Source organism: Nocardia sp. NPDC058480, assembly GCF_042720495.1.
GTDB lineage: Bacteria > Actinomycetota > Actinomycetes > Mycobacteriales > Mycobacteriaceae > Nocardia.
Genome location: NZ_JBHXMN010000004.1, coordinates 224648 through 281241 on the forward strand (window position 1 = coordinate 224648; position 56594 = coordinate 281241).

Consider the following 56594-nt stretch of genomic DNA (forward strand, 5'->3'; position numbering starts at 1 on the left):
GGGCATCGTCCCGAACCGTCGGATAGTCCGCTTCGCACCTTTCTGTTCATCACCACTGGTAATGCCAGTGGTTCGCTGCCGCATGCCCGCTGACGATTACCCCCGTATCGCTCATGAATCGCGGTACCGATATCGATCAAACCCCGCCCCGGAAACGTGCGGCGGAGCCCCGAAACAGCGGTAGTCTGTGCTCTAGCTCACACGAGCACGGGCTCTTGTATAACGCTCCGTCATCGCTGCACAGCCTTGCGCGAGCCCCGGTTCGGCGGACAACGTTGTCGGCCCCGTCTCGCCGAAAGCTGCCGTCCGCGGCCGGGCCACACGGCTCGGCCTGCTCCAGCGAGGAGGGGAAGTGCAGTCGTGAATATCGAGGTGCCCGCACTCGTACTCGGCGCCATCGCCGCGGCGTTCGCGGTGTTCTCCGTCATCATGGCGTCGCTGATCGGCCCGAAACGCTACAACCGGGCCAAGCTCGAACCCTATGAATGCGGCATCGAGCCGACCCCGCACGCCATCGCCGGTGGCCCGGGAAATGCAGCAGGACAGCGCTTTCCGGTGAAGTACTACCTCACGGCGATGCTGTTCATCATCTTCGACATCGAGATCGTGTTCCTCTACCCGTGGGCAGTGCATTTCGACACGCTCGGGCTGTTCGGTCTCGCCGCGATGGCGCTGTTCATCGTCAATGTGTCTGTCGCCTACGCCTACGAGTGGCGTCGCGGCGGCCTCAGCTGGGAATGAGTGGGAAATAATGGGTCTCGAAGAGAAACTGCCAAGCGGGTTCCTGCTGAGCACGGTCGAGGATTTCGCCGGCTACCTGCGTAAGGGCTCGGTCTGGCCCGCCACGTTCGGGCTGGCGTGCTGCGCGATCGAGATGATGGCTACCGGCGCCGGACGATTCGACATCGCCCGCTTCGGCATGGAAGCGTTCCGCGCCTCCCCACGCCAGGCCGATCTGATGATCGTGGCGGGCCGGGTGAGCCAGAAGATGGCGCCGGTGCTGCGCCAGGTCTACGACCAGATGACCGAGCCGAAATGGGTGCTGGCCATGGGGGTCTGCGCGTCCTCGGGCGGCATGTTCAACAACTACGCCATCGTGCAGGGCGTCGACCACATCGTCCCGGTCGACATCTACCTGCCCGGCTGCCCGCCGCGCCCGGAGATGCTGCTCAATGCGATCCTGGCGCTGCACGCGAAAATCGCCGAGATGCCGATGGGCGTCAACCGCGAGGAAGCGATCCGCGCCGCCGAAACAGCCGCGCTGGCCAGCACGCCGACCATCCGGATGGAGGGGCTGCTGCGATGACCTTCGACTCCCCCGACAACACCGACAGCCCTGCGGGACAAGAAATTCCGGAGGAATCGCCCGTCCAGCCGCAACCGAAACCGCCCGAGGACGAGGTGATCGGCACCCGGCGCGGCATGTTCGGCGTCAGCGGCACCGGCGACACCTCCGGCTACGGCGGCCTGGTCACCCCGGTTGCCCTGCCCGCGGGCACCCCGCCCCCGTACGGCGGCTGGTTCGACGCCTTCGTCGGCACGTTGCGCGCCGCGCTCATGGGACGGGTCATCGCCTTCGATACCGTGATCGAGAGGATCGTGGTGTTCCGCGGCGAACTCACCCTGCACGTGCGGCGCGAACACCTCGTCGCCGTCGCGAGCACGCTGCGCGACGACAGCTCCCTGCGATTCGAACTGTGCCTGGGTGTCAACGGCGTGCACTATCCCGACGACGAAGGCCGCGAACTGCACGCCGTCTATCACCTGACGTCGATCACCCACGGCCGCCGCGTGCGGCTGGAAGTGTCCGCGCCCGATGCCGATCCGCACATCCCGTCGCTGTTCTCGGTCTATCCGACAACCGACTGGCACGAACGCGAAACCTACGACTTCTTCGGCATCCTCTTCGACGGGCACCCCTCCCTGACCCGCATCACCATGCCCGACGACTGGCGCGGCCATCCGCAGCGCAAGGACTACCCGCTCGGCGGGATCCCGGTGGAGTACAAGGGCGCGCGCATACCGCCGCCCGACGAGCGGAGGACCTACAGCTGATGACCGACACCGACTTCCGCCGCGACGAACCGCCGGTAGTGACTGTCGCAGGCCAGGACTGGGACCAGGTCAGCGAAGTGATCGACGGCGGCGCCGAAGAACGCATCGTGGTGAACATGGGCCCACAGCACCCCTCCACCCACGGGGTGTTGCGCCTGATCCTCGAGATCGAAGGCGAAACCGTCACCGAGGCCCGCTGCGGCATCGGCTACCTGCACACCGGCATCGAGAAGAACCTGGAATTCCGCAACTGGACCCAGGGCGTCACCTTCGTGACCCGGATGGACTACCTGTCCCCGTTCTTCAACGAAACCGCCTACTGCCTCGGCGTCGAGAAACTCCTCGACATCACCGAGCAGATCCCCGAACGCGCCACCGTGGTGCGGGTGCTGCTGATGGAGCTCAACCGCATCTCCTCGCACCTGGTTGCCCTCGCGACCGGCGCCATGGAACTGGGCGCGCTCACCCCGATGCTGTTCGGCTTCCGTGAACGCGAACTCATCCTCGACGTCTTCGAAACCATCACCGGCCTGCGGATGAACCACGCCTACATCCGCCCCGGCGGCTTGGCCCAGGATCTCCCCGACGACGGCGTCACCAAAGTCCGTGAACTCCTCGACCTGCTGCCCGGCCGGCTCCGCGATATGGAGCACCTGCTCAGCGCAAACCCGATCTGGAAGAAACGCACCCAGGACATCGGTTACCTCGACCTCACCGGCTGCATGGCCCTCGGCATCACCGGCCCCGTCCTGCGCGCCACCGGCCTGCCGCATGATCTGCGCAAATCAGATCCGTATTGCGGTTACGAGAACTACGAATTCGACATCCCGACCACTACCGGTTGTGACTGCTACGGCCGCTACATCATCCGCGTCGCCGAGATGGCCGAGTCGATCAAGATCGTCGAACAGTGCCTGGACAAGCTGCGGCCGGGACCGGTGATGATCGACGACAAGAAGATCGCCTGGCCCGCCGATCTGGAACTGGGCCCCGACGGTCTCGGCAATTCACCCAAGTACATCGGCAAGATCATGGGCACCTCCATGGAATCGCTGATCCACCACTTCAAGATCGTCACCGAGGGCATCAGAGTGCCTGCCGGACAGGTGTATTCGGCGGTGGAGTCCCCGCGTGGGGAACTGGGTGTGCACATGGTCAGCGACGGCAGCACCCAGCCCTATCGGGTGCACTACCGCGACCCCTCGTTCACCAACCTGCAAGCGGTGGCCGCGATGTGCGAGGGCGGCATGGTCGCCGACGTGATCGCCTCGGTCGCCAGCATCGACCCTGTCATGGGCGGAGTGGACAGATGAGCAATAGATACCGTCCGGGCACTGACCTCTCACTGTGCGGAGTGGACAGATGAGAAACAAATACCGTCCGGGCACTGACCTCTCACTGTGCGGAGTGGAACGATGACTATCGAACAGTCCTCCAGCACACCAATTCTCCTGAAGCTCAGCACGCGCCCAGAGCCCTATCCACCGCACGTGCGCGAACGCCTCGAACTGGACGCGAAGGAGATCATCACCCGCTACCCACACCCCCGCTCCGCGCTGCTCCCCCTGCTGCACCTGGTGCAAGCCGAGGAAGGCTGCGTGACCGGTACCGGCATCGACTTCTGCGCCGACCACCTGAACCTCACCGGCGCCGAAGTGACCGCGGTCGCCACGTTCTATTCGATGTACCGGCGCACCCCCACCGGCGACTACCACGTCGGCGTGTGCACGAACACCCTCTGCGCGGTCCTCGGCGGGGACGCCATCTACGAAGCACTGCAACAACATCTGGCAGTAGGACACGGCCAAACGACCCCCGACGGCGCCATCACCCTCGAACACATCGAATGCAACGCCGCCTGCGATTACGCGCCGGTCATGATGGTGAACTGGGAATTCTTCGATAACCAGACCCCCGAATCGGCGATCGCGATCGCCGATGCCTTGCGCGCGGGCCACCAGGTCCGCCCGACCCGCGGCGCACCACTGTGCACGTTCCGTGAGACCGCCCGCATCCTCGCCGGATTCCCCGACGAGCGCCCCGGCGCGCTCGAAGGCGCACCGGGCGCACCCACCTTGGCAGGGCTCGAAACCGGTGCGGCAGAAGATGACTCGGCAGGGGGATCGCGATGACGACGCTCACCCCGGTACTCAGCGAACACTGGGCCACCCCGCGATCCTGGACCCTCGAAAGCTACCGCGCGACCGGCGGTTACGACGGACTCCGCGCCGCCCTGCGTACAACGCCCGATGAGGTAATCCAAACCGTCAAAGACGCGGGTCTGCGCGGTCGCGGCGGCGCGGGCTTTCCCACCGGCATGAAATGGTCGTTCATCCCGCAGGGCCCCGGCCCCGACGGCACAACGAAACCGCACTACCTCGTCGTCAACGCCGACGAATCCGAACCCGGCACCTGCAAAGACATCCCGTTGATGCTGGCCACCCCGCACACCCTCATCGAAGGCATCGTGATCGCCGCGTACGCGATCCGGGCGGCGACCGCGTTCATCTACGTCCGCGGCGAAGTGGTGCCGGTCCTTCGCCGACTCCAAGCCGCCGTCGCCGAGGCCTATTCGGCGGGCCTGCTCGGCCACGACATCCTCGGCTCGGGCTTCGACCTGGACCTGATCGTGCACGCCGGCGCGGGCGCCTACATCTGCGGTGAGGAAACCGCCCTGCTCGACTCACTGGAAGGCAGGCGCGGGCAGCCCCGGCTGCGCCCACCGTTCCCTGCGGTCGCGGGCCTGTACGCATGCCCGACAGTGGTCAACAACGTGGAATCCATTGCCAGCGTGCCCTCGATCCTGCGCAACGGCACCGAATGGTTCCGCTCGATGGGCAGCGAGAAGTCACCCGGCTTCACGCTGTACTCCCTGTCGGGACACGTCGCCCGACCTGGCCAGTACGAGGCCCCGCTCGGCATCACTTTGCGCGAGCTGCTCGACTACGCGGGCGGCGTGCGGGCCGGGCATACCCTCAAGTTCTGGACCCCCGGGGGTTCCTCGACGCCGATGTTCACCGACGAACATCTCGACGTCGCCCTCGACTACGAAGGTGTCGCCGCCGCCGGATCCATGTTGGGCACCAAGGCCTTACAGATCTTCGACGACACCACCTGCGTGGTGCGCGCGGTCCTGCGCTGGACCGAGTTCTACGCCCACGAATCGTGCGGCAAATGCACACCGTGCCGTGAAGGCACCTACTGGCTCGTGCAATTGCTGCGCCGGCTCGAAGCGGGCCACGGCACCGAGGCCGACCTGGACAAGCTCGCCGACATCGCCGACAACATCAACGGCAAATCGTTCTGCGCGCTCGGTGACGGCGCGGCCAGCCCGATCTTCTCCTCGCTGAAGTACTTCCGCGAGGAATACCTCGCGCATCAGCGACTCGGCGGCTGCCCGTTCGACCCGGCCGCCTCCACCGTGTGGGCGCCAGCGAAAGAGGACCGATGACAGCCATTGCCCCGGGTAACAGCAGCGGTGTGGTGCCCACCGACATGGTGAGCGTCACCATCGACGACACCACCATCGAGGTGCCCGCCGGAACCCTGCTGATCCGCGCCGCCGAACTGATCGGCGTGCAGATTCCCCGCTTCTGTGACCACCCCCTGCTCGACCCGGTCGGCGCGTGCCGGCAGTGCCTCGTCGAAGTGGAAGGGCAGCGAAAGCCGGTCGCCTCCTGCACGATCCCGGTCACCGACGGCATGATCGTGCGCACCCAGATCAGCTCCCCGGTCGCCGAGAAGGCCCAGCGCGGGGTGATGGAGTTGCTGCTCATCAACCATCCGCTGGATTGCCCGGTGTGCGACAAAGGCGGCGAGTGTCCGCTGCAGAACCAGGCGATGTCGACCGGTAGCGCCGAATCCCGCTTCGAGGGTGAGAAACGGACGTACCCGAAGCCGATCCCGTTGTCCACGGCGGTGCTGCTGGACCGGGAGCGGTGCGTGTTGTGCGCACGGTGCACCCGGTTCTCCCAGCAGGTCGCCGGTGACCCGTTCATCGAGCTGATGGATCGTGGTGCGCTGCAACAGGTCGGCATCGCCCAGGCCGAGCCCCTCGACTCCTATTTCTCCGGCAATACCGTGCAGATCTGCCCGGTGGGTGCGCTCACCGGCACGTCCTACCGTTTCCGGGCCCGCCCGTTCGACCTGGTCTCCACACCCAGCGTCTGCGAACACTGCGCCTCGGGGTGCGCCCAACGCACCGACCATCGCCGCGGAAAAGTGTTGCGCCGCTTGGCCGGTGACGATCCGCAGGTCAACGAGGAATGGAACTGCGACAAAGGCCGCTGGGCCTTCGCGTACGCCACCGAACGCGACCGCCTCACCACACCGATGGTGCGCGGCTGGGACGGCGTCCTCGCCCCCGCCTCCTGGACAGAAGCCCTCACCGCCGCCGCCGCGGGCCTGAGCGCCGCGATCGGCAATGCCGGAGTACTCGTCGGCGGCCGAGTCACCGAGGAAGAGGCCTACGCGTACAGCAAGTTCGCGCGAATGGTCCTCGCTACCAACGACATCGACTTCCGTAGCAGGGTGCACTCGGAAGAGGAGCAACGATTCCTCGCCGCCCGCGTCGCCGGACGCGGTGTCCAGGTCGACTTCGCCGCGCTCGACAGAGCCCCTGTCGTGCTGCTGGTCGGGTTCGAACCGGAAGAAGAATCGCCCATCGTTTACCTGCGGCTGCGCAAAGCAGCACGGACACGTGGGCAGCGGGTGGTGTCGCTGGCACCGTTCGCGTCCCGCGGCCTCGAACGGATGTCGGGCGCGCTTATCCAAACCCCGCCCTGCGGCGAAGCCGATGTCATCACCTCGATCATGGCCGAGAACTCCGCTGATGCCACCGAACTCATGGCGATGCTGAACACACCGGGCGCGGTCGTCATGGCGGGCGAACGTCTCGCGGGCAGCCCCGGTGCGCTGTCGGCGGTGACCCGGCTGACCGATGTCACCGGTGCCGCGCTGGCGTGGGTGCCGCGTCGTGCGGGCGAGCGCGGTGCGCTGGAGGCGGGCGCACTGCCTGGCTTGTTGCCCGGCGGCAGGCCGGTGGTGGATCCCGCTGCGCGCCAACAGGTGCGGCATCGCTGGCAGTCCGCAGAACTCCCGGTCACGCTGGGGCGCGATGCCACCGCGATCCTGTCGAGCGCGGCCCAGTTGGGGGCGCTGGTCATCGGCGGTGTCGACCCGGCCGATATGCCCGACCCGGCGGCCGCACTCGCCGCCATCGACGCCGCCCGGTTCGTCGTCAGCCTGGAAATGCGGCACAGCGCCGTCACCGAACGTGCCGACGTCGTCTTCCCGGTGGCGACCGCGATGGAGAAGTCCGGCACCTTCCGCACCTGGGAAGGCCGACCACGCCCCTTCACCGCGGCCTCGCTCGACACCACCCGCCGCGTCGCCGCCCCCCAGTCGGACCTGCGGGTATTGCAATCGCTGGCCGCGCAGATGGGCGTCCCGATCAACTTGCCCGACACCGCCGCCGCCCGCACCGAACTCGACGCGCTCGGCACCTGGAACGGCGCCCCCCTCGCGGCACCGGAGCTGACCAGCCAGACCCGCCCCGTGCCCGGCCCGGGAACGGCCGTGCTGGCCGGCTGGCGGATGCTGCTCGACGCCGGTCGCATGCAAGACGGTGAACCCAACCTCGCCGGCGTCGCCCGCCCGCCCGTCGCACGCCTGTCGGCCGCGACCGCCGCCGAGATCGAAGCCGACGATGCCGATCACGTCATCGTCTACACCGATCGCGGCGAGATCTCGGTGCCGCTGATGATCACGGACCTGCCCGACCGGGTGGTGTGGCTGCCGCTGCACTCGCCCGGCTCGACGGTCGCCGCCGAACTCGGTGTGACACCCGGCGCCGTGGTGCGCCTGCGTCGCGCCGACGACAGGATGAAGGAACACCGTCATGAGTGATCGAGTGCTACTCCTCGCGGCCGACGCCGGACCTGTCTTCGGCACCGACCCGCTGTGGCTGGTGGTGGTCAAGGCGCTCGGCGTGTTCGTCTACCTGATGCTGGTGCCGTTGATCGCGGTATATGCCGAGCGCAAAGTCGTCGCGTGGATGCAGATGCGGATCGGCCCCAACCGGATCGGCCCCGGTGGCATGCTCCAGTCCGTCGCCGACGGTGTGAAGATGGCGCTCAAGGAAGACATCATCCCGGCCATCGTCGACAAGCCGATCTTCGTGCTCGCCCCGATCATCTCGGTGATCCCGGCGTTCATGGCGTTCGCGGTGATCCCGATGGGCCCGGAGGTGTCGATCTTCGGGACGCGCACCGCGTTGCAGCTCACCGACATGCCGGTCGCCGTGCTCTACATCCTCGCCATCACCTCCATCGGCGTGTACGGCATCGTGCTGGCCGGCTGGTCGTCGGGCTCGACGTACCCGCTGCTCGGCGGCCTGCGCTCGACGGCACAGGTGATCTCCTACGAGATCGCGATGGCACTGACCTTCGCCACGGTGTTCCTGCTGTCGGGCACCATGGCGACCTCCGAGATCGTCGGCGCACAGGAGGGCACCTGGTACGTCTTCCTGCTGCTGCCATCGTTCCTCATCTACTGCGTGTCGATGGTCGGCGAAACCAACCGGGCGCCCTTCGACCTGCCCGAAGCCGAAGGTGAACTGGTCGGCGGCTTCCACACCGAGTACTCGTCGCTGAAATTCGCGATGTTCATGCTCGCCGAATACGTGAACATGGCAACGGTGTCGGCGCTGGCGACCACGCTGTTCCTCGGCGGCTGGCGGGCACCGTTCCCGATCAGCCTGTGGGAGGGCGCCAACTCCGGATGGTGGCCGCTGCTGTGGTTCACCCTCAAGGTGTGGACGTTCCTGTTCGTGTTCGTCTGGCTGCGCGGCACGCTGCCCCGGCTGCGCTACGACCAGTTCATGAACCTCGGCTGGAAACTGCTCATCCCCACCTCGCTGGTGTGGGTGATGGTCGTGGCCGGTGCGCGGGTGCTCGACCTCGAAGGCCTCCCCGGGCAGAACCTGATCCTGGTCGGTGTGGGTCTGGTGATCACCGCGGCGATGATCGCGATGTTCCTGCGCGCCGGCCGCAGCAAGGGACTACCACCGTTGCCACCACAGGAGCCCTCGACCTCGTCGGTGTTCCTCGGATTCCCGGTCCCGCCGATGCCACCACGGCCCGCGAACGACGAACCCCAGATCGGTTTGTTCGAACCGCTCGCCGGATTCGCGGTTACCGCGGCCACGATGTTCAAGAAACCCAATACCGAGTCCTACCCCGAAGAGAAGGTGCCGACCGCACCGCGCTATCACGGTCGCCACCAGCTCAACCGCTACGAGGACGGACTCGAGAAGTGCATCGGCTGCGAACTGTGCGCGTGGGCATGCCCGGCCGACGCGATCTTCGTCGAAGGTGCCGACAACACCGAGGAGGAACGCTTCACCCCCGGTGAACGCTACGGACGCGTCTACCAGATCAATTACCTGCGCTGCATCGGCTGCGGCCTGTGCATCGAGGCTTGCCCGACGCGCGCACTGACGATGACCAACGAATACGAACTCACCGACGACAACCGCGCCGACCTCATCTACGAGAAGGACCAGCTGCTGGCACCCCTGCAGCCGGGCATGACGCCCGCGCCACACCCGATGGCACCGGGCACGGATGCGGCCGACTACTACCTGGGCCGGGTCGGTCCCGCACCGTCGGAGCAGGAGGTACTGCGATGAGCACCGCACAGATGCTGGCCGCCGAGATCGCCGACACCTCCACCGGCGAGGCCGTGTTGTTCTGGGTGCTCGCCCCGATCGCGGTGCTCGGCGCACTGGGCATGGTGACCGCCGCCAAGGCCGTGCATTCGGCAATGTGCTTGGCCGCCACCATGATCGCGCTCGCCGTGTTCTATATCGCGCAGGGCGCACTGTTTCTCGGCGTCGTGCAGATCGTGGTGTACACGGGCGCGGTGATGATGCTGTTCCTGTTCGTGCTGATGCTCGTCGGCGTCGACTCCGCGGAATCGCTGCGGGAAACGTTGCGCGGACAGCGCATCGCCGCCGCGATCGTCGGGGTCGGATTCGGGTTGCTGTTCATCGGCGGCATCGGCGCGGCCTTGCGTGACAGCGGAACCAGCTTCCCCGGCCGCGGTTTCGGCGACCGTGATGTGATTGCCGAACTCGCCGAGTTGATCTTCCTGCGCTACGTGTGGGCCTTCGAACTCACCGGCGCACTGCTGATCACCGCCACTATCGGTGCGATGGTGCTGGCCCACCGTGAGCAGTTCACGCCCAAACGCGGGCAGCGCGAAATGTCGCGCGACCGGTTTCGCACCGCGGGCGAACGGGCGACTCCGCTGCCGACACCGGGTGTCTACGCACGCCACAACGCTGTCGACAGCCCCGCCCAGCTCCCCGACGGCTCCTTCGCCGAACTCTCGGTGAGCACGATCCTGCGTCACCGCCGCACCCGCGCTCACACCGAGGCCGCCGTGGCCTCGGTCGGCACGCTGCGTGAGGACGAGATCAGCGACGACAACCCGACGGCCGACGAGGAAGGCAAGCGGTGAACCCCCAGAACTACCTGTTCCTGTCTGCGCTGCTGTTCACCATCGGCGCCGCGGGAGTGTTGTTGCGCCGCAACGCGATCGTGGTGTTCATGTGCGTGGAGCTGATGCTCAACGCGGTGAATCTGGCGTTCGTCACCTTCGCCCGGTTGCACGACAACCTCGACGGGCAGGTGATCGCGTTCTTCACCATGGTGGTCGCCGCCGCCGAGGTCGTCGTCGGCCTGGCCATCATCATGACGATCTTCCGTGCCCGCCGGTCGACCTCGGTCGACGACGCCAACCTGCTGAAGTTCTGACATGGGTACCGCGATGCTGTGGCTGCTGCCCGCCCTCCCGCTCGCAGGCGCGATCGTCTTGCTCCTGTTCGGCCACCGCACCGACCGTTGGGGCCCCTACCTGGGTACCGCGGCCGCAGTGGCCTCGTTCGTCGTCGCCCTCGTCGCGTTCTTCGGCATGCTCGGCCGCGCCGACGCCGACCGCGCCGTGCACAAGGAACTGTTCAACTGGGTGCCCGTCGGTGATCTCCAAGTCGGGTTCAGCTTGCAGCTGGACCAGCTCTCGATCTGCTTCGCGCTGCTCATCACCGGTGTCGGGTCGCTGATCCACCTCTACTCGCTGGGCTACATGAGCCACGACCCCGCCAAGCGCCGGTTCTTCGGCTATCTCAACCTGTTCCTGGCCGCCATGCTGGTGCTGGTACTCGCCGACAACTTCCTCGTGCTGTATCTGGGCTGGGAGGGCGTGGGCCTGGCGTCCTATCTGCTGATCGGGTTCTGGTACGAAAAGCCCTCGGCCGCAACGGCAGCCAAGAAGGCGTTCGTGGTGAACCGGGTCGGCGACATGGGCCTGGCCATCGCCATGATGGTCATGTTCGCGACATTCGGTTCCTTCGACTTCCGCACCGTGTTCGCGGCGAGCCCCGGCGCGAGCGAAGGCACCCTCACCGCGATCGGACTGCTGCTGTTGCTGGCCGCCTGCGGCAAATCCGCGCAGGTGCCGCTGCAGTCGTGGCTCGGTGACGCGATGGAAGGCCCCACCCCGGTCTCGGCGCTCATCCACGCCGCCACCATGGTCACCGCCGGTGTGTACCTGATCGCCCGCTCCAACCCGATCTACGATCTCGCCCCGAACGCGCGTACCGCGGTGATCGCCGTCGGTGCGGTGACGTTGCTGTTCGGCGCCATCGTCGGCTGCGCTAAGGACGACATCAAGAAGGCACTGGCCGCCTCGACGATGAGCCAGATCGGGTACATGATCCTGGCCGTCGGCCTCGGCCCCGCCGGCTACGCGTTCGCGATCATGCACCTGCTCACCCACGGCTTCTTCAAGGCCGGGCTGTTCCTCGGTGCGGGTTCGGTGATGCACGCGATGAACGACGAAACCGATATGCGCCGCTACGGCGGCCTGCGCACGCTGATGCCGATCACCTTCATCACCTTCGGCCTCGGCTATCTCGCCATCATCGGAGTGCCACCGTTCTCCGGGTTCTTCTCCAAAGACAAGATCATCGAGGCGGCCTTCGACCACGGCGGATCCACCGGGATCCTGCTGGGCGTGGTCACGCTCCTCGGTGCCGCACTCACCGCCTTCTACATGACCAGGGTCATGCTGATGACGTTCTTCGGCGAGCGCCGATGGAAGCCCGACACCCATCCACACGAGTCACCCACGGTGATGACCGGGCCGATGATCCTGCTCGCGTTCGGATCGGTCTTCGCAGGCGGACTGTTCGTCTGGGGGTCGTCGCTGGTGAACTGGCTCGAACCCGTCGTCGGTTCCCATCACGCGGAACCCGTGATCCCCGCGGCGGTGGTGACCGGCCTCGCTCTGACAGCGGTCGCGATCGGTGTGGCCGTCGCTTACCGCAAATACGCCGAGAGCCCGATCCCCGAGGTCGCACCGGAGCCGGTCAGCGTGCTGACCGGGGCCGCGCGCGACGACCTCTACGGCGACAAGATCAACGAAGCCGTCTTCGAGCGCCCCGGTCGCCACCTCACGAGGGCGCTGGTGTTCCTCGACGCGAAGGGCGTCGACGGGATCGTCAACGGGACCGCCGCGACGATCGGTGGGCTGTCGGCGCGAATCCGCAAGGTGCAGACCGGTTTCGTGCGCTCCTACGCCCTGTCCATGTTCACCGGCGCGGCCCTGGTGGCCGCTGCCCTGCTGGCGGTGAGGTACTGGTGAACTCGTTTCCCTGGCTGACGACACTCTGGCTCGCCCCCGCGATCGGGGCGGGGGCGGTGCTCGTCGTGCCCGCCGCCCGCCGCACTGTGGCGCGCGGCATCGCGTTCGCGGTGTCGATCGGTGTGCTCGCGCTCGCCGTCGTCCTGACGGTCCGGTTCCAGCCCGGCGGTGCGCAGTACCAGTTCGTCGAATCCCACGAATGGATCCCGGCATTCGGCGTCGGTTACACCCTGGGATTGGACGGCATCGCCACCGCCTTGGTCCTGCTGACGGCGGTACTGGTGCCGTTGCTGATCCTGGCGGGCTGGAACGACGACACCGCCACCGGAGACGGCCGCAAGACCACTCACATCTACATGGCGTTGATGCTGCTGGTCGAGGCGATGGTGCTGATCTCGTTTCTCGCCCTCGACATCCTGCTGTTCTACGTCTTCTTCGAAGCGATGCTGATCCCGATGTACTTCCTCATCGGCGGATTCGGCACCCGCACCACCGACACCGCGATCCGGGCCCAACGTTCGCGCGCCGCGGTGAAGTTCCTGCTCTACAACCTGTTCGGTGGGTTGATCATGCTCGCCGCGGTGATCGGGCTGTACGTGCTGACCGCCACGGCAGGCCTCGGCGAGGGATCCGCGGGCACCTTCGATCTGCGCGTTGTGGTCGCCGCGGCCAACAATGGCGAACTCGGGGGCAGCACCGCGGTGCTCAACGCGCTCTTCCTGGGTTTCATGTTCGCCTTCGCGGTGAAAGCGCCACTGTGGCCACTGCATACGTGGCTGCCCGACGCGGCGGTCTCGGCCACCCCGTCCAGCGCGGTGCTCATGATGGCGGTCGTCGACAAGGTCGGCACCTTCGGCATGCTGCGCTACTGCGTGCTGTTGTTCCCCCTGGCGTCGGACACCTTCGCGCCCTTGGTGATCACGCTGGCCGTGATCGGCATCGTCTACGGCGCGCTACTCGCGATCGGCCAAACCGATGTGATGCGCCTGATCGCCTACACCTCGATCTCGCACTTCGGATTCATCATCCTCGGCATCTTCGCCATGACCAGCCAGTCCCAATCCGGGGCGACGCTGTACATGGTCAACCACGGATTGTCCACGGCGGCACTGTTTCTCATCGCCGGATTCCTCGTCTCCCGGCGTGGAACCAGAATGATCGCCGAATACGGCGGCGTGCAGAAGGTCGCGCCGGTTATGGCGGGCACGTTCCTCATCGCCGGCCTGGCCACTCTCTCCCTGCCGGGTCTCGCACCGTTCATCAGTGAATTCCTGGTCCTGGTCGGCACATTCCCGAAATATCAGGTGGCGGCGGTGATCGCGACAGGTGCGCTGGTGCTGGCCGCGATCTACGTGCTGTGGCTGTATCAGCGGTTGATGACCGGCCCGCTGAAGCAGGGCAACGAGCACCTGCGTGATCTGGTGCCGCGCGAGCTGGCCGTGGTGGTGCCGCTGCTGGTCGCCTTGCTGGTGCTCGGCTTCTACCCGAAACCGGTCCTGGATCTGGTGGATCCCGCGGTGGGACACACCCTGTCGACGATCGGTAAGCACGATCCCGCTCCGACTGTCCCCGCTCCCGAAGCAGGTGCGGCCACCCCGCCCGCAGGCGGCCACAAATGAGGACGGACTCCGTGACCATCACCGAGCTCGCGGCCATCGCGCCCGCACCGAGCATCGAATACCACCTGCTCGCCCCGATGCTGATCGTGTTCGCGGTCGGCGTGGTCGGGGTGCTCGTCGAAGCGTTCGTGCCACGGCCCTACCGGTATCTGACGCAGTTGGTGCTCGGGATGGCCGGTGTGATCGGCGCGTTGGTGGCCGTGGTGCTGCTCGCGGGATCCGAGGGCACGGCGGTGGTGGGTGCGGTGGCCGTCGACGGGGTCACGTTGTTCCTGCAGGGCACGATCCTGCTGGTCGCGCTGCTGGGTCTGCTCTTGATCGCCGAGCGCGGCGCGGTGCCGCGGGCGCGCAGCGGGCCGGGCACGTGGAACCGGGCGGCGGCCGCGTTGGATCGAGGGGTCGACGCGTTCACTCCGCAAGCTTCCGCGGTGCCCGGCAGCGCGCACGAACTCGCGGCGGTGCGTTCCGGTGTCTCGACCACCGAGGTGTTCCCGCTGACGATGATCGCGGTCGGTGGTCTGCTGCTGTTTCCCGCGTCGAATGATCTGCTGACGATGTTCGTCGCGCTCGAAGTGCTGTCGCTGCCGCTGTATCTGCTGTGCGGGCTGGCTCGCCGCAGGCGGTTGCTCTCGCAGGAGGCGGCGATGAAGTACTTCCTGCTCGGTGCGTTCTCCTCCGCGTTCTTCCTCTACGGCGTGGCGTTGCTCTACGGGCAGACCGGCACGGTGTCGCTGCCGGGAATCGGTGCGGCACTGGACAAGCAGCCCGAGAACGCGACACTGGCGCTGCTCGGGATCGGGATGCTCGCTGTCGGTCTGCTGTTCAAGATCGGTGCCGTCCCGTTCCAGGCCTGGGTGCCCGATGTGTACCAGGGCGCGCCGACACCGATCACCGCTTTCATGGCCGCCGCCACCAAGATCGCCGCGGTCGGTGCGACCATGCGGGTGCTGATGGTCGGAGTGAATGCGCTGAGCTCGGATTGGCGTCCGGTCATCGCTGCGGTCGCGGTGGCGACGATGGTCGTCGGTGCGATCATGGCGATCACCCAGACCGATGTGAAGCGCATGCTGGCCTACTCCTCGATCGCCCACGCCGGTTTCCTGCTCGTCGGTATCGTCGCCGCCGACACCGCCGGGGTCGCGGCCGTGCTGTTCTATCTGCTGGCCTACGGCTTGGGCACCGTCGGCGCGTTCGCGGTGGTCAGTCTGGTCCGCGACGCGTCCGGTGACGAAGCGACCGCGCTGTCGCAGTGGGCAGGTCTCGGACGCCGATCCCCGTGGCTCGCTTCGGCATTCGCCCTGTTGCTGCTGTCTTTCGCCGGTCTGCCACTCACCAGTGGGTTCGTCAGCAAGTTCGCGGTCTTCGCGGCCGCCTCCGGTGCCGGCTACACCCCACTGGTCATCATCGGCGTGCTCTGCAGCGCCATCGCGGCGTTCTTCTACGTCCGCGTCATCGTCCTGATGTTCTTCACCGATCCCCCAGCTGACGCCCCCACCGTGACCGCCCCCTTCGCTACCACCCTGGTCGTGGCCTTCAGCGCGGGCGCCACCCTTCTGCTCGGCATTTTGCCCCAGCCGGTTCTCGACCTCGCCGACCGCTGCGCCCTGTTCATCCGCTGATGCCGACGACACCCAGGCCCGACCCCCGTCCACCGACCAGTCACGAACGCCATGCCGGTCAACCGTGGAACGCGTCCTATCTCGACGGCCCCGCACCGTGGGACATCGGCGCCCCACAACCGGCTGTCGTCCGGCTGGCCGAGGTGGGCGGATTCTCCGGACCTGTCCTCGACGTGGGGTGCGGCACCGGCGACAACGCACTGTTCATCGCCGCTCGTGGCCTGCCGGTGTTCGGCGTCGACGTGGCCGAAACGGCGCTGGCCATCGCCCGGCAAGCAGCCGATGACCGCAACGTAGACGTCAATTTCGCCATGGCCGACGCCCTACACCTGCAACGCCTGTACCGCCGCTTTCAAACAATCCTCGACTGCGGTCTTTTCCACGCCTTCGACGAGGTCGAACGCATCGAATACGTCGCGAGCCTGGCCTCGGTCGCCGACGACGGTGCCACTCTGTATGTGTTGTGCTTCAGCGACATCGGCACCGGCACCGGCCCCCATCCGGTCAGCCGGGAAGCCCTCACCACCCCCTTCGCCGACAGTCCCGCATGGCAGATCACGACCATCGCCCCCGAACACCTCCGAACCCGCTTCCACGACTCCACCCCCGCCTGGCTCGCGACCGTCGTCCGCAAGTAACCCTCTGCTCCGGCGCGGTCAGCGGGAGTTCGGTCTGGGGATATGAATGCCGGCGGCGCGGAGCCTGGTTTCGAAAACCGCGGCCCCTCGCGTCGTGGCCGGTGTCTGTTCTTCGCCGTGGCGGGCGATCAGCGTGTATCGAGTCGCGGCCTCGGTGCGGGCTTGCAGGGCAGTCACGACCTTCAGGTGTGCGGGGTTGGCGAGGTAGTGCTCGGCCATGGCGGTGGCGAGCTCGGCGACGCGGGGGTCGTCCGGTTCCCAGGTGGCGGCCTCGGCGGCGCGTTTGATCAAGGCGACGTAGTGCGGGTCGTCGAGGGCGTGCTCGAGATGGGTGAGGTAGTCGTCGAAGCCGTCCGGGACAAGGGCTTTGGCCAGCACCCAGCCCTCCCGGGCGGTCGCCACCTCGTCGGCGGGGAAGCCGAGGCCGGTCATCCGCTCCAGCAGTGCCACCGCGTGGTCGCCCAGCAGCGCTCGGTCGCCGTCGGCGAGACGGTCCAGCGTGTCACGTCGCGCGGTCAAATCCTCGATCCGTTCGGTGAGCTGGCGTCCGACGTCGGCGAGCGCGGCAGCGAAGGACGCGGCGTCGGCGTCGAGCATGGGCCCGATCTCGGCCAGCGGCACCCCGGCAGCGGCCAGCGTCCGGACCTGCACCAGCCGCGACAACTCGGCCGATCCGTACCGCCGGAAACCGGAGCTGTCGCGTTCTGGCTCCTCGATCAGGCCGAGTTTGTGGTAGTGCCGCACGGTCTTCACGGTGACGCCGACGAATGCCGACGCCTGCCCGATCGTGACTCCGTTCCTCATCTGCTCAGCTTGCCTTGTCCTCGGGCGGCAGGGAGCCGCGGTTGTCCACAAGGACAAGCGGACGGCCCGCGCCGAGCTCGTTGAGTTCGGCGCGGGCCCCGGTTCGCGTGCTACTGACCCGGATCGGTCTGCCCGCCGCCGAACACCTCGACGAGGAGCATGTGCTGTGCCTTCTGGAACGGCACCGCCATTGACATTGCGGAGTCGTCCACACAGGTCAGCGAGGCGGTCATGGTCCTACTGCCGTCGGGGGTGCTGTACATCAGGGTCGCGTAGCCCGCATGGCCGCCGTTGTGAGTGATGACGATGCCGCCGTCCGGGCCCAGGTCCCGCACGAACACCCCCAGTCCGTAGTCCATCGTCGGGATGCCCGTCGGATGCGGCGTGCACATCTCGGCCAGCAGCTCGGCCGGCAGGAGCTTGCCACTCAGCAGCGCGGAGATGAACGTGGCCAGATCCTCGGTGGTAGAGATCATGTCGCCGCCGCAGGGGTTCCAGGACGGGTTATGGCGGGTGACATCGACGGTCTGCTCCTGGCCGTTCTGCTCGTACCGGTAATAGGCGTGGGCGTGCGGCTCGGGAATCTCCGGCGAGGTTTCCGGCACCACGGTGCCCGAGAGCCCGAGCGGGCCCAGGATCAGCCGCCCCATCTCCTCGGCGAACGAGCGGCCGGTGACCTTCTCGATCAGGAGCCGGGCCAGCACATAGTTGGTGTTGGAATAGCTCCAGCCGGTGCCCGGTTCGAACCGGGCGGGCTTGGACAGCGCCAGCTCCACCAGCTCCTGCGGTCGGTAGGTCTTGAACCGGTTCTCCACCCACTCCGCACCCAAGGGGGTGCCCGGGGCGGGGATCCCCAGCACGATCGTCCCGTCCTCATACATCTCGCCGGTGAAGTTGAAGATCCCGCTGGTGTGCTGCAACAGCATCCGCACCGTGATCCGCTTGTCGAGCCCGAATTCTGGCAGGTAGTCCGTCGCCGGGACATCCAGCTCGATCTTGCCCTCGGCCACCAATTGCAGCACCAGGGCCGCGGTGAAGGTCTTGGTATTGCTGGCGATCCGGACATGCCCGTCGATCGGCGGCTTCGCGCTACCGCCCAGCTCGGCCACCCCGGCGCTGCCGACCCACTCACCCCGCTCATCGTGCACGCGCAGCGACACCCCGAGGAAACCGGAGTCGGCGATCTCCTCGATCATCTTCTGCAGCTCCGGGCGATCCTGTCCGGCAGCGGCATTCGGCACGCCGGCCCCGGTGGCATCGAGGGCGGCGGTGATCTTGCGGGCCATCTCGGCTGTCGCCGGGCTGCGCTGCCCCTGCTGGGCCTGGGCGGCGTCGGTAGCGACGAGGACGGTGGTTCGGAAGTTGGCGGCCTCCGCCGGATCCTGCTGCGCGAGCAGGCACATGGCTGCGGTCAGGGCCGGCAGCACCTGGTCGGCGAGTTCTGCCACCGACCTCCCCGTCAGATCGATGTCCTTGGCTTTCGCAGCAAGGACGTGCCCAACCGGTCCGGTCGCGGTGTACAGGGCGATGGAGCCCGCGGTCGCGATCTTGTGGGGCTTGCCGGCGGCACCGGCGGCGGCGATCAGCGAGACGGCGCCGTACGCGGCAGTGCGCAGAGTGCTCTTGTCCTGGTCGGAAAGGGTGATCGACATGGTGCTTTGCTCCATCGAATCGGTGATGTCCGGTCGGCTTCGTGCCGCTGCGACGAGCTTCCACCCTGACCTAAGGTCAACTGCAACCGTGATCTAGCTCACAGCCGCGTTGTATGCACCCATGAAGCGGGAACCGGTTGGCGGACCTGCTCAGTCCGTGACCGTCGCCTCGAAGTACGCCGAGCAGGACCTGTCGGTCCGGGCAGATACGGTGGGCGGAGTGAAGGATACGGGGAGAACGCTGTTGAACGACGTTGCGGGGATGTCTGTGCCGCAGCGGATGCGGACGTTGGCGGTCGAGGCCCGACGGTTGGTCGGGACCGCCGAACTCGCGAGGCTGCTCGGTGAGATCGCCGGGGAGGGGCGAGCAGGGCGGCGGACGGCGAATTATCTGGCTGTTGTCGGCGGAGAGCGTGGTTACCTGCTGTCGCAGCTCGATTCGACGGATCAGGAGACCGCGAGTCAGGCATTGACCGGATTGATTCGTCTCGGTGTCGAGCCCAGTGTCGTTGTCGACAGATTGGCGGGCGCCTCGCAGCGGACCAGGAAGAACATCAGTCGGGCGCTCGGACGTGGTGATCGGACGCAGATCGCCGATGCGCTGGTTCCGGCGTTGCGGATGTTGTTCGGGGACGCCGAAGCGGCGCGTGTGTTGCCGTCGTGTTCAGCCGCCACAGTGACCGAGTGGCTGCCGACGCTTGCGTATGCGGTGCCGAACTGGACCTCCTTGTCCAGCAAGCACATCGGTGTGGTGATGGATTTCGTGGAGACGCGGTCACGGGGCGCAGGCCGCGCCGAGTGGCAGGAACTCTGGTCTTGGCTGACCGCCGGTGCGGCAACGGCAGGAGAATATGCCCCTGGCCGATTGCTCGCGGTGGCCGCGGTGGCTGTCGAATTCGTCCCGGTGACGGCGTTGAATCCGGTGGCAGGAAGACTGGCTCGCCACGATCCGCAGGCGGTTCGCCGACTGATACTGCATCCCAGCGGCAACGGCCGCGCACTGGCAGGCCCGGCGTTGTGGCGGTCGATGCGATGTATGCCCGACGACGAGCTGCGGGTGCTCTACCGCGCCGCCCGCTCGAAACTCGAGTTCCTGCGAACCGTTCCACCGTCGCGGCGAAACGCGATCGCCGGGGCCGAGCTGTCGCGCCCAGGATCGGCCCCCGCCGCGGTCGACCTCGGTCTGCTCGACGCGATTCCCGGTCCTGCCCGTGCGGAGATCGCCCGCGAGCTGCTGTCGCGGCCCGGCGGCGCCGACATACCCGAGGTCGCCGATCGGCTCACTGCGCGACTGATGTGGGCAGAGGCGAAATCGGTGCTGACCGAGGCAATCCGGCGCCCCAATGCCGACGAGCGCGCCATCGCCTACCCCCATCTCGTCACGGCGGCGGTGGGTAGCCGCGATCCGTCGGTGATCACCGAACTGCTGGCCATGCTGACGAGGTTGCGCAACGAACAGGACCCCGTTCGCTCCAGTGCGCTGCGCGCAGTTGCCGGCATCCCGATGTCGCTACTCACCACCGACCACCTGCCCGGCCTCGAACAGCTCGCCACCGATGCCCTGCAAGCGCGTGACCGGTCATGGAACACCTCGAGCACAGTCGGCACACTCACCCGTACTCTGCTGTTGCACGGCAGCGTCACGACCGACGCCGCCTTCACCGAGACCGCGCTCCGGATCATGAGCATGCTCGCCGACCTGTCGATCGACCCGAATCTGTCCGGGCTGCACCGCAATCTCCCCCGCGGAGCGGAACAGCAGATTCTCGCGACGCTGCTCCCCCGACTCGAGTCCGACGCCGACCGCGACCGTTGGGACCTCTGCCTGAGCATGGCCGCGGGCCTCGAACACCGTGCTTTCCACCTGCCGGAACTTCAGCGGCTGATCGTGCGAGCCTGCCGTTCGTCCTCGGATTCGACTGTCCGCCGGGCCGTTCAGCTCGCACTCGCCGCCCCGGCTACCCGCGACGCCCACCTCGATGAACTCCTCGCCCGCGACCGCTCCCTGATCACTCTGCCGTCGGTCCAACTCCTGATCGGTAACCGTCGCACCGACCTGCTCGGTGACTTGCTGAACACCAAGACGCCGGGCAGGTTCCTGTCGGCGAAGGTGGTGTTCGTGCCGATGTTCGTGACCGGATTCCACCGGTGGTCACCGCACCACGTCGACCGTTACGCGCATCTGCTGGACGACTACGCACGCGGTCGCAAGACCACCCCGTACGAGCGGGCCTCCGCTGTTCGCCAACTCGGTCTTCTGCCGGGCAGTTTCGCGCGGCTGACGTGGTTTATCGACAACGGCGAACTCGTCGTGACCGAGGCCGCGCTCACCGCGCTCGGCACCAGCGACGAGCCCGAAGCGGCCATCGGCGTTCTGGCGCGGCATGTGGGTGACGATCGTGCTCGGGTCGCGGTCAGCAGTATCGCGACCTGTGCCAGGTGGATCGCACCGGATCGGCTGTCGAGAACAGTTGCGCCACTTCTCGAGTCGCCCAACGTCAGTGCGGCGAAAGAAGGTATCCGACTCCTCGCTGAGTTGCGTGCACCGGACGCGCTTCCGATCATCGCAGGGCTCGCCACCCACCCCGATGCGCATCGCGATGTCCGACGCGCGGCCGTGTTCGCCACACGATTCCTGCTCGGCAACGACCAAACATGGGCTCTGCTCGACGAAGCGGCAACCGATCCCGAGGTGGCCGACGCGATCCTCGACATCCGACCGACCATGTTGCCCGTCCCGCAGCGACAAAGGTTCGCCGCGTTCGTACGCGACGCGGCCGCGGGTCTCGATCCACGACTGGCCGGTGCGGCCCTCGACGCGTTGCCGTTGTGGCAGCGCTGGTGGGCGCCCGGCACCGACGACGTGATCGTCGATCAACTCACCGACCTCGAATCGCTCGGTACGTGGAAGGCCGCACTACGCGCGCTGTTGGCCGGTGTCCGAGCTGACACCCACCCCGCGGCCCTGGTCGATTCGGTCCGCAGATTGCGCAGCGCCGAATTTTTCGCCGTCGACCGGGATCTAGCCGCACACCAGCGTCTTTCCACCCTCCTGCACTGGTTCATGACCGTCGTCCGCAACCATCCCACCAGTCCGCACAGCATCGTCGCACCGGTCGTCGCCGCACTGACCGATGACCCGCTCTGGCACGACCAGGTCATCGAACTCACGGTCGTCGCGGTCCGCTGGACTGACCCCGACGGTGTCATCGCGACCCTCGACGAGGTAGCCCGCTACGCCACCGGCGCCCTCGTCACCCGGCCCGCACATCACCTGAGTCAGCGTCTCAATGCCGAACTCGACACCACGCCACCGATAACCTTCCACGCAGTCAGTTCCCAACTCGCTTGCAGTCCAACACCTTCTACCGCGCTGGCCGCACTCGCCATCATCAGCCGTTGTGGCACCGAGTTCGGCTGGTCACCGGAGTGGGCCCACTTGCTCACAACCCTGCGCACTCACTCCGATTGCGACGTCCGGCGCGCTGCCCACACCGTGTTCACCGCACCGGAGTAACTGCGGCGTTGACCGCCTGACCGAACACGGTCACGCGGCGATCATCTCGATACACCACACATTTGGACTCGCGCCCGGGCTACCGCGGGAACCCGGCAGAAGGTGGTATGTATGAAGACTCGCAGCACACCATCCCGGGCATGATCAGGAGAGAGGTCGGGTACGAGATGGCGTCGAGGAACCAGCTCTATTCCTCGACAGCTTCGCGGCGAGGCTTCCTGTTCGGCGCGGTGGGCGCGCTCGCGCTGGGCGCCACGGGATTCGCGCAGGCCGACACCACCCCCTTCCCACCCGCCCTGTTGCCATTGCCGCCGCTGCCGCCGCCCACCTACACCCCGCTCAACTATCATTCGCCGCCGCTGGAGCCGTTCGTCGACGCGCTGCCGATCCCCGAAACCCGCCCCGCCGCAGGGGAACTGGTCTCGATGTCGGGCATGCACAGATACCACCGCGACCTGCCCGAAACCCGGACGTGGGGCTATTCGCGGCCACTGCTCGGTCCGATCTTGGAAGGGCACCGGGATCGACCGGCGCACATCACCTTCCGCAACGACCTCGGTGCCCACGTGCTCGCCCCGCACGTCGACGTCACGATGCACGCCACCACCGAACTCGACCGCACCGACCCGCGCGCGACGGTGCACCTGCACGGAGGTGTCAACGCCCCGGATTCCGATGGGCACCCGATGATCTCGTGGCGCAACGGCGGCAGCCAGCGCAACGTCTACAGCAACCGGCAAGAAGCCGCGACGCTGTGGTACCACGACCACGCGATGGGCATCACCCGGCTCAATGTCCAGGCCGGCTTGGCTGGGCTGTACTACCTGCGCGACGAGTACGACACCGGGACTGCCGATAACCCGCTGGGATTGCCGACCGGTGAGTTCGAGATCCCGCTGATCGTGCAGGACCGCACCTTCAACCCCGACGGCAGCCTGCAGCCGATGGTCGGTACCTATATCCCGCAGGGTTACAACCAGTCCGGCCAGTTCGGGGACGTGGCCTGCGTCAACGGAGTGGCATGGCCGAACCTCGACGTGCGCCGCACCCTCTACCGCTTCCGGCTGCTGAACGGATCCAATTCGCGCACCTACGGATTCGGGCTGAGCAACGGGATGCCGTTCTGGGTGATAGGTAACGACCTCGGACTGCTCGACGCCCCCGTGCCGACTGCGCTGGTCCGGTTGGGTCCGGGCGAACGCGCCGACATCCTTGTTGATTTCAGTGGGCTACGCGACGGTGAGCAGTTCGAGTTGATCAACACTGAACTCAACGACTTCGGCAACGCCGTGTTCATGGTCCCGGAGTTGCGGCCCATCATGCGATTCACTGTCGGCGGCGAAGGCCCGCCCGCTCCGGTGCCCGCCGTGTTGCGCGGCGGACCCGGCCTGCCCGATCCCCTTCCGCCACTGAGTGATCCGATCCGCACACGCACAATGACGCTGATGGGTTTGAACGACTCCGACCGTGGGGCCGCGAACTTCCCGACGATGATGGCGATCAACAATCTGCCGTTCCGCACCGACGACATCGAAGTGGCGGAGGCGGGAACTGTCGAGCGTTGGGACATCGTCAATGTGACCCCGTTCGACCACCCCATTCACGTGCACCTGGCCCGGCAGCGTATCGGCTCCCGCCAAACGATCCTCAGCTCGGCCTACTGGGCGACGCACCCGCCGCCCGCCCGACTCGGCGTGCGCTGGAACCCGCCCGTCGACAGGTTCACTCTCGGCCCCGACCTGCCACCCGCCCCGTGGGAGGCAGGCTGGAAAGACACCGTGCATTGCCCGGCCGACTCCGTCACCCGCGTCTACGTGTACTGGCCCTCGGTCGACGAACTCGGTTTCGACCCGGATCAGGTGCTGCGAATTCCGGCCGGTGCGGAAATGGTGTCGCCGCATGCCGACATGGGTCACGGCGTGGCCGACGTGCCGCCCGAGATCCGCGGCTATGTCTGGCACTGTCACAACCTCGACCACGAGGACCACGACATGATGCAACGGATCCGCGTCACCGGCTAGACGGATCGCGCCCCGGCTCACCTGGTGCCCGCGAGCCAAAGCGGCGATGCTCGCTCCTTCGCGGCACTCCTGGCGCGCACATTTGCCTACAACCTATAGGTAATGGCATGCTGGTAGTAGCCAGATTGGAGAATGTTGATGGTTCGAGTGGGGTTGACCCCTGACCGGCTGACCCTTGCCGGCGCCGAGCTCGCCGACCAGGTGGGTTTCGCGCAGGTGACCGTGTCGGCGCTCGCGCGGCACTTCGGCGTGAAGTCCGCGAGCCTGTACTCGCACGTGAAGAGCACCGAGGACCTGAAGACGCGGATCGCGTTGTTCGCCCTCACCGAACTCGCCGACCGTGCCGCCAACGCGGTGGCCGGCCGGTCCGGCAAGGACGCGCTCGCCGCGTTCGCCGATGCCTACCGCGACTACGCGCGTGCGCATCCCGGCCGTTTCGACGCCGCCCGATTACGACTGGATCCCGAGACGGCAGCGGCGAGCGCGGGAGTGCGCCACGCGCAGATGACGCGCGCGATCCTGCGTGGTTACGACCTGACCGAGCCCGATCAGACCCACGCGGTTCGCCTGCTGGGCAGCGTCTTCCACGGCTACGTCACCCTCGAGCTGGCCGGTGGGTTCAGTCACACCGCCGTCGACTCACAGCAGTCCTGGGAGTGGGTTGTCGACTCGCTCGACATCCTGCTGCGCACCCGAGCAATCCCTGCCACCGAGAAGTAGGAATGATGAAGACCGGCACTATGTGGGTGACCACGCCCATCACCCCCGATCTGCTGCGCGGATTCCTGGACCTGGAATCGACCCGGCACGGGGTGCTGCCGCATCGTTTGCCTGCGGCGGCGCGCAAGCAGATCCCCGACAGTCAGCTCGCCATGGCCGAGGCGCAGCCATCCGGAGTGCGGCTCGTGTTCCGGACCCGCGCCACCACCGTTGAACTGGACACCCTGCCCACCAAGCGGGCCTTCCGCGGCATGCCCGCGGTGCCAGACGGCGTCTACGACCTGCTGGCCGACGGCGAACTCGCCGCGCAGGCGACGGTCGACGGCGGCAACGTCCGGACGATCACCGACCTGCGTACCGGGGCCGCCGAACTGGCCGAGGGGCCGGCGGGCACCGCGCGGTTCACCGATCTGCCCGTCGGTGACAAGCGGATCGAGATCTGGCTGCCGCACGCGGAGATCACCGAGCTGATCGGCCTGCGCGCAGACGCCCCGATCGAACCGGTCACCACCGACGGACGGCGGGTGTGGCTCCACCACGGCAGTTCGATCAGCCACGGGTCCAACGCCGCGCACCCGAGCAGCATCTGGCCCGCGCTCGCCGCGCGGCACGCCGGTGAGGTCGAACTGATCAACCTCGGCTTCGGCGGTAGCGCGCTGCTCGACCCGTTCACCGCCCGCGCCATGCGCGACACTCCAGCGGACCTGATCAGCGTCAAGGTCGGCATCAACATCGTCAACACCGACACCATGCGGTTGCGCGCGTTCGGTCCGGCGGTGCACGGCTTCCTCGACACCATCCGCGACGGGCACCCGCACACTCCGCTGCTGGTCGTTTCGCCGATCCTGTGCCCGATCCAGGAGGACACCCCAGGCCCGCTGATGCCCGACTTCTCGACCGGCACCATGCGGTTCAAGGCCACCGGCGACCCCGCCGACGTCGCGGCGGGTCGCCTGACGCTCACCGTGATTCGCGACGCGCTGGCTCGGATCGTCGAACAGCGGGCCGTCGACGATCCGAACCTGCACTATCTCGACGGCCGGGACCTGTACGGGGACAGCGACTTCGCCGAGTTCCCGTTACCCGACGCACTGCACCCCGACCCGGACGGCCATCGCCGAATCGGGGAGAACTTCGTACGGCACGCCTTCGGGGCCGGGCGCCCGTTCGCGGGCTGAGGTCACCTCGGCGCCGAGGCCGTTCGGCATCAGAGCTTCGTACCCGGGACCGAGCTCGCCCAGCTCAGCGGTGGCGCTCACGGCCCGGCGAGTTGTCAGGTCCGCTTTCCCGCGCCGATGCTGCCCACGATCAGATCGGTCAGGGCCGAGACAGCTTCCTCGGCTGACGTCGCGCCCAGGTTCAGTTCCGCGGCCAGTGTCTCGGCCGCGCCGAGTACGCCGACGCAGCGCAGTCGGAGCGCCGCGGTGGTGAGCGACGAGAACGGGAGCAAGGTGGCCGCCATCCAGTCTCGGTAGCTGTCGAGCATGGCGTGCTGGATCGCCTGGACGTCCGGGTTCCCTTTCAGGGCGGCGGAAATCGCGTCGAACTCGGGCATGTCGGTCGCGCAGGCGAAGTAGGCGGCACTCATGACGCGGGCGATCTCGTCGACGGTGGGGGTGGCGGCGCGGGCGGCGTGTTCGGCGGCCAGGCGGTGGCGTTCGTCGAGTTGGCGGTACAGCGCGAGCAGGAGTTCGGGGCGGGTGCCGAAGTGGTCGTAGACGATCGGCCTGCTCACTCCCGCGGCCTCGGCGAGGGTGGCCAAGGTCAGGCCATCGGTGCCGTGCGCACGCACCAAGGTCAAGGCGGTGTCGAGCAGTTGCTCGCGTCTGGCCGGCTTCGCCAGTCGGCCCGATCGTGTGGTCATCGTCCTGCCTTGCGCCATTCCCTCAGTTTAGCTACAAAGAGTAAGTTACAACTTGTAGCTTAGTCGCTGGAGAGGATTCACCATGGAACAATCGGTACTGATCATGGGCGGGTCGGGGCAGGCCGGATCGGACACCGCCGCGCTGTTGCGCCGCTGGTATCCGACCCTGCCGTTGACCATCGCGGGCCGCGATCTCGGCCGCGCCCAACGGGTCGCCGACGAACTCGGCACCGCGACAGCGGTGACGATCGATCTGTCCCGCCGCGATCTCGGCCTCGCCGAGGACACCTACTCGGCGGTGATCGCGACACTCTGGGACGACCGGCTCAACGGCCTGCACTACGCGCAGGACCACGGACTGCCCTACCTCAGCATCTCCAGCGGCCTCCTCGACATCGGCCCGGAGATCATCGCGGGCGCGCAAAGGTCGACTGCGGCACCGGTTCTGGTCGCCAGCCACTTGATGGCGGGAATCGTCGTGCTCGCCGCACTGGATTCCGCGCGCGAGTTCGACCGAGTCGACACGGTCCGCGTCGGTGTCGCCCTCGATGACACCGACACCGGCGGACCCGCGGGAGTCGCCGACCTGGAGCGCTGGTCGGCGGTCACGTCAGCGGGTCTGGTGCGGCGCGACGGCGTCTTCACCTGGCTCGCCGAAGCCGACGCCCGGGCGGACGTGCACACCCTCGACGGCACCGCGCTGCCTGGTCAGAGCATCCCGGTTCTCGATGTGCCGAGCCTGGCGCTGGCGACCGGCGCACCGAACGTCCGAGTCGACTTCGCGGTCGGCGAGACCCCGAGTAGACGTCGCGGCGAACCTGCCTGCATCGAGATCAGGATCGATCTCGCCGGAACCGACCGGACCGGCGAACCGCTCGACAGGGCACAGCATCTCGTCCATCGGGAGGGGCAGCGACCGCTGACCGCCCTCGGCATCGCACTCGGCGTCGAACGACTGCTCGGCCTGCGCGGCGATCGGCCCGCACCGGGCATCCACACTCCTGAAGCATTGGTCGACCCTGCCTACGCGGTCGAGCGGCTGAGCGAGATCGGGGCCGCGTGGCATCGAGTCAGCGGTGGCCCCCGGCCATGACCAGGGGCCACCGAGCCCCTACCGCAACGAACGGAAGAACTCGCGCACATCGCCGATCAGCAGGTCGGGCGCTTCCATCGCGGCGAAGTGCCCGCCGCGCTCGTATTCGGTCCAGCGAACGAGGTTGTTCTGTTTCTCGGCGATACCGCGAATCGTGGTGTCGCCGGGGAAGACCGCGACAGCGGTCGGCACTCCGGAGCTGGGCAGGTCGGCGCCCCACTGCAGGGATTCCTTGTACAGGCGCATCGAGGAGCCGACAGTGCCGGTGAACCACAGGATCGCAGTCTCGGCGAGCATGGCGTCGCGGTCGAGGGAATCCTCGGGCAGCGCGGCGGCCGGGTCCTTGTAGGTGTTGACGACATCGACGATCCAGGCGAGCAGGCCCGCGGGCGAATCGGTGAGCGCGTGGGCCAGGGTTTGCGGGCGGGTGCTGTGCACGCCCGCGTAGGCGGAGGTTTCGTTGCTGCTCCAATCTTGGAGTGCGGCAAGCTTTTCCTGATCCTGCTCGGTGTATCCCGCGCCGTCGTCATTCCATGAAGGGATGGTGATCGCGGCGTTGAGGTGCACGCCGGCGACTCGTTCGGTGTCGACGCGGCCCAGGTGTGGGGCGATGAACGAGCCCGCGTCGCTGCCTTGCGCGCCGTAGCGTTCGTAGCCGAGTTCGCTCATCAGCGCGGCGATCAGGTCGGCGGACCGCTCCGTCGCGGCCTGGCCGGGTTGGTGTGTGGATCCGGAGAAACCGAAACCGGGCAGGGTCGGGATGACGACGTCGAAGGCGTCGCGCGGGTCGCCGCCGTGCGCGCGCGGGTCGGTCAGCGGCCCGATCGTCGCACCGAAGTCGGTGAACGGCCAGCCGTGGACGAGAACCAGCGGCAGTGCGTCCGGTTCGGGTGAGCGGACGTGGGTGAAGTGCAGGCGCTGTCCGTCGATCTCGGTGACGAACTGCGGGTGGGCGTTGCGCGCGGTTTCGGCGGCACGCCAGTCGAAACCGGTCCGCCAGTAGTCGGCGAGATCGCGCAGGTAGGTGGTGGGCAGGCCGTAGGTCCAGCCGGTGCCGGGTAGGTCCTCGGCCCAGCGGGTGCGGGCGAGGCGCTCGTGCAGGTCGTCGAGGTCGGACTGCGGGATGTCGATCTGGAAGCTGTCGATGTCGCTCATACCGGCAACGCTAGAGATTACTTAGGTCAGTATCGTTCCTAAGTTCACGGCATGATGGAGAAATGGCTGAAACATCCGCCCGGCTGCTCCGACTGCTGTCGCTGTTGCAGACCCACCGCGCGTGGTCCGGCGCCGAACTCGCGATCAGGCTCGATGTCACCGCGCGCACCGTGCGCCGCGATGTGGAGCGGCTGCGCGGACTGGGGTATCCGGTGCAGGCGTTGCAGGGCAGCGCGGGGTATCGGTTGGGAGCTGGTGCGTCGATGCCACCGCTGCTGCTCGACGACGAGGAAGCCGTGGCTGTCGCGGTCGGCTTGCGCACCACCTCGGGCGGCACCGTCACCGGCATCGAGGACGCGTCGTTGCGCGCGCTCACCAAGCTGGAACAGGTGTTGCCGTCTCGGCTGCGGCATCGGCTGACAACCTTGCAGCAGTCGATGGTGCGGGTCGCCGCCGAAGCGCCGCGGGTGTCGTCCGAGACGTTGCTGACGATCGCGGAAGCCTGCCGGCGCCACGAGCGTTTGCGGTTCGACTACACCGACCACGCCGGTCACACGTCGCGCCGCGATGTCGAACCCGATTCGCTGGTCAATGTGAGCAGGCACTGGTATCTGGTCGGTTGGGATATCGACCGGACGGATTGGCGGTCGTTCCGCATCGACCGACTCCAGCCGCGTGTCCCGACGGGCCCACGATTCACCCCGCGCCCATTACCCGACGGCGACGCGGCGACCTATCTGTCACACAGGCTGTCGGTCGCGTCGTGGCCGTGGCGCACTGTCGTCACCCTGCACGGGTCGGCCACCGAGCTGGCCGATCGTGTCTGGCCGGGAATGGGTGTCCTCGAAGCGGTCGACGACATCAGCTGCCTGCTGCACCTGGGTGCCGACTCCCCTGCCTCGCTGGCCTGGATGATCACCGCGCTGGATATCGGATTCACCGTCACCGACCCGCCGGAGCTCATCACGGCGCTGCGAACGGTGAGCGAGCGCTGCCGTGACGCGATAGTGAATGCACCCGATGCCGATTTGCATCCTGTGCCACCTGCGCGCTGACCGTCGACCAACGAGGTGGGATGCTCACTCACACAGCGCGTGAGTGAGCATCCCACCGAGATCGACCGAGGACGATTCGCCGGTGTGGACGATGGTGACCGCGCGGCCGGATCGGGTGGCGCCCGCGACGGTGGAGAAGCCGCGGACGCCGCCGATGTGGCCGACGTACTGGGCACCGCACGGCAGTTGGGTGTATCCGATGCCCAGACCGTAGGACATACCGTCACCGTTGCCCATGTCGATTCCGTCGAGCATCTGCCGCAGTTGGGGCTCGGGCACGACCTGACCGGCCAGCAGCGCGAGGAAGAACCGATTCACATCGGCGCCGGTGCTGACCAGCGCGCCCGATGTCCACGGCACCGACGGCTCCATCCTTGTCGTATCGGTGACGGTCCCGTCGACCGTGGTGTATCCGGTCGGGTGGGGATGGCGCAGCCCGGTTTCGCCGGTGGCAGGCAGGTAGGTGTTCGACAGGCCGAGCGGCGTCAGGATCCGGTCGCGTAGCTCGTCGATGTAGCGATGCCCGGTCACCGTCTCGATCAGCATGCCCGCGACGATGAAATTGATGTTGGTGTATTCGAATCGGCTGCCGGGCGCGAACTTCGCGGGGTGCTCCAGCGCCAGCGCGATCTCCTCGGCCGGGGTGAAGGTGCGGCCGTTCTTTGCCGCTTCGTGTTCGTCGAGATCCGGGGATCGGGCCGGTTCGGGCAGGCCACTGCGGTGGCCCAGGATCTGGCGCACGGTGATCGCGCGACCGTCCACACCGACACCGGTGAGCAATCCGGGCAGATACGTGTCGATGGACCGGTCGAGGTCGATGCGGTGCTCGGCCACCAGTTGCAGCACGATCGCGGCGGTGAAGGACTTGGTGACGCTGCCGATCCGCACATGCTGGGCAACGTCGGTAGCGATCGGAGTCGCTGCGGCGGTATCGCCGAGACCGGCGCCGACGACGGTGCTCACGCCGTTCCCGGTGAGCGTGGCGATGGCCCCGACGGCGCCCGAGCCGACCATCGAGTCGAGGTCGCCGCGCACGTTGTCCACGCGGGTTGCCGCGACGGGCTCGGCCTCGCTGGTCGTGCAGGCAGACAGGATCAGAGCGGCGGTGAGGATCGGCACGGTGAAGGTTCGACTACGCATGATCGAACGGTAGGAAGCCGAGGCACGCACACACAGTGGACTGCGGTACTACAGCACATCGGACCGGAGTAGTGGGGCAGGGCGCTTTCGGTCGCCCTGCCCGCGACATCACCTGATCAACCCCGCCGTAGTGCCAGCACCGGAATGGTGCGAATGCCCTTCGTCTTCTCCTCGTATCCGGCGAAACCGGGATACCGTCGCGCCTGCTCGGCGAAGAGGCGGTCACGTTCGGCACCGGTGACTTCGGTGACGGTGACCGCAAAGGTCTCGGTGCCGACCTCGGCTGCTGCTGTGCCCGCGGAGATGAGGTTGTAGTACCAGCCGGGATTGGTGGGAGCACCGGCTTTGGACGCGAAGACGTACATGACCTCGGCGTCGTTCTCGTCGGCCAGATACATCATCGGCGAGACCAATTCCCGGTCGGTGCGCCGCCCCCGATGATGCACCAGGGCCATCGGCGCACCCTCGAAGGGCCCGCCCACTCGCCCTTCGTTATCTCGGAACTCGGCGATGATCTTGCTGTTCCAGTCCTGCGATTCGCTCATGCCTGGCATCCTCTCCCCCCGACCCGCGCGTGTGCGAGTAACCACGCTCACGGCTCGTCGAGTACTTCTTGCAGGCGGGCGGCGAAGCTGACGGGGTCGTTGACGAATCCGATGTGGTCGCCAGGGAACAGGATTGGGTCGAGCCCGAGCGCCGATGCCAGTTCTCGTGCGGTGTGATCGCAGAACTGGCCGGTGGACTCGGCACCGATGCCGACGATCACGCGGGTGGGAATCGAGCGCAGCAACGGCGGGTCCGGTACCCACGCGGTGGTCGGGCGCAGTTCGTGGGCGAACCAGAATCGTTCGCTGGCCACCTGTCGAGGATCGCGGTCGCCGCCGAAGATCTGTTCGAACATCGGGTCCGGGAGGGGAATCTCGGCTTGGGCGAAGAACTTTCGCCAGGCGCCGATCACCTCGCCGGTGGCGTAGGTGGCGATGATGTCCTCGGTGACCGCACGCTGGGCGTCGGCGTCGGGGAGCAGTTCGCGCAGCGGCGGTTCGTGGGCCACGGCGGTGGTGACCAGGTCGGGGTTGGTCTGCGCCAGGGCCAGCGCGGTGACGGCGCCGCCGCTGGATCCGAAGACCACGGCCGGGCCCGCGTCGAGGTGGGTGATGAGCCGGGCGAGGTCCTCGGCGCGGGCGAGCACCGTCGAATCCTGGTTCGGGTCATCCAGGGGGCTGGCGTAATGGCCGCGCGGGTCGGTGGTGAGGACGGTGTTGGTGGTGGCGAGCTGTTCGGCGGCCGCGGCGAACGAGGCGGCGTTCATCGGAGCACCGACGAGGACGAGCAGCGGTCCCGCCCCACGGACCTCGTAGTACAGGCGGGCGTCCGGCACCACGAGGGTGCCGGTGGTGACGGCGGAACTGGCGGTCATGAGTCTCTCCCGGATCTCGGCTACAGGTAGCACTCATAGAGACGGTGCCTGCCGTGAGAACTCATCGCTCGCCGCGAAAATTCTTTCACGACAATATTATCCACAGGTCAGAGGGCTTTTCGTAGCCGATGACGGTTCAGTCGGCTGTCCAGGGTCGCCGTTTCCGGGTGGCTGTCGTCTCAGCGGCATGCGCAAGGTCGACGGCACCTGGTTGATCGCGCATGATCAGGTGTCGGTGCCGCTCGACATCCAGAGCGGAAAAGGTGTGCTCGACCTCGAGCCGTGAGGGTGGGCGGGCCGCCTACCGGCGGTGGCGGAGTTCGTCGGCGCGAGCACGCAGTGTTCCGGCGACCAGTTCGCGGCCCTCGTGTGCCAGATCGACCAGCTCGCGGGCGCTCTCGCGTCCCGCGTCGCCCAAGATGCCGGCGATCGCGGTACCCGCTCGGCGCGCCGCGATGGACAGTTCGTTGATCAGTTCTCGACCGGGATCGAATTTGTCCATCTCCGTGGGACTCCATTCGCAGTGCAGGCCAGCTCGGATATCTGACAACCTCAGTGTACAGTCGTGCACTGAATTCGTGTCAAGTCCCCGGCGCGATATCCGGCCGAGTGGGGGTCGCCGTAGTATTCGCCGAAAATCGGGCGGATATCGCGTAATTCGCTGGTAGAGATCGATTTTCGTCCCCGACCCCAAGCGTGTGGCGGCTTATCGCCTTGTGACGCGGCAGGATATGTTATCCGCGTTCGAGGTGGCGGTAGATGGTTGTGCGGGAGACGCCGAATGTGGTGTGCGTCGATTTGGGAGTCGTCCTTCTGCCCGCGTGTGGACACTCGTGCGTATCCGAACCGTCCCACGCGCGGAACTGTCCCATAAGCTGCCCACTTTCCTGACGGTGTCGACCCGGCTGGTCTTGGGTCGAAAACGATCGTTTCGTCCCGTCGCGGCCGCGACGGGACGGCCCCGCTCTCGCGCCGTGGCCGTAGCGCTCTCCCTCATATGAAGACGTTCACAATCTGCTGGCGGGGATCGTCGCCGCGTGTTAGTTTGGCTCGTCCGTGTTTGACCTGGAGTGCGAGAGAATGGGAGGTGAGTTGATGTTTGCGGTGAAGACCGCTGCGGTGCGCAGCGCCCGGACCATCCTCACGTCCCGGGTCCCGGTCTAACCCGATACCCATTGCCGGTAGTCGCCCCGAGCTGTGCTCGCGGTGTCGCTGCTGGTGGGTTCGTATCCGAGCGGGGCTCCTTTATCCAAGGGTCTCACCTTGCATTCACCTCATCTTTCTTCCACTTCTTCATCGTCTTCGCGAGAGCTGTCCGCGCTCGGCTGGGACGAGACGTTCGCTGCGATGTTCGCTGAACACGCCGCCGCCGGGCTGATACCGGCCCGTATCGTCCGGGTCGACCGCGGCCGATGTGACACCCTCACCGCCTCGGGTCCGGTGCGCGCCGATAGCAGTGCGCTGAGCGGGGCGGACCGCGAGCACATCGTGTGCACCGGAGACTGGGCCGCGCTACGCCCGGGACCGCAACCACTGGTGGTGGCATTGCTGCCTCGCCGTACCGCGATCACTCGCGCGTCCTCGGACCGCACCTCCCAGCAACAAGTGCTCGCGGCCAACGTCGACACCGTCGTCATCGCGGTCTCGCTGGCGGCACCGGTCAACGCGGGCCGCATCGAGCGGCTGCTGGCGCTGGCTTTCGACAGCGGTGCCCGGCCGGTCATCGTGTTGACCAAGGCCGATCTGGCTGAGCACCCCGGTACGGACGAGGCCGTGGTGGCCGCGCTGGCTCCCGGCGTTGACATCCTCACTACCAGCGCCGCTACCGGTGTGGGCCTCGAGAGGCTGGCCGCGACCGTGACCGGGACCGCGGTGCTGCTGGGTCCGTCCGGGGCCGGTAAGTCGAGTCTGGCCAATGCGCTGCTGGGCCGAGAACACATGGGCACCAACGAGGTTCGCGCCGTCGATGGAAAGGGCCGCCACACCACCGTGCATCGCGAATTGTTGGCCTTGCCCGATGGTGGGGTGCTCATCGATACTCCGGGCCTGCGGGGCATCGGCGTTCAGGATGTCGCCGACGGGGTCGGGCAGGTGTTCGCCGAGATAGAGGCCTATGCCCGCGGCTGCGCCTTCAATGACTGCGAACACCGCAGCGAGCCCGGGTGCGCGGTGCAGGACGCGGTCGTGACCGGCGAGTTGGACCTGGGGCGGCTGGATCGGTACCGCAAACTGATGCGGGAAAGCCAGTGGGCGGCCACCCGCGGTGACTCCCGCCAGAGCGGCAAACGCAGCAAGACCGTCAAGGCGATCACACGGGACCTGCGCGCGACCTACCAATTCCGCGACCGCCAGCGCTGACACCGGCGTGCCCGTCCGTGCCCGCGGGCCCGGGCCGGACGGGGTTACTGGATGTCTTGTCTCACAACATCATTCAACACAGGAAGACAACAATCATGAGTACTCGTAACGACTGGACCACTCGCGCCGAGACCAGCGCCGATATCGCCGCGATCCGCGAGATCAACCTTGCCGCGTTCGACACCGCCGAAGAGGCCGACCTCATCGACGCGCTGCGGGAGGACCCCGCCTGGATCGACGGACTCTCGCTCGTCACTCTCGACGACACCGGCGCCCTCGTTGGCTATGTACTGCTGACCCGCGCGCACATCGGTGATACCCCGGCACTGTGCCTGGGACCGTGTGCGGTCCTGCCCCAGTACCAGAAGACCGGCGTCGGATCGACCGCGATCCGCGCCGCTTTCGAGGCCGCCCAGGCCAGGGGTGAGCATTTCGTCACCGTCCTCGGGCATCCCGAGTACTACCCGCGTTTCGGGTTCACCCGCGCCAGCACCCACGGCGTCACCATGAAGATGTCCGTCCCTGACGACGCGCTGATGGTACTGAGCCTGGACACCGAACCCCTGCCCAGTGGCGTCATCCGCTACGCGGCAGCCTTCGGCGACATCTGAACACTCCCGTCCGGCCGGTAACCCGGCGATCCCCGGGGCTCGTCTGCGCACCCGCAAGCGAGCCCCGGCGGTATGCCGCGACACGAACACAGGACCGGATGAACACTGACATCGACTCGATCAATCGCGTCGAGACCCGCACCGCCACACTGTGTTCAAGTGACTCGGAGGTAGACGGGACCTGATCGCGGAGCCGACCGGCCGTGCTCAGAACAAGGTGTCGCGCACACGCAACGGCCGGTAACCGGTCGGTCCAAGCTGAGCGAGTTCGGCGTCGACATCAACCTCGATCGCGCTCGACCGCGAGCCCATAATATTCTGTGGTCCAGGCGACTACGGCGTTCGTGGCCAGGGTCAGTTCGGTTTGGTCCTCCAGATGACGAGCCCGGATCATGCCTTCGTGGGCATAGAGCAGGTCGCGGCGCAGCGCGTGCAAGGATTCGCCCTTGTTGAGCTCTTGCCAGTCCTCGCCGGAGCGGCCGCGCACGGCCAGCTCCCGCTGCATCCTCCGTTCGGCCGTGCTGAACTGGCCGGAACAGCAGGGTCGGCGAATCGTGCTCCATCGCCCGCGCCAGCAGGAACTCGTCGAGTTCCTTCAGCTCCATCGTCCCGGCCGGCCGCCAGCTCAGATACTGCGCCACCAGGCGCACGTGCTCGGTCCGGGTCTTGGCTCGCTTGCCGTACGAACGAAGCTGCGCCGCATCGACATTCAGCTGCTCGGCCAACCGAGCCACCGCGACCTGCGGCGCTGTGGTCAGCCTGTCGGAAACGAAGCCGAGCCACGGCAATGTGCACAGCGCGAGGGCGAGTCCCAGCCGGTCCGCTGGTCCGCGACCGCGGCCGGGGTCGACGAACGCCACGTCAGCAGGCGTAAGCGTGAAGAACCGGAACAGTTCCTCGCGGCTGATCTCCGGGAACCCCGCAGACGCTCCAGTTCCTCATCCGCGAACACCCGTGTCGCCACGAACCCCAGCCTCCAGCACGCCGGCCAACCTCATCGGCCGCTAAGCCGACCACCAAACATCCTGCGCCGCAGGCCAACCGCGAACTCAAACACCAGGAGCTACGCCATATCCGCCCGATTTTCGGCGAATACTACGGTGACCCCGAGTGGGAAGAACGCGAGTGCCGCACAGCCGATAGCTGCGCGGCACCGGTGTGAGACGGGTTCAGTTGTAGGAGTTGGCCACTCCGTCGAGCAGGTGCTCGAGCGTCTCGTAGGCAGGCACGTCGACCACGTCGATCAGGTCGGCGGCCACGGGGACCGAACGTTCGGCGGCGATCGAGGTGAACTGGGCGGTGTCGCCGGTGCGGAAACCGTGGTCGGCGGCCAGGCGACGCAGTTCGGGGTTGTCGGTGAGTAGTTTGCCGATCTTGTCGCCGGTGGCGTTCAGCGGGACGAGGGTGTGGCTCGACAGGACCGTCGGGGTCGGGTAGGTCAGCACCATGTCGGGCTTGATCCGGCCCTCGCCCGCCGCTTCGACGAACTGTGCCTCGTAGATGCAGACCAGTGGCATCGGGCCCATCCCGTTGGTGAGGTACTGGTTGAACGGTCCGTCGCTGCTGTTGTCGGTGTAGCCCTGGGCGAGGAACAGTTTCGACAGCGCGGGCAGCACGTGCTGTTCGGCGGTGGCGCCGCGCACGATGGTGTGGTCGTTGGCGACGTAGCTGGCGATCGACAGGTACATGGCCGCGGAGTTGGAGCTGCGCGGGTCGGTGGTGGAGACGAGGATGTTCTTGGCGACCGGGTAGGTGGTGTTGTCGGGCAGGTCGTCCCACTGCACACCGGTTCCGGCCAGCTCCAGGTACTTGTTCATGTCGAACGTCGCGACCGGTCCGGGCTTGATCACCCCGGCCGCCGTCAGCAGGTCCGCGATCGGCCGAAAGGTGGCGATCGCGATCGGTGACGAGAACGGCGTGTATTTGGTGGTGATGTTGCGTTGACGCTGGATTCGTTCCGCGGCCGGAATGCTCGACGGGAACGCGAAATCGAAGGCGCCGAGGTCGACGGTGGTCGCGATCTGCCGCGAACCGGCCGGTTCGACCTGAACACGGATACCGTTGTCGGCGAGCACCTGCACCACGCGCTCGTCGGCGAAGAACGCCATCTTCTCCGACCCGACGACCCCACGCACCACAGTCGGTGCCGCGACAGGAGCGCCGGCCGGAGCATCGGCACCACCGGGCAACAGCACTACCCCGGCGACAACCCCGGCGACGACCACGGCCGCGCCGATCGACAACGGCACCACCGCACGCCTGCTCACCGACCGCTTCGCCTGCTCCTCGGTCGTGTTCGACTCGCGCGCGATCAGCTCGGAGGCCCGCACGCTGGCCGCGGGGGCCGGGACCCGCACCGTAGGATCGGGATCGGCGAGTTCACGCCGGACGATCCGCTCGACCAGAATCGGCACGAACTCCCGGATCGGGTTACCGCGGAAACGATGGTGCGCGGCGCCTACCGCCGACGTCACCTGGTCGACGGGGACGTTCTCGGACAGGTCTTCGACCAAACTCTCGGTCATGCGCCGCATGGCCAGCTTTTCACGCTGGACGGCATCGGCAGCTACGCCGGGGACTACGCGCGACACACTTTTCTCCTGGGCTCACATCGGGCTGCGGAATCGGCGCGCCGAACAGGGCCTCCCGTGCGCACGCCGCGGGCCACGCTACCGGCGCGCAGCACAGTTACCCCAGCTGTGAGCGAGGGTGCGCACAGAGTTCAGCGCGCGCTCGACTGCCCGCAATGTCGCGTTGTCCCCGAGTTCGCGTAAACCTCCAATAACGAACTCGCAGTGTGTGATTCGCTACTAGAGCTCGGTCGCGGCCCGAACCGGTGGCACCTGATCCTCGTGCGCGGACCCGTGCGCCGCGTGCAGAGCCGCCCGCCCGAGCCCGCCGGCGAGCAGTTCCATGACACCGATCACGACCAGCCCAGCACCGGCCATCGTGGCCAGCCCCGTGACCGTCTGGAAGGTGATCGCGATGATAGTGATACCGATCGCGGCGGTGGCGAGCCCGCACACTTCGTGCGCCCAGCCGTCGACGATGCTGTCGTCCCACGCCGCGACCAGCGCCTGCACGATGCCGCGCACCGACCAGCCGATGCCGATCCACAGCGCGAGCAGTTCGATATTGCCGCCGTGGAAGACCAGCCCCGCCAATATCCCCGTGAGCCCAGCGCTGATCAGCACCAGCACCCGCAGCAAGAACGCGATCCGCGCCATCATCGCCAGATACGCCTGCACCGCGGTGCTCAGGACCAGCGAGATCCCGAACAGCATCGCCAGCGTCGATTCGTCGCGCCCCGGCCACAGCAGCAGCGCCACACCCAGCGCGAACGCGCACCCACCGGCGACGAGCATCGCATTCCGGGTCCGATCAGCGCTGCGGGTCATGCCAGCCGCTCCAGCAGGTAGGGCGAGGTCCGGCTGACCGGATTCTCCGCAACCCGCTCCGGTGTCCCCTGCGCCGCGATCCAGCCTCCCTGCCCACCACCTCCCAAGTCGGTCACGTGGTCGGCGCAGGCGCCGGGCCACGACGCGATGGCGCCTTCGCGGATGCTCAGCGACCGGCCCGGCAACCGTCGGGCATACAGAGCCACCGACTCCAGGTATCGGCGTTGCGGTTCCACGTAGCGAGTGCCGAATGCCAGCGACGACTTGCCCGAACCCGAAAGGCCGGTGAATTCGACCAGGGCATTTCGCGGCATGTCCGTGTCGACAGCACGCAGATTGTGGACCCGGGCGCCACGCACCCGAACCGAAGAATCGACCTCGTGCGAATCCACAGCTACCTACCGTACTCCCGAGGCCGCGACCTTCGGGGCGAACGCGCCTGTCGTCGCGGCGCCTAGAAGAACCAACCCAATTGCGGCGCACGGTCGGCGACGAACGCTTCGTCGAACGCACGCAGCACCATCGGATCCTCGACCGCGATCCGATGCGCGGCGGCGAAAGTGCTCGCGCGCTGCCCACCGAAGTAGAGGGCGCCGAGAATGTTGATGTCGAAGCCGAGAGTCGCCGGCCGGGTGGTCGGCTCGCACTCGGCGATGCCGTCGCGGATCCGCAGGGCGAAGTTCCCGCCGGCGTCACGGAACGGGTCGTGCACCGCCACGACGGTGTCGAGGTCGGCGCGGTAGGTGCGGGCGGTCAAGGCGGCGGGTACGTCCATGACCCGCGCCCACAGTGCGTCGCCGCGGTGGGTCACCTGCACCGTGCGCGGGTCGGTGAGCATGTAGGCGAGCGGATCGTCGTCGGCGATCTCGGCTTCGACGGTGTCGACGAGGTCCATGCCGAGCAGCACCCGCCACAGCGCGGCGTGCGCGTCGGGGGTCACGGCACGGAATTCCCAGACCGAGGCGATGCCACAGTCCGCACGCCTGGAGCGCCGAAACAGGGCGTAGCCGTCGGCGTGGAGCAGCACGAACAGTGTCGTCGCACCTTGGCGGTGACGCTCCACATCAGCGAAGAACAGGTCCCACTTGGCATCCGGACGACCCTGCGCCCCCGATGTCACTTTCTGCCAGCGCTCGTAGATCTCGCGAATACGCGGGGCGGCGTCGGCCAGTGTCTCCAAAGTGACGCCACCGGGATCAGGTGTGGTTGACCGGAATTCGGCCCGGCGCGTATCGATGGACACCGCGGTCTCGAGAATGGCCACCTCGTACCCGAACCGCCCGTATATCGTGCCCTCACTGGCAGTGAAGATCGTCAACGGCAACCCATCGGCCTCGGTCCGAGCATGCTGGGCCGCATAGAGCTCGCGCAAGATCCCCCGCCGCCGATGCGTCGGCGCCACCGCGACACCCGACACCCCACACGCCCGCACCGACCGCTCCCCCGGCACCGTGACCGTCATCGTCCGATCGACCGTATGCCCCACGATCCGGTCACCCTCCACCGCGACCAACGACCGCTCGACCGGAAAAATATCTCCCCGGAACTCGTTCTCATCACCCCCGTACCGCATGCCGAACCCGGCCTCCTGCAACCCCGTAATCGCAGCCGCGTCCGCCTGAGTACCCGCCCGAACGCAAACACTCTTCACCGATGCCATCCCCGTACCCTCCCACGCCACCCGGCCTCGCCACATCTGGTTTTCGACCCGATATGGCGTGTCGCGGAGCCGCTGCAACGTCTATTCGGTCAGCACAGTGATCAACTCGACGACCGGGCCCAGCACGGAGGGCGCGGAGACGGCGCCTGCCCCGCCGAGTCGCGCGGCTGTGGGCGCGCGATGGAATCGCACGACAGCGAACCCGAGGGGAACGTCGGTGTGCGCGACACCGTCCACACCGATGCCGATATCACCGTCAATGAGTTTCTGCTCGGCCTGCGTCACAATGACCGTCGGATCTGTCGTGTCGCTGAGGCTCTGAGCCTGAGCCGTCGTCCGATCTGTCAGCAGAGCCCCGATGGCACCGATCGCTACCGGATCGCGGGTGGCGTCGTAGATCCAGCGGCAGCCGAGAACTCCATGCTCGGCTGTGCCGAGTAGCGCTGACTCACCGCCCGGGAGCGGTGCCCCACGATAGGTCAACGGCACCTGATACAACACCTGGTCAGCACCGGAATCATCGACAAACAACAGGAATTCGATACCCACCTCGCCGACAGGATCGTCGAGCCGGAATCCGCCGGCTTTGTGTATCTGTGGAATCGTGCCCTGATACCACTGCCGACTGGGCAACCACGCCGCGACGATATCGAGCTTGGACGGGGTAACGCTGGTCTGGTGGATGACAGCCATAGCGGTCAGCCTTTCGCGGTCATGGCCCGCAGGTCGGGGAGGGTGCCGATGCGTTGGGTGTTGGGGCGGGTCGGGGCGGGGGTTTGGGGGGAGCCTGTGGTGCGCAGGAGGGTTCTGATCTGGTCGGGGGTTGCGCGGCCGGGGCCGTGGGTGCGGATGCCCTGGTAGGCGGCGATGGCGCCGACGACGATCGGGGAGGCGCTGGAGGTGCCGCTGAATTCGTCGGTGTACCAGAGGTCTTCGTCGGGGCCGCCTTGGAGGTCGCCGTAGCCGGTGGTGGTGACTTCGCGACCCCAGCCTTGGGCGTCGAGGCGGGCGCCGTGGTTGGAGAAGTCGAGGCGGGAGCGGGCGGGGCCGTGGTCTCGGCCGTGCAGGCCCGGCGGTGGGGCGCCCGCGCCGACCAGGATGGCGCCGGAGTCGGCGAGGCCGGCGCGGAACGGGTTGTGCCAGGTGGCGGGGAAGTCGCCGGGGCGGGTGTCGTAGACCGCGTCGTCGAGGTTCTCGCCGCCGTTGCCCGCCGCTTCGACGACGACGACGCCGCGGCTCACGGCGTAGCGGATGGCAGCGAGGTCGTCGGGCCACCATTCGACGGCGATGTAGCCGCGCTGATCGGGGGTGCCCCGGTAGTCGAATCGTGGTCCGGGACGGTGCAATTCGATCAGAACGATGTCGCCGGGGTTCAGGGCGTCGGCTGCGGAGCGGATCGCGGCGGCCGAGCCGATACCGAAGATGGAGATGGCTCTGATGTGGGCTTCGGGTGCGATTCCGGTGACACCGACGGCGTTGAGGTCGCCGCTGATCTCACCGGCCACGGCGGTGCCGTGATTGCGCCAACCCAGATCGGCCGATGCGGTGCCACCGATCACCCCGCCTTGGTTCTGGCGCAGATCCTCGTGGGTGAACCGCCACGCACCCTCGACGTCGATCACCCGCACGCCGGTGCCGAGCCCGCCGGGCCGACCGTGCGCCCACACCGCGTCGATGCCGTTCGGCGCGGCATCCAGATAGGCCTGCCTGACCCGGAAATCGGGTGTCACTGCGGGAGCGCGCGGTGCGACGATGTTCTGTGCGAGGGGTGCCAGCGGCGGTTCGGCCGCGGGCTTCACATAGGCGGCGGCGACGGTGTCGTCCTCGCGTAGCCGGTGCGCGAGCTCACCGAGGTCGCCCAGCTCACCGTGCACCGCGTAGAAACTGAGGTACTCCCCCGCGACCGGCGCCTGCGGCGTGTCGGCCAGTCTGCCCGCGAGCCGGTTGTCCGGACCGAAGATCGGCACCAGGCGTGCCGTGCCGGGTAGCAATTCATCGACCCTGGTGCGGACGGATCGGTTCTCGCGCAGGGCGGCCGGGGTGATCTCCGGGCCGGTCGGCGTGGTGATGACGATCAGTTCGCCCGGCGGGACCGCGGGTGCGGGCACCCCTGATCGGCGCTGCCTGCTGGATCGAGTGGAGGCCATGGCTACCAGTCAACCGCGCGCCACGCCTGCCCGCTACTGTTCTGCGGCAACGACTTCGGCGACACACCGTCACCACAGCGCGGCGACGACCCCGACCACGGCGATCGCCCCGACATACACCAGCACCAGTCGGGTATCGCGCAACCAGCATCGACTGCGCCGCAACCCGGCCCGCCACGCCCGCCAATATCCGACGAACGCGAGCGCACCGAACCCGACCACCGCCCACGGCCCCACCAGCCACGTCAGCAACGCCACGGTCGCGACCACACACAACCTCAACGGGTCGTGTGGCTGCTGCCCGCGCACCGCCTCCTCGTAATAGACCCCGCGCTCGCTCACCGCACCTCCACTGGCAACAACGCCCGGCCTGACGGTGCCGCCGCCGACAACCGCTGCCGCGACAGCGCCGGCCACGCCTGCACCGCACAGAACGGCGCGCACTGATCGGCATCAGCGCGGGTCCCGACGTGCACGCAACACTGGGTGAGCCGTTCCTCGATCATCGTCGACATATCCATGAACGGTTTGACCGTGATCCGCACAACCCGTTCCCCGAGCAGCGTCCGCAACCGTTTGCGCCGACCGGGCAATGCCGACGACGCCAACGTGAGCAGGGTCGACATTCCCAGATCACAGTTCTCGCAGATGTTTCGCCACACCCGCCCGATCTCCGGGTGCGACAGCGACGACTGCTCCGACAGCAATCCCAGCAGCGATTCCTGCACCGCCACCCGCAGTTCGGCGGGCAGCGCCGAGTCCGCGATCCGGTTCGACACCAACCCCAGTTGCTGCTTCAACCTCTCGTGCCCGATCAGCGAGACCAGCGACCGCCATTGCCCGGCGTCGTCACGCAGCAGGTAACCGACCGAGCAGCAGTGCGGATGCGAACACGGCAGCGCGGTGAGATCGCGCCAGGTGATTCGGCCGTCGGTCTGCGGGCCGAGTCGGCGCAGCACACCGGTGTGGGTGAGCCGGTCCATCGGGTCGATCGCTCCCGAACGCCCGGAACCGAATTGCGGTTGGATCGAGACCCCGCCGACGAACGGTGTATCCATCGCCGTGCGCAAGACCGCACCGATCTCGTCGTCGTTCACGCCCAGCGCGACCGTCATCACCAAGGTGGTGAAGACAGCGTTCGACGAAAGCCGATCCAGCGCCTGCTGTTTGCGCACCCGCAGGTCGCCACCACGATGATGGCGTGAGGCCTGCGCCGTTTCCCCGTCGTATTGCAGATACACCTCGACCCGGTCGCGATGCGCACGCAGCAGCGCCAGCAACTCGTCGTCGACGGCGATGCGCAGACCGTTGGTGTTGAGCAGGATCCGGGTGATCGGCCGTGCGGTCAGCTCGGCGAGCAGACGCGCCAACTGCGGATGCAGGGTCGGTTCGCCGCCGCTGAGCATCAGCACATCGAGGCGCCCGTTCTCGCGGGCCAGCCGCTGGTCGACATTGGCCAGCACGTCCTCGACCGACACCACACCGCGCAATGCGGGCGAGGAGTCGGCGAAACAGGTGGGGCAGCGCAGGTTACAGCTGTCGATGATGTCCTCGAGCAGGATGCAGGTGTGCTGCGTCTGCATCTCGGGCAATCCACGCAGGTATGCCGAGGGCACCGGATCGAAATTGCCCGCGGCGTCGGGCAGGTGCGCTTTGGTCGGGGCCGTCCACTCTTCGAGGTAGGCCAGGATCTCGGGGTCCTCGTCGTAGAGGGTCCGCACCATGCCGTGGGTGCGACACCCGCGTTCGAGGAATACCTTCCCGTCCCGTTCGGCCAACCACCCCGACAGTCGCGCGACGTCGGGCAGCGGGGTCTCGGGGTGTTCGTCGTGACAGCGGGGGCAGAACGCCGTGACATAACGCAGGATTCGATCGCCCCGCAACGGCATCCCGGTCATCGCGCCATCCCGAACATGCCCGTGTACAGCTCCGGGTTGATGGCCGTGCACAAACCCGCCGTGCACACCGTGACCAACGACCACCCGATCATCAGCCCCATCCCGAACCCCTTGGGCGCGGGCCGTTTACGCCGGATCAACAGCCAGCCACCCCCGAAGGCCACCGCCGCACCGGCCACCGCGGTGAGCCCGAACAGCACCTTGGTCGCGGTGTCGTCATTGATGGAGGCGACCACCATGAACACGAAGAATCCTGCCATCGCGTTGGCCACGATGAACGCCATCGCGCCCGCCAACGCCATCGCCGCGACCTGACCGCCCTGCCCGGGCGGTTTCCCGCCCTGGTGCGGTGGCGGGGGCGGCATGTTCGGTGGTGGTCCGGGAGGAAAGTTCATGCTACGACCTTTCGTCGAAGTACACCGTCATAGTTTCCGCGCCGGTAGCCGATGCTCCAGCGCACCGCGACCAGGACCAGTCCCGGCAGCAGGAACCATTGCGGGCGCGTCAGATCCAGCCATACCGTGTCGTTGGCGCGGGTGAACTCGACCAGGAACCGGAAGATCGCATAGGCACCGACATAGAGGGTGAACAGCTCTCCCGGCGTGCTGATCCGCTCGCGCAACCACCACAGTGCGCCGAAAGCGGCCAACTGGAACACGATTTCGTAGAGAAAACTCGGATGCATCGCCACACCGGCCACGCACCCGGGGCACTGCGGCACCGTCGCGGGCGCGTGGATCCCCCACGGCAGGCTCGTCGGCCGTCCCGGTGCCTCGGTGAGCAGGCACCCGATGCGCCCCACTGCCATGCCGAGCGCCACCGCGGGTGCGAACAGATCACCGGTCCGTTCCCGATATCCGATGATCTTCTTCGCGATCAACACGCCCACATACGCGCCGAGCAAGCCGCCGAGCACGCTGCGCGCACCGAACATCCAGCTCTCCACGGGATCCAGCGTCTCGGCCAGGCTCGACAACCGCATGCCGATCGCCCCACCGACCAATGCCCCGGTGACCGCGACCAGGGACTCTTCGCGCAGTGCGGCGCGTCGTCGGCATTCGGCCACGAACACCACCGCGGCGACTGCGACACCCAGCGCGACGAAGAACCCGTGCGTCGGAATCCCCCACATCAGCTGCGCCACCATGGCGAAAGGTTAGCGGGCACATGGGCCGCCGTGCGTGAGTGAAACTACTCCCGAATCTGGGTACTACCTTGATCGTTGGTGAACGATGGTGCGGGAGTGAGTGTTTCGTTTAGAATGGTGCACGGTGAGATCCTCACCGCGGTAACGATCCTCGGGTACCAGCGCACATCATCGCGATAGTTCCACCATCTCGGGAATTCCATCGGATACGCAGTCATACAGGGGGTCAATCATGTCTACAGCTGTCGATTTCGCGGCCCGGCTCATCGATCCGCGGGCGATCGCCGCGGCGGGCCATTCGGCGGTCCTCGCCTACATCTCACCGAGCAGACCGGGCGCGAACTTCGGTGCCAAACCGATCACCGCCGACTACGCTCGCGCGCTCACCGCCGCTGGGCTCGACATCGTCTCCATCTGGCAATACGGCAAACCGGGCGACGCGACCCCGTCGGACTGGACCACCGGTTTCGAGGGCGGCCGGCAGATGGCCGAACAGGCGCTGGCCACCCACCTGAGCGTGGGCGCACCGCGACACGCACCGATCTTCTTCGCCGTCGACGAGGACATCTCGCTGTCGCAGTGGAACAGCACGGCCGTCGAGTTCTTCCGCGGCGTCAACGCGGTGCTGGGTACGGCATGGACCGGCATCTACGGGCATGCGCGGGTGTGCGCGTGGGCAGTCGAGGACGGGGTGATCGGTGCGCGAGGGCAATTCAGCTGGGCGTGGCAGACACGTGCTTGGTCGGGCACCGAACGGGAACCGCGCGCCGTGCTCTACCAGCGGGTGATCGACACCCCGAGCAACCCAGGACCTCTGATCGACGGCACCCGCGTCGACGTCAACGACATCCTCGCCCCCGACTTCGGGCAGTGGGCACTCGACCGCTCGGCATCGGTACCGCAGTTCAGCGAGATCGACCGGCTCGGAGCCTCGCATTCCCCGCGCGACGGCGCCCGGGTCACCAACTTCCTGTTGCACACCCAGGAAGGCAACGGCACCGCCGAATCCCTTGCCGCCTACCTGAACAACCCGGCCAACGGAGTGTCCTACCACTACACGCTGCGCGACGCGGTGGTGGTGCGGGTAGTGCCGGAGGAACTGGCGTCGTGGTCGGTGCTCTCGGCGAACCCTTTCACCGTGAATCTGTGCTTCGCCGGCAGTCGGATCGCGTGGTCGCGTGAGCAGTGGCTGGGTATCGACGGTGATCTGCGGATCGCGGCGTTCCACGCCGTGCGCAGCGCGCACCGGCACGGGTACTCGACCGAGGTGATCGGGCCCGATTACCACGTGGCCGACGGCATCTCCGACCATCAGTACGTCACAACGGCTCTCGGCATCGGCTCGCACACCGATGTCGGCCCGAACTTCCCGTGGGATGTGTTCGCGGCCCACGTCGCCTCGTTCGCCGGTGGGACCGGGCAGACCGCGATCGATGTTCGTGCCGGCGCGTCCCCGTGGCTGGGCACACGCCGCACAGACGGCGAACTCACCGCGCCGGACGGGGTAGGACGTTTCGCCGAATTCGAACACGGCTACGTCTACTGGCATCCGGCCACCGATGCCCACGCCATCCCGACGGCGGTCATGGCCAAGTATGCCGAGCTGGGGCGGGAAACAGGCCCCTTGGGCTACCCGACCGCCGAGCACACCGAACTGTCCGATCCACGAGGGTCCGGCCCCGGGCTGGCGCAAGCCTTTCAAGGCGGCACCGTCTACCGGCGCGCCACACAACCGGCGCACTGGGTGCACGGTGCGATCGGTGCGCGTTGGGCGGCGGCCGGGTACGAGAACGGCGAGCTCGGCTGGCCTGTCTCCGACGAGACCGCCCACGACGACGGCATCTATCAGGCGTTCGAATTCGGCCGGATCTACTGGGTGCCCGAACAGATCGTCGCGCTGCGCCATTCCGGCGACCCCGACACCCCGTTGGCTCGGCCCGCCTGAGGGGTCAGGCCAGCAGGATCGCGAGGGTGGTGGCACCGGCGCTCAGTACCAGCGCCGCCACCACCAGGATCGCGATCAGCCGCGTCCGTGACGTCGGGCCGGTGTAGGTTTCTTCGGCGTTCAGCATGTCGTCGATGTCGATGGCGGCGAACTCACGGGTCGATTCGAGAGGGCCGGGCTGCTCGGTCATGTGCGTGACGCTAGTCCAGGTCACTACTCACCGCCGCCGATACCCCACTCATGGTCGCGGGCACCGGGGTGCGGGTGGCAGCGAGGAGTTCGTCGAGCTGAGCTTCGGCGCGTTCGGCACGGGCCAGCGTTTGCTTGCGGGCATCGTCGAGCGCAGCCCATCGTTCGGCGGCTTCGCTACGGACCCGCGCCAGCGCGGCCGCCGATTCGTCGCGGCGTTGCTGGGTTTCGACGGTGGTGGTGCGGCGCAACTCCGCGAGTTCGGTACGGGTGCGGTCGAGTTCGCCGCGCGCGGCATCGAGTTCGGTGCGGGCCCGGCGCCACTCCTCGCGTGCTTCGGCGGCGGCTTCTACGCGTTCGGCGCTGGCTTGCTCGGCACGTTCGGTGGCACGGTCGGCGTCGGCGGCCCGCTGGATCGCCAGGTCGCGTTCGGCGTTCGCGGCCGCGATCCGGGCATCGGCGTCTCGGCGCTGGTGCGCGATCTCGGTATCGGCACGCTGCTCGGCGCGTGTCACGGAGTCGTCGGCTTCTTGTTTCGCTGTGTCGATGTCGTCGGCTGCTTGTCGTTGCGCCGCACGCACTTGCGCCTCGGCGTCGCTGCGCGCCGCGAACACGTCCTCGGCTGCCTGCCTGGTGAGCGCGTCCACCGAGGCCACGACTTCATCCCTGGCCGCGAGTGCCTCACCCACGGCCTGCTCAGCCTGTTCCGCGGCAGCCACCGCCTCCTCGGCCACCGACTCCGCCAGTGCGCGTGCCTCTTCGGCCTCGCGCCGCGCTTGTTGGGCCGCCACCGTTGCCATCTCGGCCTCGGCGATCCGTCGCGCCGCGTCGGCCTGCGCAGCCTGGACCTGCGCCTCGGCCACTGACGGATCCCCGATCGTTTGCAGCTCGGCCACCGCGGCGTTCAACGTGGTTCCCAGCTGCTCGGCCAGCCCTCGAAACTGCCCGAGTAACTCATCGGCCCGCAACCGAGCCACCGTCACCGGCCCCTGAGCCGTCACAGTGACAGTAGCCGTCGCACCCTCGGACTCCTGTTGCTGCCGTTGCCTTTCCCGCCACGCCCGCCACCGCGTGTGGTCCGGGTGATCGCAGTACTCGGAAGGACGACCCGGGCCGCCGGCGCGGGTAATGGGGCGGGCGCAGCCCGGGTAGTTGCAGATGCTCGGCACGGGAGAATCGTAGCGTTTGTTTCGTCCTTTCCATACGTATTACACGAAACGAAACTCATGCCACCTCTTGGAGACTCGAATCCCGCCCATTCGAACCTGACCGCCGATAAGTGAACATTATCGGCGGTCAGGATTCGTGCCAGGTTCGAATGACCTCACACGATTTACGTTTACGTTTGGTCGCACACAACGCAACGTAATAGACACGGAATTGGGGACCGCCGTACGGATCGGTGACATCCGATCGGCCGAGAAGGACTACGGGCCAAGGTAATGCCCGGAGCATCGGACGGAGCGCGCCTGCTCAACGAGCACGCAGACCCTCGAGTGCGATCTCGATGTACCGCCGCCAATCGCCCGCGGCGTTGCGGATGACAGCCGCCAGGCCACAGATGACCATGTCGATGTCCCCGGTCGTCACGTCCTGTCCGACTGCGCCGTGCACCCGCGCCCGATCGATCAACTCCTCCATGCTGGCGAGCAGTGCCGCATGCGTCTGTCCCCGCGGTTCGTTCGAGCCCATGGCCTTTTCGATCACCTCGGACATGCCGCGATCTTCTGCCAGCACCTCGCCCACGTGATGCAGGAATCCGGCCAAACCGGCTCGACCGGAATCGTCCGCTTCGACGAAATGACGTGCGGTGCCGGCGATCTCGACAGTGCGCTGCTCTGCGATGGCCTCGATCAGCGCTTCCCGGGTCGGGAACTTGCGATACAGCGTCCCGACGCCGACGCCCGCCGCGCGCGCGACCTCCGACATCTGCACGTCGTAGCCGGACGCGGCGAACATCGTGCGAGCCGCCTCGAGGACGCGGTCTCGATTGCGCTCGGCGTCGGCACGGGTCTTGCGGCGGATCTGCGGGGTTGACATCCCAAAGGTTCCTCTGGCTAGACTTCAATCCGGAATTCGGATTCCACATTCCGCATTATGCCACGAGAGGTCGGCGCCATGTCGAAGCAACGTTCCATCCTGTTCTCACCGAATCCGGGGCGACCGACGGGCCGTTCGGCGCAAGCGCTCCTGGTGTGGGGGTTGCTGGTGGTGGCGGCGAACCTACGGCCGAGCTTGACCGGGGTCGGTCCGTTACTCGGTCGCGTTCAGGCCGACCTCGATTTGGCTCCGGCCGTGGCTGGGCTGTTGAGCTCACTGCCCTTGTTGGCGTTCGCGGTGATATCTCCGCTGGTTCCGCGACTTGCGGCGCGGTGGGGGCCGGAGCGGCTCCTCTGGGGTGCGCTGGTGGTGCTCACGCTGGGGATCGCGGTTCGATGGTTTCCGGCTACCGGCAGCCTATTCGCGGGGACCGTCCTGATCGGGGCGGGAATCGCGGTCGGCAATGTCCTGCTGCCAAGCTTGATCAAGCGCGATTTCCCGACCCGCGTGGGGCTACTGACCAGTGCATACGCCACGGTGATGGGGGCTGTGGCAGCGGTGGCTTCCGGCGTCGCGGTGCCGATCAGCCAGGTCGCCTCTGGCGGATGGTCCACCGCACTGGGTTGCTGGATCGTGCTCGCCCTGGCGGCTGTCGTGCTGTGGCTCCCGCAGGTACGGACGTCGCGGGCGACTCAGGTGCCGGTCCGCAGCCACCGGTTGCCGTGGGGATCGGCGCTGGCGTGGGCGGTCACCGCGTTCATGGGATTGCAGTCGCTGAGCTTCTATGTCGTCGTCACCTGGCTGCCTCAGGTCTTCCAGGACAGTGGATTCAGTGCGGCCGCGGCGGGATGGCTGTTGTTCACGTTCCAGGCGGTCGCGGTGGTGACCAGCCTGGCGGTACCCGCCGCGTTGCGATGGGCACGTGACCAGCGCGCGGTGGCGGCGGGGAGCTCGGCAGTCATGCTCATTGGTTACGTCGGGCTACTGGCTACGCCGGGATGGGCACTGCTGTGGAGTGTTGTACTCGGACTGGGCGGCGGAGCGTGCCTGGTGCTCGCGTTGGCCTTCCTCGGCCTGCGCGCCGCGGATGCGACTGCGGCGGGCGCGTTGTCGGCGATGGCGCAGTCGATCGGCTACCTGCTGGCCGCCGTAGGACCTGTGGTTTTCTGGCTGCTGCACACCGTCAGTTCCGGCTGGCACGCACCGATCATTCTGATGTGCGTCGCCGCGACCTGCCAAGTGATCGTCGCCGTGGCCGCTGGCCGGGGTACGGTGCCATCTGCCGACGACCGGCTACCGGACCAGGTCGTCTCGGCCGCGCCGGATCGCGCCCCTTCGACCGACCATTGATTGGCCATTGGTCCAGGTCAGCATAGGGTTGCTCCCGAATACGTCTCCATCGCATGGCTTAATACGCTCGGTGTTGCGCATGCGACGGCGCGCGGTGGTTTGCCCGCCTGGGGTGGACGGCCAGGTGCGCGTCGAGGGTTGCGATAGCGGTGTCGGCGGGCAGGCCTGCCGGGTCGGTCAGCATGCGCACCGACAACCCCTCGACCAGCGCGGACAGGAGGCGCGCCTCGAGTGCGGGATCAACCTCCGGCGCGTATTCGCCGGATTCGACACCGGATTCGATCGCCCCGATCAATTGCGCCTGGGTGCGCCGCTGATAGGCCGACTCGATCGCGGCGAGTGCCTCGGTCACGACGGCGCGCGCGAGGAACGCGATCCATACCTTCACCAACCGCGCCCGCACCGCGTCGACCGGAAGCCAATCCACCAGAACTTCCCGCAGTGCCGTTGCCACGCCGTGCTCGTAGCTCACCTGCGCCGTGCGGTCGTCGAGCAGCTGTTCAACGTGCCTGAACGCGGCGATCAGCAATTCGTCCTTGGTACGGAAGTAGTACTGCACCTTCGCTGGGGACACCCCGACTTGCGCGGCGACCTCACGCACGCTCACCGCCTCCATTCCCCGGGTCGCCGCGAGTTCGAGGACGCCGTCCAACAGCTCCGCACGCCGCAGCGCGTGCGCACTGTCCGCCGCTATCGCACTGATGAACTCGGCCATGGACTGACCTCCAGCTAGGGAAACTATTGCGTCGATGATCGGTGGCGTCGCCGGGTGACCTATCGACTTACCAACCCATACGACTGTACAGTACGATCGTATGAACTACTGGGAGAGGTCCGAGATGAATTCAGGAACAAGGGCCGTGATCATGGGCGGCATAACCCTCGTTATCGGTTTCGTGCTGTGGCGATTCACCGGCGGTATAGAGACACCGGTCGTCACGCTGACCAAGCTGGGCATCGTATTGATGGCCTTGGGTGGACTCGAGGTCGTCTACGGACTCATCAAATCCGTCGGCGGCAAATCCGTCAGGTAGCTCCGGATCTGTGTCCGGCACGGGCCGAGGACCCGTGCGTTGAGCAGGGATCGGACCAGAGGTGAGTTGTGGCCGGCCTCGTCGGCGACCACCTTGGACACTGCGTTGAGCGCGTCACGCAGGCCGCTCAGGGCAGTGACGAGGTTGCCGCACAGGCCGCTGAATGGGTCGCCGCAGCGTCGCGAAATCCGGCGCCATCGGGCCCAACGAAGGGAGCCGACCGATCGGGCCTCGGGCGGGAGCCAGCGCGCGAGTCCGATGACCTCCGCTGCGACCTCGATGATCGACCGCCCGTCGGTCGCGACTCGGCGGACCCGGGGCCGTCCAGGGCGCGGTCGAGGTCGCCGATCTCCAACTGCCTGTCTGCCCAGCGCGACGATATTACTCGCGGCGAGGGCGAAGCGCTGCGAAGAGACCGAGCACGGAGACGACCATCAGCCACACCGTTGCTCCGCAGCCCGCGGTGCCGACCGTTCCCCACAGCATGATGAACGGCCCGTATTCCGCCACGCGGGCCCAGTATCCGCAGGGACCCACATCTTGCGGGATGGTCGCGCATTCGGGGTGGCCGATGGCCGCGAAGGCCAGGGTCGCGAGCATCGGAATCGCGACGGCCACGCCGAGTACGACCGCCAGCCATCTGATGGCGCGGGAGAGGACTGCCATGCGGTCAGACCCTAATGCGCGGCCGGAGGCGATTTCCACGCCGATGAATTTCGGGTGATTCCGTCGTCTATATCGGTGCATATACCGACAGACAGGAGTCTCGGCATGACGAAACCGATTCGATGTGGCATGACCGCGGTACGGGCGAACGGCGTGGATCTCGGCATCGAGAGCTTCGGTCGCGAGGACGATCCCCTGGTCCTGCTGGTCGGCGGCCCAACGATGTTGTCCTGGCCCGACGCGCTGTGCGAGCGGCTCGCGTCGGACGGGCGGCGCGTGGTCCGCTACGACCTACGTGACTCCGGTGCGTCGACGACCCTCGACCCGGAGAATCCCGCGTACGACCTGCGCGATCTCGTCGCCGACGCGGCCGCGCTGGTCGGGGTGCTCGGTGCGGAGACCGCCCATCTCGGTGGGGTCGGTGTCGGCGGAATGGTCGCCCAGGTCGCCGCGCTGGACCACCCGGATGTGTTCGCCGCACTGACCCTTGTCGGCACCCGGGCGGTGGCGCCGGGCGCGGTCGACGAGGACCTGCCAGACCATGACCGCGCGGTCATGGGCGCGGTGTTCTCCCGCTCGAAGCCGACCTGGACCGACCGGGATGCCGTCGCTGCGTTCGCCGCCGAGGGCGCCGAGCCGCTGGGCAACGATCCTGAGCAGGCACGAGCGACGGCGGCTCGAATCTGGGACAGGACGCGGTCGAGCGATCCCGTGGTGCACCAGGCGAACCAGCTCGGGATGGTGTTCTCCCGGATCGACTGCGCCCCGCGATGGCGAGAGCGCCTCGGTGAGCTCGACGTGCCCACGCTGGTTGTGCACGGTCGTGCCGACCCGTTCTTCCCGGTCGGCAACGGCGAGGTCCTCGCCGCCGAGATCTCCGCGGCGCGACTGCTCGTCCTCGACGACATGGGCACCTCGTTGCGGGCCGCCGCGGCCGACCAGGTCGCTGCGGCAATGCTCACCCTCTGACTTGCTCGGCTGGACGTGCGGCAGCAGCCGGATAGACCTACCTTGTGGCGAGGGCTTCAGGATCAGCCACGTTGTGAGGCCTGCTCCAACATTCCCGGCGAGTGGTGTACTCACCCACGGCCCGCGAGCTACTACTTGACAGAATACGTAATACTGTAACGCATGATGCTCCGCCCAGACGGCATGACGATCACTGATGAGTCCGCGATCGGCCTGGCCGCGTCGATCCGCGCACGCGAGGTAACCGTCCGTGCGGTGATCGACGCCCACATCGCCGTCCTGGAACGCTTCGCGCCTGCCACGAACGCCGTGGTCGTCGACTGCTACGACACCGCGCGACAGCAGGCCGACGCCGCCGATGCCCACCTCGCGACCGGACCGGCGGAACTGCCGCCGCTGTTCGGCGTACCGATCACCGTCAAGGAATCCCTGGCCGTGGCCGACTTGCCCAACACGGCGGGTGTCGTGGCACGAAAGCACCGACGTCCCGCCACCAATGCCACTGTGGTGCAACGAGTTCTGGACGCGGGCGCGATCGTGCTCGGGCTGACGAACACCTCCGAGGGGTGCATGTGGATCGAGTCGACCAACCGGGTCTACGGGCGAACCAGCAATGCGCACGACCGAACACGCACAGCGGGCGGGTCCTCCGGCGGTGAAGGTGCCGCCGTCGGCAGTGGCGGCTCCCCACTCGGATTGGCCACCGACACCCTGGGCTCGATCCGCATCCCGGCCTTCTGCAACGGAGTGTTCGGTCACCGTCCCTCGACCGGCCTGCTCCCGACCACCGGCGCCTGGCCGCCGCCCTACGGGGTCGCCGCCTTGTGTTCCAACGGGGTCATCGCCCGCCGCGCAGCCGATCTCATGCCACTGCTGCAGATCATGGCCGGGCCCGACGGGACCGATCCACTGACACAGGAAGTCACCCTCGGCGATCCGGCGACGACCTCGCTCCGCGGTGTTCGCGTGGTGCTGCTCGACAAAACGTTCGCCCCCGGTGTCGGCCGCGAAGTGCTGGCAGCACGCGACCGGGCCGCCACCGCGCTCACCGAGGCCGGCGCGGAGATCACCCGCGTGCCGATGCGTTCACTGCGGATGATCGGGCTGTTCGCCACGATCGTGCTGGCCGAGGAAACCGGGATCAGCTTCGCCGAGATCATGCGCAACGAAGGCGCCGAGATCCTCACGGTAAACGAACTCACCGCCACCCGAGGGGACCACACACCCGCCACCCGGCTCCTCGCGCTCGGCGAACTGTTCGCAGCACGACTACCCGCCCCGGCGGCCCGGCGCATCACCGCCGCCGCACACAACGCTGCCACCGAGATCACCGAAACCATCGGCGACGGATTGCTCCTGCACCCCACCCTGACCACGGTCGCACCCCGCCACGGTCGCACCACCGGGCGTCTGTGGCGCACGAACACGGTCGCACCGTTCAGCCTCGCAGGACTACCGGTCACCCAGGTTCCCCTCGGCCGCGGCACCCATGGTCTGCCACTAGGGGTGCAGGTGGTCGCAGGCCCGAACCGTGATCACCTCTCGATCGCCGCGGCCCTCACACTCGAGAAGGCATTCGGCGGTTGGGTCAGGCCACGCCACTAGCATCGGGCTGCGCGACCAGGGAGGTCGGTGAGAATCTCTGGGCTGTCAGCGATCTGACGACAGGCCCGAGCGTAGGCGGTCGTGAGCGCTGTCGATACTCGCGAACCTACTCACGAGATGGTGCTCGGAAGCCGCCGATCTTCCGCTCGAGCAGTTCGGCCAGCCGCAGTGGGGTGCGGTCGGAGAACATCGGGCCGATGAGCTGTACTCCCACCGGCAAGCCCTCGGGTGACCAGCCCGCCGGTATGGCGGTGGCGGGTAGGCCTGGCATGGTGGCCAGACCTGCCCAGACGAGCTGGTCGAGGTACGGGTACTCCATGCCGTCGATGTCGATTCGGCGTTCCAGCAGATCGGGGTGGTGGTTGTGGGGGAATGCGGGAGTCGGGGTGATCGGGCACACCACGGCATCGAACTCGGCGAAGAGTTGCCGCCAGCCGTGGCGGTGGAGTTCGCGGCGGTTGTTCGCCGCCAGCCAGTCGCGGTGGGTGAAAACCATGC

At 67.2% G+C, this 56594-nt stretch carries 52 protein-coding genes and 1 pseudogene (1 of these 53 cut by a window edge); 27 read left to right on the forward strand and 26 right to left on the reverse strand.

The features are described 5' to 3' along the window. The first annotated feature begins 360 nt into the window (after positions 1-360). The 14 genes from ACFWO8_RS12720 (at position 361) to ACFWO8_RS12785 (ending at position 16638) form a co-directional block, all read left to right on the forward strand. On the forward strand, positions 361-741 hold the full coding sequence (locus ACFWO8_RS12720) for an NADH-quinone oxidoreductase subunit A (RefSeq protein WP_056819816.1): 381 nt from the start codon (positions 361-363) through the stop codon (positions 739-741). 10 nt (positions 742-751) lie between these two features. After that, positions 752-1306, forward strand: coding sequence for a NuoB/complex I 20 kDa subunit family protein (locus ACFWO8_RS12725; RefSeq protein ID WP_378913693.1), 555 nt, complete (start codon positions 752-754; stop codon positions 1304-1306). Beyond that, positions 1303-2055, forward strand: a complete 753-nt coding sequence (locus ACFWO8_RS12730) for an NADH-quinone oxidoreductase subunit C (protein WP_378948946.1) — start codon at positions 1303-1305, stop codon at positions 2053-2055. The genes ACFWO8_RS12725 and ACFWO8_RS12730 overlap by 4 nt, the downstream gene beginning before the upstream one ends. Further along, the gene (nuoD, locus tag ACFWO8_RS12735; RefSeq protein ID WP_378948949.1) at positions 2055-3368 is read left to right on the forward strand and encodes an NADH dehydrogenase (quinone) subunit D; all 1314 of its coding nucleotides are present in this window, start codon (positions 2055-2057) and stop codon (positions 3366-3368) included. Before ACFWO8_RS12730 ends, nuoD begins: the two co-directional genes overlap by 1 nt. Before the next feature lie 102 nt (positions 3369-3470). Further along, the gene (gene nuoE, locus ACFWO8_RS12740; RefSeq protein WP_378948952.1) at positions 3471-4187 is read left to right on the forward strand and encodes an NADH-quinone oxidoreductase subunit NuoE; all 717 of its coding nucleotides are present in this window, start codon (positions 3471-3473) and stop codon (positions 4185-4187) included. Beyond that, complete coding sequence (nuoF, locus tag ACFWO8_RS12745) at positions 4184-5506, forward strand: NADH-quinone oxidoreductase subunit NuoF (RefSeq protein WP_378948955.1); 1323 nt, start codon at positions 4184-4186, stop codon at positions 5504-5506. Before nuoE ends, nuoF begins: the two co-directional genes overlap by 4 nt. After that, the gene (locus tag ACFWO8_RS12750; protein WP_378948958.1) at positions 5503-7962 is read left to right on the forward strand and encodes an NADH-quinone oxidoreductase subunit G; all 2460 of its coding nucleotides are present in this window, start codon (positions 5503-5505) and stop codon (positions 7960-7962) included. Before nuoF ends, ACFWO8_RS12750 begins: the two co-directional genes overlap by 4 nt. Next, entirely contained in the window at positions 7955-9745 is a 1791-nt protein-coding gene (gene nuoH / locus ACFWO8_RS12755) for an NADH-quinone oxidoreductase subunit NuoH (protein WP_378948961.1), read from the forward strand. The genes ACFWO8_RS12750 and nuoH overlap by 8 nt, the downstream gene beginning before the upstream one ends. After that, positions 9742-10578: an NADH-quinone oxidoreductase subunit J gene (locus ACFWO8_RS12760; RefSeq protein ID WP_378948964.1), complete on the forward strand. Its 837-nt coding sequence runs from the start codon at positions 9742-9744 to the stop codon at positions 10576-10578. Before nuoH ends, ACFWO8_RS12760 begins: the two co-directional genes overlap by 4 nt. Continuing rightward, positions 10575-10874, forward strand: coding sequence for an NADH-quinone oxidoreductase subunit NuoK (nuoK, locus tag ACFWO8_RS12765; RefSeq protein ID WP_056819797.1), 300 nt, complete (start codon positions 10575-10577; stop codon positions 10872-10874). Before ACFWO8_RS12760 ends, nuoK begins: the two co-directional genes overlap by 4 nt. Before the next feature lies 1 nt (position 10875). After that, positions 10876-12762 carry an NADH-quinone oxidoreductase subunit L gene (gene nuoL / locus ACFWO8_RS12770; RefSeq protein WP_378948967.1) on the forward strand — a complete coding sequence of 629 codons (1887 nt, stop codon included), beginning with the start codon at positions 10876-10878 and terminating at the stop codon, positions 12760-12762. Continuing rightward, positions 12759-14381 (forward strand): NADH-quinone oxidoreductase subunit M, encoded by a 1623-nt coding sequence (locus ACFWO8_RS12775; protein ID WP_378948970.1) that lies wholly within the window; start codon positions 12759-12761, stop codon positions 14379-14381. Before nuoL ends, ACFWO8_RS12775 begins: the two co-directional genes overlap by 4 nt. After that, on the forward strand, positions 14378-16000 hold the full coding sequence (nuoN, locus tag ACFWO8_RS12780) for an NADH-quinone oxidoreductase subunit NuoN (RefSeq protein WP_378948973.1): 1623 nt from the start codon (positions 14378-14380) through the stop codon (positions 15998-16000). Before ACFWO8_RS12775 ends, nuoN begins: the two co-directional genes overlap by 4 nt. Further along, a complete protein-coding gene (locus ACFWO8_RS12785) occupies positions 16000-16638 on the forward strand; it encodes a class I SAM-dependent methyltransferase (RefSeq protein ID WP_378948976.1) in 639 nt (212 codons plus the stop codon). Before nuoN ends, ACFWO8_RS12785 begins: the two co-directional genes overlap by 1 nt. A gap of 18 nt (positions 16639-16656) precedes the next feature. Here ACFWO8_RS12785 and ACFWO8_RS12790 read toward each other — a convergent pair whose 3' ends face one another. Then, positions 16657-17442 carry a MerR family transcriptional regulator gene (locus tag ACFWO8_RS12790; RefSeq protein WP_378948979.1) on the reverse strand — a complete coding sequence of 262 codons (786 nt, stop codon included), beginning with the start codon at positions 17440-17442 and terminating at the stop codon, positions 16657-16659. 110 nt (positions 17443-17552) lie between these two features. Then, entirely contained in the window at positions 17553-19094 is a 1542-nt protein-coding gene (locus ACFWO8_RS12795) for a serine hydrolase domain-containing protein (protein ID WP_378948982.1), read from the reverse strand. Between the two features lie 262 nt (positions 19095-19356). Here ACFWO8_RS12795 and ACFWO8_RS12800 point away from each other — a divergent pair, with 262 nt between their 5' ends. The 4 genes from ACFWO8_RS12800 (at position 19357) to ACFWO8_RS12815 (ending at position 26530) form a co-directional block, all read left to right on the forward strand. Beyond that, complete coding sequence (locus ACFWO8_RS12800; RefSeq protein ID WP_378948985.1) at positions 19357-22611, forward strand: hypothetical protein; 3255 nt, start codon at positions 19357-19359, stop codon at positions 22609-22611. 140 nt (positions 22612-22751) lie between these two features. Continuing rightward, entirely contained in the window at positions 22752-24632 is a 1881-nt protein-coding gene (locus ACFWO8_RS12805) for a multicopper oxidase family protein (protein WP_378948988.1), read from the forward strand. Between the two features lie 138 nt (positions 24633-24770). Then, complete coding sequence (locus ACFWO8_RS12810) at positions 24771-25352, forward strand: TetR/AcrR family transcriptional regulator (RefSeq protein ID WP_378948991.1); 582 nt, start codon at positions 24771-24773, stop codon at positions 25350-25352. A 5-nt stretch (positions 25353-25357) separates the two neighbouring features. Beyond that, on the forward strand, positions 25358-26530 hold the full coding sequence (locus ACFWO8_RS12815) for a GDSL-type esterase/lipase family protein (protein ID WP_378948995.1): 1173 nt from the start codon (positions 25358-25360) through the stop codon (positions 26528-26530). 95 nt (positions 26531-26625) lie between these two features. Here the strand turns inward: ACFWO8_RS12815 and ACFWO8_RS12820 are convergent, their stop codons facing one another. Beyond that, positions 26626-27216: a TetR/AcrR family transcriptional regulator gene (locus ACFWO8_RS12820; protein ID WP_378948997.1), complete on the reverse strand. Its 591-nt coding sequence runs from the start codon at positions 27214-27216 to the stop codon at positions 26626-26628. A gap of 82 nt (positions 27217-27298) precedes the next feature. Here ACFWO8_RS12820 and ACFWO8_RS12825 point away from each other — a divergent pair, with 82 nt between their 5' ends. After that, positions 27299-28309 carry a saccharopine dehydrogenase gene (locus ACFWO8_RS12825; protein WP_378949000.1) on the forward strand — a complete coding sequence of 337 codons (1011 nt, stop codon included), beginning with the start codon at positions 27299-27301 and terminating at the stop codon, positions 28307-28309. An 18-nt stretch (positions 28310-28327) separates the two neighbouring features. On the opposite strand, the gene ACFWO8_RS12830 is transcribed toward ACFWO8_RS12825, so the two are convergent. Continuing rightward, positions 28328-29464 carry an epoxide hydrolase family protein gene (locus ACFWO8_RS12830; protein WP_378949003.1) on the reverse strand — a complete coding sequence of 379 codons (1137 nt, stop codon included), beginning with the start codon at positions 29462-29464 and terminating at the stop codon, positions 28328-28330. A gap of 62 nt (positions 29465-29526) precedes the next feature. Between ACFWO8_RS12830 and ACFWO8_RS12835 the strand changes: the two genes are divergently transcribed. Then, on the forward strand, positions 29527-30519 hold the full coding sequence (locus ACFWO8_RS12835) for a helix-turn-helix transcriptional regulator (protein WP_378949006.1): 993 nt from the start codon (positions 29527-29529) through the stop codon (positions 30517-30519). 24 nt (positions 30520-30543) lie between these two features. Here the strand turns inward: ACFWO8_RS12835 and ACFWO8_RS12840 are convergent, their stop codons facing one another. The 4 genes from ACFWO8_RS12840 to ACFWO8_RS12855 form a co-directional block, all read right to left on the reverse strand. Next, entirely contained in the window at positions 30544-31659 is a 1116-nt protein-coding gene (locus tag ACFWO8_RS12840) for a serine hydrolase domain-containing protein (protein WP_378949009.1), read from the reverse strand. A gap of 116 nt (positions 31660-31775) precedes the next feature. Continuing rightward, on the reverse strand, positions 31776-32204 hold the full coding sequence (locus ACFWO8_RS12845; RefSeq protein ID WP_378949012.1) for a nitroreductase/quinone reductase family protein: 429 nt from the start codon (positions 32202-32204) through the stop codon (positions 31776-31778). Positions 32205-32251: 47 nt separating this feature from the next. Then, positions 32252-33079 (reverse strand): alpha/beta fold hydrolase, encoded by an 828-nt coding sequence (locus ACFWO8_RS12850; RefSeq protein WP_378949015.1) that lies wholly within the window; start codon positions 33077-33079, stop codon positions 32252-32254. Positions 33080-33380: 301 nt separating this feature from the next. Then, entirely contained in the window at positions 33381-33581 is a 201-nt protein-coding gene (locus ACFWO8_RS12855) for a hypothetical protein (protein WP_378949018.1), read from the reverse strand. An 845-nt stretch (positions 33582-34426) separates the two neighbouring features. On the opposite strand from ACFWO8_RS12855, the gene rsgA reads away from it, so the two are divergent. Beyond that, positions 34427-35437 carry a ribosome small subunit-dependent GTPase A gene (rsgA, locus tag ACFWO8_RS12860; RefSeq protein WP_378949022.1) on the forward strand — a complete coding sequence of 337 codons (1011 nt, stop codon included), beginning with the start codon at positions 34427-34429 and terminating at the stop codon, positions 35435-35437. Between the two features lie 95 nt (positions 35438-35532). Further along, positions 35533-36048, forward strand: a complete 516-nt coding sequence (locus tag ACFWO8_RS12865) for a GNAT family N-acetyltransferase (protein ID WP_378949025.1) — start codon at positions 35533-35535, stop codon at positions 36046-36048. A 280-nt stretch (positions 36049-36328) separates the two neighbouring features. Here the strand turns inward: ACFWO8_RS12865 and ACFWO8_RS12870 are convergent, their stop codons facing one another. The 12 genes and pseudogenes from ACFWO8_RS12870 to ACFWO8_RS12925 form a co-directional block, all read right to left on the reverse strand. Then, on the reverse strand, positions 36329-36553 hold the full coding sequence (locus ACFWO8_RS12870; RefSeq protein WP_378949028.1) for a Tn3 family transposase: 225 nt from the start codon (positions 36551-36553) through the stop codon (positions 36329-36331). 25 nt (positions 36554-36578) lie between these two features. Beyond that, positions 36579-37012: pseudogene (locus tag ACFWO8_RS12875) on the reverse strand (DUF4158 domain-containing protein); the annotation flags it as partial. A gap of 205 nt (positions 37013-37217) precedes the next feature. Then, complete coding sequence (locus ACFWO8_RS12880) at positions 37218-38639, reverse strand: three-helix bundle dimerization domain-containing protein (protein WP_378949033.1); 1422 nt, start codon at positions 38637-38639, stop codon at positions 37218-37220. Between the two features lie 219 nt (positions 38640-38858). Next, the gene (locus ACFWO8_RS12885) at positions 38859-39446 is read right to left on the reverse strand and encodes a DUF308 domain-containing protein (RefSeq protein ID WP_378949036.1); all 588 of its coding nucleotides are present in this window, start codon (positions 39444-39446) and stop codon (positions 38859-38861) included. Then, positions 39443-39838, reverse strand: coding sequence for a hypothetical protein (locus tag ACFWO8_RS12890; RefSeq protein WP_378949790.1), 396 nt, complete (start codon positions 39836-39838; stop codon positions 39443-39445). Before ACFWO8_RS12890 ends, ACFWO8_RS12885 begins: the two co-directional genes overlap by 4 nt. A gap of 62 nt (positions 39839-39900) precedes the next feature. Further along, positions 39901-41142 (reverse strand): GNAT family N-acetyltransferase, encoded by a 1242-nt coding sequence (locus tag ACFWO8_RS12895; RefSeq protein ID WP_378949039.1) that lies wholly within the window; start codon positions 41140-41142, stop codon positions 39901-39903. A gap of 45 nt (positions 41143-41187) precedes the next feature. Continuing rightward, positions 41188-41799, reverse strand: a complete 612-nt coding sequence (locus tag ACFWO8_RS12900) for a 1,4-alpha-glucan branching protein (protein WP_378949042.1) — start codon at positions 41797-41799, stop codon at positions 41188-41190. Positions 41800-41804: 5 nt separating this feature from the next. Continuing rightward, entirely contained in the window at positions 41805-43253 is a 1449-nt protein-coding gene (locus ACFWO8_RS12905) for a S8 family serine peptidase (protein WP_378949045.1), read from the reverse strand. Between the two features lie 69 nt (positions 43254-43322). After that, on the reverse strand, positions 43323-43595 hold the full coding sequence (locus ACFWO8_RS12910) for a hypothetical protein (RefSeq protein WP_378949048.1): 273 nt from the start codon (positions 43593-43595) through the stop codon (positions 43323-43325). Continuing rightward, positions 43592-45142 (reverse strand): radical SAM protein, encoded by a 1551-nt coding sequence (locus ACFWO8_RS12915; RefSeq protein WP_378949765.1) that lies wholly within the window; start codon positions 45140-45142, stop codon positions 43592-43594. Before ACFWO8_RS12915 ends, ACFWO8_RS12910 begins: the two co-directional genes overlap by 4 nt. Positions 45143-45147: 5 nt before the next feature. Continuing rightward, positions 45148-45546 (reverse strand): hypothetical protein, encoded by a 399-nt coding sequence (locus tag ACFWO8_RS12920; protein WP_378949051.1) that lies wholly within the window; start codon positions 45544-45546, stop codon positions 45148-45150. Continuing rightward, positions 45543-46298 carry a prolipoprotein diacylglyceryl transferase gene (locus tag ACFWO8_RS12925; protein WP_378949054.1) on the reverse strand — a complete coding sequence of 252 codons (756 nt, stop codon included), beginning with the start codon at positions 46296-46298 and terminating at the stop codon, positions 45543-45545. Before ACFWO8_RS12925 ends, ACFWO8_RS12920 begins: the two co-directional genes overlap by 4 nt. Positions 46299-46530: 232 nt before the next feature. Here ACFWO8_RS12925 and ACFWO8_RS12930 point away from each other — a divergent pair, with 232 nt between their 5' ends. Continuing rightward, complete coding sequence (locus ACFWO8_RS12930; RefSeq protein ID WP_378949057.1) at positions 46531-48243, forward strand: glycoside hydrolase domain-containing protein; 1713 nt, start codon at positions 46531-46533, stop codon at positions 48241-48243. A 4-nt stretch (positions 48244-48247) separates the two neighbouring features. Here ACFWO8_RS12930 and ACFWO8_RS12935 read toward each other — a convergent pair whose 3' ends face one another. The 3 genes from ACFWO8_RS12935 to ACFWO8_RS12945 all read right to left on the reverse strand — a co-directional run bounded on the left by ACFWO8_RS12935 (position 48248) and on the right by ACFWO8_RS12945 (position 50472). Continuing rightward, entirely contained in the window at positions 48248-48433 is a 186-nt protein-coding gene (locus tag ACFWO8_RS12935; RefSeq protein WP_378949060.1) for a hypothetical protein, read from the reverse strand. A gap of 10 nt (positions 48434-48443) precedes the next feature. Continuing rightward, positions 48444-49433, reverse strand: a complete 990-nt coding sequence (locus ACFWO8_RS12940) for a hypothetical protein (RefSeq protein WP_378949063.1) — start codon at positions 49431-49433, stop codon at positions 48444-48446. A 472-nt stretch (positions 49434-49905) separates the two neighbouring features. Continuing rightward, positions 49906-50472: a TetR/AcrR family transcriptional regulator gene (locus ACFWO8_RS12945; RefSeq protein ID WP_378949066.1), complete on the reverse strand. Its 567-nt coding sequence runs from the start codon at positions 50470-50472 to the stop codon at positions 49906-49908. Positions 50473-50550: 78 nt separating this feature from the next. Here ACFWO8_RS12945 and ACFWO8_RS12950 point away from each other — a divergent pair, with 78 nt between their 5' ends. Then, positions 50551-51822 carry an MFS transporter gene (locus ACFWO8_RS12950; RefSeq protein WP_378949069.1) on the forward strand — a complete coding sequence of 424 codons (1272 nt, stop codon included), beginning with the start codon at positions 50551-50553 and terminating at the stop codon, positions 51820-51822. A gap of 58 nt (positions 51823-51880) precedes the next feature. Here the strand turns inward: ACFWO8_RS12950 and ACFWO8_RS12955 are convergent, their stop codons facing one another. Further along, positions 51881-52537, reverse strand: coding sequence for a TetR/AcrR family transcriptional regulator (locus tag ACFWO8_RS12955; RefSeq protein ID WP_378949072.1), 657 nt, complete (start codon positions 52535-52537; stop codon positions 51881-51883). A gap of 100 nt (positions 52538-52637) precedes the next feature. Here ACFWO8_RS12955 and ACFWO8_RS12960 point away from each other — a divergent pair, with 100 nt between their 5' ends. After that, positions 52638-52856 (forward strand): DUF5708 family protein, encoded by a 219-nt coding sequence (locus ACFWO8_RS12960; protein WP_378949075.1) that lies wholly within the window; start codon positions 52638-52640, stop codon positions 52854-52856. Between the two features lie 381 nt (positions 52857-53237). Here the strand turns inward: ACFWO8_RS12960 and ACFWO8_RS12965 are convergent, their stop codons facing one another. Next, entirely contained in the window at positions 53238-53522 is a 285-nt protein-coding gene (locus ACFWO8_RS12965) for a hypothetical protein (protein ID WP_378949078.1), read from the reverse strand. A gap of 105 nt (positions 53523-53627) precedes the next feature. Between ACFWO8_RS12965 and ACFWO8_RS12970 the strand changes: the two genes are divergently transcribed. Both ACFWO8_RS12970 and ACFWO8_RS12975 read left to right on the forward strand, forming a co-directional pair. Further along, positions 53628-54491, forward strand: a complete 864-nt coding sequence (locus tag ACFWO8_RS12970) for an alpha/beta fold hydrolase (protein ID WP_378949082.1) — start codon at positions 53628-53630, stop codon at positions 54489-54491. Positions 54492-54674: 183 nt separating this feature from the next. Further along, positions 54675-56096, forward strand: coding sequence for an amidase (locus tag ACFWO8_RS12975; RefSeq protein WP_378949085.1), 1422 nt, complete (start codon positions 54675-54677; stop codon positions 56094-56096). Between the two features lie 106 nt (positions 56097-56202). Here ACFWO8_RS12975 and ACFWO8_RS12980 read toward each other — a convergent pair whose 3' ends face one another. Further along, positions 56203-56594 carry the final stretch of an amidase gene (locus ACFWO8_RS12980; protein ID WP_378949088.1) on the reverse strand. It continues 1066 nt past the right edge of the window, so only the last 392 of its 1458 coding nucleotides appear in the window; its start codon lies beyond the right edge, outside the window; the stop codon is at positions 56203-56205.

Excerpts from the sequence above, each read along its gene's own strand:
- ACFWO8_RS12800 (WP_378948985.1), top strand. The coding sequence starts at position 19,357 with ATGTCTGTGCCGCAGCGGATGCGGACGTTGGCGGTCGAGGCCCGACGG.
- nuoH (WP_378948961.1), top strand. The coding sequence starts at position 7,955 with ATGAGTGATCGAGTGCTACTCCTCGCGGCCGACGCCGGACCTGTCTTC.
- nuoN (WP_378948973.1), top strand. The coding sequence starts at position 14,378 with ATGAGGACGGACTCCGTGACCATCACCGAGCTCGCGGCCATCGCGCCC.
- ACFWO8_RS12975 (WP_378949085.1), top strand. The coding sequence starts at position 54,675 with ATGACGATCACTGATGAGTCCGCGATCGGCCTGGCCGCGTCGATCCGC.
- ACFWO8_RS12965 (WP_378949078.1), bottom strand. The coding sequence starts at position 53,522 with ATGGCAGTCCTCTCCCGCGCCATCAGATGGCTGGCGGTCGTACTCGGC.
- ACFWO8_RS12815 (WP_378948995.1), top strand. The coding sequence starts at position 25,358 with ATGAAGACCGGCACTATGTGGGTGACCACGCCCATCACCCCCGATCTG.
- ACFWO8_RS12730 (WP_378948946.1), top strand. The coding sequence starts at position 1,303 with ATGACCTTCGACTCCCCCGACAACACCGACAGCCCTGCGGGACAAGAA.
- ACFWO8_RS12945 (WP_378949066.1), bottom strand. The coding sequence starts at position 50,472 with ATGTCAACCCCGCAGATCCGCCGCAAGACCCGTGCCGACGCCGAGCGC.
- ACFWO8_RS12865 (WP_378949025.1), top strand. The coding sequence starts at position 35,533 with ATGAGTACTCGTAACGACTGGACCACTCGCGCCGAGACCAGCGCCGAT.
- ACFWO8_RS12825 (WP_378949000.1), top strand. The coding sequence starts at position 27,299 with ATGGAACAATCGGTACTGATCATGGGCGGGTCGGGGCAGGCCGGATCG.
- ACFWO8_RS12960 (WP_378949075.1), top strand. The coding sequence starts at position 52,638 with ATGAACTACTGGGAGAGGTCCGAGATGAATTCAGGAACAAGGGCCGTG.
- ACFWO8_RS12930 (WP_378949057.1), top strand. The coding sequence starts at position 46,531 with ATGTCTACAGCTGTCGATTTCGCGGCCCGGCTCATCGATCCGCGGGCG.
- ACFWO8_RS12905 (WP_378949045.1), bottom strand. The coding sequence starts at position 43,253 with ATGGCCTCCACTCGATCCAGCAGGCAGCGCCGATCAGGGGTGCCCGCA.
- nuoE (WP_378948952.1), top strand. The coding sequence starts at position 3,471 with ATGACTATCGAACAGTCCTCCAGCACACCAATTCTCCTGAAGCTCAGC.
- ACFWO8_RS12925 (WP_378949054.1), bottom strand. The coding sequence starts at position 46,298 with ATGGTGGCGCAGCTGATGTGGGGGATTCCGACGCACGGGTTCTTCGTC.
- ACFWO8_RS12795 (WP_378948982.1), bottom strand. The coding sequence starts at position 19,094 with ATGTCGATCACCCTTTCCGACCAGGACAAGAGCACTCTGCGCACTGCC.
- ACFWO8_RS12785 (WP_378948976.1), top strand. The coding sequence starts at position 16,000 with ATGCCGACGACACCCAGGCCCGACCCCCGTCCACCGACCAGTCACGAA.
- ACFWO8_RS12950 (WP_378949069.1), top strand. The coding sequence starts at position 50,551 with ATGTCGAAGCAACGTTCCATCCTGTTCTCACCGAATCCGGGGCGACCG.
- ACFWO8_RS12760 (WP_378948964.1), top strand. The coding sequence starts at position 9,742 with ATGAGCACCGCACAGATGCTGGCCGCCGAGATCGCCGACACCTCCACC.
- rsgA (WP_378949022.1), top strand. The coding sequence starts at position 34,427 with ATGTTCGCTGAACACGCCGCCGCCGGGCTGATACCGGCCCGTATCGTC.
- nuoD (WP_378948949.1), top strand. The coding sequence starts at position 2,055 with ATGACCGACACCGACTTCCGCCGCGACGAACCGCCGGTAGTGACTGTC.
- ACFWO8_RS12835 (WP_378949006.1), top strand. The coding sequence starts at position 29,527 with ATGGCTGAAACATCCGCCCGGCTGCTCCGACTGCTGTCGCTGTTGCAG.
- ACFWO8_RS12840 (WP_378949009.1), bottom strand. The coding sequence starts at position 31,659 with ATGCGTAGTCGAACCTTCACCGTGCCGATCCTCACCGCCGCTCTGATC.
- ACFWO8_RS12900 (WP_378949042.1), bottom strand. The coding sequence starts at position 41,799 with ATGGCTGTCATCCACCAGACCAGCGTTACCCCGTCCAAGCTCGATATC.
- ACFWO8_RS12915 (WP_378949765.1), bottom strand. The coding sequence starts at position 45,142 with ATGCCGTTGCGGGGCGATCGAATCCTGCGTTATGTCACGGCGTTCTGC.
- ACFWO8_RS12885 (WP_378949036.1), bottom strand. The coding sequence starts at position 39,446 with ATGACCCGCAGCGCTGATCGGACCCGGAATGCGATGCTCGTCGCCGGT.
- ACFWO8_RS12850 (WP_378949015.1), bottom strand. The coding sequence starts at position 33,079 with ATGACCGCCAGTTCCGCCGTCACCACCGGCACCCTCGTGGTGCCGGAC.
- ACFWO8_RS12725 (WP_378913693.1), top strand. The coding sequence starts at position 752 with ATGGGTCTCGAAGAGAAACTGCCAAGCGGGTTCCTGCTGAGCACGGTC.
- ACFWO8_RS12955 (WP_378949072.1), bottom strand. The coding sequence starts at position 52,537 with ATGGCCGAGTTCATCAGTGCGATAGCGGCGGACAGTGCGCACGCGCTG.
- ACFWO8_RS12810 (WP_378948991.1), top strand. The coding sequence starts at position 24,771 with ATGGTTCGAGTGGGGTTGACCCCTGACCGGCTGACCCTTGCCGGCGCC.
- ACFWO8_RS12820 (WP_378948997.1), bottom strand. The coding sequence starts at position 27,216 with ATGACCACACGATCGGGCCGACTGGCGAAGCCGGCCAGACGCGAGCAA.
- ACFWO8_RS12845 (WP_378949012.1), bottom strand. The coding sequence starts at position 32,204 with ATGAGCGAATCGCAGGACTGGAACAGCAAGATCATCGCCGAGTTCCGA.
- ACFWO8_RS12970 (WP_378949082.1), top strand. The coding sequence starts at position 53,628 with ATGACGAAACCGATTCGATGTGGCATGACCGCGGTACGGGCGAACGGC.
- ACFWO8_RS12805 (WP_378948988.1), top strand. The coding sequence starts at position 22,752 with ATGATCAGGAGAGAGGTCGGGTACGAGATGGCGTCGAGGAACCAGCTC.
- ACFWO8_RS12870 (WP_378949028.1), bottom strand. The coding sequence starts at position 36,553 with ATGCAGCGGGAGCTGGCCGTGCGCGGCCGCTCCGGCGAGGACTGGCAA.
- ACFWO8_RS12895 (WP_378949039.1), bottom strand. The coding sequence starts at position 41,142 with ATGTGGCGAGGCCGGGTGGCGTGGGAGGGTACGGGGATGGCATCGGTG.
- ACFWO8_RS12855 (WP_378949018.1), bottom strand. The coding sequence starts at position 33,581 with ATGGACAAATTCGATCCCGGTCGAGAACTGATCAACGAACTGTCCATC.
- ACFWO8_RS12935 (WP_378949060.1), bottom strand. The coding sequence starts at position 48,433 with ATGACCGAGCAGCCCGGCCCTCTCGAATCGACCCGTGAGTTCGCCGCC.
- nuoF (WP_378948955.1), top strand. The coding sequence starts at position 4,184 with ATGACGACGCTCACCCCGGTACTCAGCGAACACTGGGCCACCCCGCGA.
- ACFWO8_RS12790 (WP_378948979.1), bottom strand. The coding sequence starts at position 17,442 with ATGAGGAACGGAGTCACGATCGGGCAGGCGTCGGCATTCGTCGGCGTC.
- nuoL (WP_378948967.1), top strand. The coding sequence starts at position 10,876 with ATGGGTACCGCGATGCTGTGGCTGCTGCCCGCCCTCCCGCTCGCAGGC.
- ACFWO8_RS12830 (WP_378949003.1), bottom strand. The coding sequence starts at position 29,464 with ATGAGCGACATCGACAGCTTCCAGATCGACATCCCGCAGTCCGACCTC.
- ACFWO8_RS12920 (WP_378949051.1), bottom strand. The coding sequence starts at position 45,546 with ATGAACTTTCCTCCCGGACCACCACCGAACATGCCGCCCCCGCCACCG.
- ACFWO8_RS12750 (WP_378948958.1), top strand. The coding sequence starts at position 5,503 with ATGACAGCCATTGCCCCGGGTAACAGCAGCGGTGTGGTGCCCACCGAC.